Source organism: Bradyrhizobium sp. CCBAU 51745 (genome assembly GCF_028128715.1).
Taxonomy (GTDB): Bacteria; Pseudomonadota; Alphaproteobacteria; order Rhizobiales; family Xanthobacteraceae; genus Bradyrhizobium; species Bradyrhizobium manausense.
In genome coordinates this window covers 1-56,726 of record NZ_LBJP01000070.1, presented here as the reverse complement: position 1 = coordinate 56,726, position 56,726 = coordinate 1, and the positions used below count along the sequence as shown (strand labels likewise).

General features: G+C 64.1%; 54 protein-coding genes (1 of these 54 running past the window's edge). 25 read left to right on the top strand and 29 right to left on the bottom strand.

Annotated elements, in window-relative coordinates; all coding sequences use genetic code 11:
• The 11 genes from XH98_RS17325 to gltX form a co-directional block, all read right to left on the bottom strand.
• Positions 1–193 carry the 5' portion of a G1 family glutamic endopeptidase gene (locus XH98_RS17325; RefSeq protein ID WP_271619368.1) on the bottom strand. Its footprint begins 872 nt before the window's first position, so only the first 193 of its 1,065 coding nucleotides appear in the window; the start codon lies at positions 191–193; its stop codon lies beyond the left edge, outside the window.
• Positions 190–1,008, bottom strand: a complete 819-nt coding sequence (locus XH98_RS17320; protein WP_271619367.1) for a phosphatase PAP2 family protein — start codon at positions 1,006–1,008, stop codon at positions 190–192. The genes XH98_RS17325 and XH98_RS17320 overlap by 4 nt, the downstream gene beginning before the upstream one ends.
• A 41-nt stretch (positions 1,009–1,049) precedes the next feature.
• A complete protein-coding gene (locus XH98_RS17315) occupies positions 1,050–2,873 on the bottom strand; it encodes an adenylate/guanylate cyclase domain-containing protein (protein ID WP_271619366.1) in 1,824 nt (607 codons plus the stop codon).
• Positions 2,874–3,121: 248 nt separating this feature from the next.
• Entirely contained in the window at positions 3,122–3,889 is a 768-nt protein-coding gene (locus XH98_RS17310; protein WP_271619365.1) for an SDR family NAD(P)-dependent oxidoreductase, read from the bottom strand.
• Positions 3,886–5,001 carry an ABC transporter ATP-binding protein gene (locus tag XH98_RS17305; RefSeq protein ID WP_271619364.1) on the bottom strand — a complete coding sequence of 372 codons (1,116 nt, stop codon included), beginning with the start codon at positions 4,999–5,001 and terminating at the stop codon, positions 3,886–3,888. The genes XH98_RS17310 and XH98_RS17305 overlap by 4 nt, the downstream gene beginning before the upstream one ends.
• 10 nt (positions 5,002–5,011) lie before the next feature.
• Positions 5,012–5,869, bottom strand: coding sequence for a carbohydrate ABC transporter permease (locus XH98_RS17300; protein WP_271619363.1), 858 nt, complete (start codon positions 5,867–5,869; stop codon positions 5,012–5,014).
• Positions 5,862–6,737 (bottom strand): carbohydrate ABC transporter permease, encoded by an 876-nt coding sequence (locus XH98_RS17295; RefSeq protein WP_271601313.1) that lies wholly within the window; start codon positions 6,735–6,737, stop codon positions 5,862–5,864. The genes XH98_RS17300 and XH98_RS17295 overlap by 8 nt, the downstream gene beginning before the upstream one ends.
• A 50-nt stretch (positions 6,738–6,787) precedes the next feature.
• Positions 6,788–8,074: an ABC transporter substrate-binding protein gene (locus XH98_RS17290; protein ID WP_271601075.1), complete on the bottom strand. Its 1,287-nt coding sequence runs from the start codon at positions 8,072–8,074 to the stop codon at positions 6,788–6,790.
• Positions 8,075–8,159: 85 nt separating this feature from the next.
• Positions 8,160–9,338, bottom strand: a complete 1,179-nt coding sequence (locus XH98_RS17285; RefSeq protein ID WP_271601314.1) for an ROK family transcriptional regulator — start codon at positions 9,336–9,338, stop codon at positions 8,160–8,162.
• Positions 9,339–9,808: 470 nt separating this feature from the next.
• Positions 9,809–11,113 (bottom strand): citrate synthase, encoded by a 1,305-nt coding sequence (gene gltA / locus XH98_RS17280; protein WP_057756039.1) that lies wholly within the window; start codon positions 11,111–11,113, stop codon positions 9,809–9,811.
• 158 nt (positions 11,114–11,271) lie between these two features.
• The gene (gene gltX / locus XH98_RS17275; RefSeq protein WP_271601076.1) at positions 11,272–12,699 is read right to left on the bottom strand and encodes a glutamate--tRNA ligase; all 1,428 of its coding nucleotides are present in this window, start codon (positions 12,697–12,699) and stop codon (positions 11,272–11,274) included.
• A 145-nt stretch (positions 12,700–12,844) separates the two neighbouring features.
• Between gltX and XH98_RS17270 the strand changes: the two genes are divergently transcribed.
• The 4 genes from XH98_RS17270 (at position 12,845) to XH98_RS17255 (ending at position 17,628) form a co-directional block, all read left to right on the top strand.
• Positions 12,845–14,521: a glutamine--tRNA ligase/YqeY domain fusion protein gene (locus XH98_RS17270; RefSeq protein WP_271601077.1), complete on the top strand. Its 1,677-nt coding sequence runs from the start codon at positions 12,845–12,847 to the stop codon at positions 14,519–14,521.
• A gap of 7 nt (positions 14,522–14,528) precedes the next feature.
• Complete coding sequence (locus XH98_RS17265) at positions 14,529–14,915, top strand: nuclear transport factor 2 family protein (protein WP_271619362.1); 387 nt, start codon at positions 14,529–14,531, stop codon at positions 14,913–14,915.
• Positions 14,916–14,997: 82 nt separating this feature from the next.
• Positions 14,998–15,231 carry a DUF2171 domain-containing protein gene (locus tag XH98_RS17260; RefSeq protein ID WP_271601079.1) on the top strand — a complete coding sequence of 78 codons (234 nt, stop codon included), beginning with the start codon at positions 14,998–15,000 and terminating at the stop codon, positions 15,229–15,231.
• 99 nt (positions 15,232–15,330) lie between these two features.
• Positions 15,331–17,628: a ComEC/Rec2 family competence protein gene (locus tag XH98_RS17255; RefSeq protein ID WP_271619361.1), complete on the top strand. Its 2,298-nt coding sequence runs from the start codon at positions 15,331–15,333 to the stop codon at positions 17,626–17,628.
• An 89-nt stretch (positions 17,629–17,717) separates the two neighbouring features.
• On the opposite strand, the gene XH98_RS17250 is transcribed toward XH98_RS17255, so the two are convergent.
• From XH98_RS17250 to XH98_RS17220, 7 genes are all read right to left on the bottom strand, one after another.
• Positions 17,718–18,152, bottom strand: a complete 435-nt coding sequence (locus tag XH98_RS17250) for a hypothetical protein (protein WP_271619360.1) — start codon at positions 18,150–18,152, stop codon at positions 17,718–17,720.
• 192 nt (positions 18,153–18,344) lie between these two features.
• Entirely contained in the window at positions 18,345–18,548 is a 204-nt protein-coding gene (locus tag XH98_RS17245) for a hypothetical protein (protein WP_271619359.1), read from the bottom strand.
• 185 nt (positions 18,549–18,733) lie between these two features.
• Positions 18,734–19,435, bottom strand: a complete 702-nt coding sequence (lexA, locus tag XH98_RS17240; RefSeq protein ID WP_271619358.1) for a transcriptional repressor LexA — start codon at positions 19,433–19,435, stop codon at positions 18,734–18,736.
• A 175-nt stretch (positions 19,436–19,610) separates the two neighbouring features.
• Positions 19,611–20,822, bottom strand: a complete 1,212-nt coding sequence (locus XH98_RS17235; RefSeq protein ID WP_271619357.1) for a molybdopterin molybdotransferase MoeA — start codon at positions 20,820–20,822, stop codon at positions 19,611–19,613.
• Between the two features lie 171 nt (positions 20,823–20,993).
• On the bottom strand, positions 20,994–21,209 hold the full coding sequence (locus tag XH98_RS17230; protein ID WP_271601111.1) for a hypothetical protein: 216 nt from the start codon (positions 21,207–21,209) through the stop codon (positions 20,994–20,996).
• Between the two features lie 141 nt (positions 21,210–21,350).
• The gene (locus XH98_RS17225; RefSeq protein WP_271601112.1) at positions 21,351–21,974 is read right to left on the bottom strand and encodes an HAD family hydrolase; all 624 of its coding nucleotides are present in this window, start codon (positions 21,972–21,974) and stop codon (positions 21,351–21,353) included.
• Positions 21,975–21,988: 14 nt separating this feature from the next.
• Positions 21,989–23,116 (bottom strand): alpha-hydroxy acid oxidase, encoded by a 1,128-nt coding sequence (locus XH98_RS17220; protein WP_271601113.1) that lies wholly within the window; start codon positions 23,114–23,116, stop codon positions 21,989–21,991.
• Between the two features lie 310 nt (positions 23,117–23,426).
• On the opposite strand from XH98_RS17220, the gene XH98_RS17215 reads away from it, so the two are divergent.
• Positions 23,427–24,764, top strand: a complete 1,338-nt coding sequence (locus XH98_RS17215) for a S41 family peptidase (protein ID WP_271601114.1) — start codon at positions 23,427–23,429, stop codon at positions 24,762–24,764.
• A 231-nt stretch (positions 24,765–24,995) separates the two neighbouring features.
• Here XH98_RS17215 and XH98_RS17210 read toward each other — a convergent pair whose 3' ends face one another.
• Positions 24,996–25,250: a hypothetical protein gene (locus tag XH98_RS17210; protein ID WP_271601115.1), complete on the bottom strand. Its 255-nt coding sequence runs from the start codon at positions 25,248–25,250 to the stop codon at positions 24,996–24,998.
• A 494-nt stretch (positions 25,251–25,744) separates the two neighbouring features.
• Between XH98_RS17210 and XH98_RS17205 the strand changes: the two genes are divergently transcribed.
• From XH98_RS17205 to XH98_RS17170, 8 genes are all read left to right on the top strand, one after another.
• Positions 25,745–26,977 carry an OpgC domain-containing protein gene (locus tag XH98_RS17205; RefSeq protein WP_271619356.1) on the top strand — a complete coding sequence of 411 codons (1,233 nt, stop codon included), beginning with the start codon at positions 25,745–25,747 and terminating at the stop codon, positions 26,975–26,977.
• Positions 26,978–27,105: 128 nt separating this feature from the next.
• A complete protein-coding gene (locus XH98_RS17200) occupies positions 27,106–27,816 on the top strand; it encodes a Spy/CpxP family protein refolding chaperone (protein ID WP_271619355.1) in 711 nt (236 codons plus the stop codon).
• 22 nt (positions 27,817–27,838) lie between these two features.
• Positions 27,839–29,809, top strand: coding sequence for a 2Fe-2S iron-sulfur cluster-binding protein (locus tag XH98_RS17195; protein ID WP_271619354.1), 1,971 nt, complete (start codon positions 27,839–27,841; stop codon positions 29,807–29,809).
• Positions 29,810–29,813: 4 nt separating this feature from the next.
• A complete protein-coding gene (locus XH98_RS17190; RefSeq protein ID WP_271619353.1) occupies positions 29,814–30,518 on the top strand; it encodes an iron reductase in 705 nt (234 codons plus the stop codon).
• 23 nt (positions 30,519–30,541) lie between these two features.
• On the top strand, positions 30,542–31,291 hold the full coding sequence (locus tag XH98_RS17185; protein WP_271619352.1) for a cytochrome c3 family protein: 750 nt from the start codon (positions 30,542–30,544) through the stop codon (positions 31,289–31,291).
• 298 nt (positions 31,292–31,589) lie between these two features.
• Positions 31,590–31,928 carry a hypothetical protein gene (locus tag XH98_RS17180; protein ID WP_271619351.1) on the top strand — a complete coding sequence of 113 codons (339 nt, stop codon included), beginning with the start codon at positions 31,590–31,592 and terminating at the stop codon, positions 31,926–31,928.
• Positions 31,929–32,010: 82 nt separating this feature from the next.
• Positions 32,011–32,214 carry a hypothetical protein gene (locus XH98_RS17175; RefSeq protein WP_271619350.1) on the top strand — a complete coding sequence of 68 codons (204 nt, stop codon included), beginning with the start codon at positions 32,011–32,013 and terminating at the stop codon, positions 32,212–32,214.
• Positions 32,215–32,313: 99 nt separating this feature from the next.
• Entirely contained in the window at positions 32,314–32,880 is a 567-nt protein-coding gene (locus XH98_RS17170) for an RNA polymerase sigma factor (RefSeq protein WP_271601122.1), read from the top strand.
• Here XH98_RS17170 and XH98_RS17165 read toward each other — a convergent pair.
• The 5 genes from XH98_RS17165 to XH98_RS17145 all read right to left on the bottom strand — a co-directional run bounded on the left by XH98_RS17165 (position 32,877) and on the right by XH98_RS17145 (position 40,118).
• Positions 32,877–35,609 (bottom strand): bifunctional diguanylate cyclase/phosphodiesterase, encoded by a 2,733-nt coding sequence (locus XH98_RS17165; protein ID WP_271619349.1) that lies wholly within the window; start codon positions 35,607–35,609, stop codon positions 32,877–32,879. The two genes, XH98_RS17170 and XH98_RS17165, sit on opposite strands and share 4 nt — an antisense overlap.
• A 221-nt stretch (positions 35,610–35,830) precedes the next feature.
• The gene (gene moaC / locus XH98_RS17160) at positions 35,831–36,346 is read right to left on the bottom strand and encodes a cyclic pyranopterin monophosphate synthase MoaC (protein ID WP_271619372.1); all 516 of its coding nucleotides are present in this window, start codon (positions 36,344–36,346) and stop codon (positions 35,831–35,833) included.
• A 16-nt stretch (positions 36,347–36,362) separates the two neighbouring features.
• Entirely contained in the window at positions 36,363–37,184 is an 822-nt protein-coding gene (gene trpC, locus XH98_RS17155; protein WP_271619348.1) for an indole-3-glycerol phosphate synthase TrpC, read from the bottom strand.
• Positions 37,185–37,191: 7 nt separating this feature from the next.
• Positions 37,192–38,205, bottom strand: a complete 1,014-nt coding sequence (gene trpD / locus XH98_RS17150; RefSeq protein WP_271601125.1) for an anthranilate phosphoribosyltransferase — start codon at positions 38,203–38,205, stop codon at positions 37,192–37,194.
• A gap of 14 nt (positions 38,206–38,219) precedes the next feature.
• Positions 38,220–40,118 carry a SurA N-terminal domain-containing protein gene (locus tag XH98_RS17145; protein WP_271619347.1) on the bottom strand — a complete coding sequence of 633 codons (1,899 nt, stop codon included), beginning with the start codon at positions 40,116–40,118 and terminating at the stop codon, positions 38,220–38,222.
• Positions 40,119–40,341: 223 nt separating this feature from the next.
• Between XH98_RS17145 and tpiA the strand changes: the two genes are divergently transcribed.
• The 3 genes from tpiA (at position 40,342) to XH98_RS17130 (ending at position 43,424) form a co-directional block, all read left to right on the top strand.
• The gene (gene tpiA, locus XH98_RS17140; protein ID WP_271619346.1) at positions 40,342–41,097 is read left to right on the top strand and encodes a triose-phosphate isomerase; all 756 of its coding nucleotides are present in this window, start codon (positions 40,342–40,344) and stop codon (positions 41,095–41,097) included.
• A gap of 139 nt (positions 41,098–41,236) precedes the next feature.
• Entirely contained in the window at positions 41,237–41,626 is a 390-nt protein-coding gene (gene secG, locus XH98_RS17135; protein ID WP_220005706.1) for a preprotein translocase subunit SecG, read from the top strand.
• Positions 41,627–41,792: 166 nt separating this feature from the next.
• On the top strand, positions 41,793–43,424 hold the full coding sequence (locus tag XH98_RS17130) for a CTP synthase (protein ID WP_271601128.1): 1,632 nt from the start codon (positions 41,793–41,795) through the stop codon (positions 43,422–43,424).
• 41 nt (positions 43,425–43,465) lie between these two features.
• Here XH98_RS17130 and XH98_RS17125 read toward each other — a convergent pair whose 3' ends face one another.
• The 4 genes from XH98_RS17125 to XH98_RS17110 all read right to left on the bottom strand — a co-directional run bounded on the left by XH98_RS17125 (position 43,466) and on the right by XH98_RS17110 (position 48,067).
• Positions 43,466–45,124 carry a hypothetical protein gene (locus tag XH98_RS17125; protein WP_271619345.1) on the bottom strand — a complete coding sequence of 553 codons (1,659 nt, stop codon included), beginning with the start codon at positions 45,122–45,124 and terminating at the stop codon, positions 43,466–43,468.
• Positions 45,125–45,272: 148 nt separating this feature from the next.
• Positions 45,273–45,908: a class I SAM-dependent methyltransferase gene (locus tag XH98_RS17120; RefSeq protein ID WP_271619344.1), complete on the bottom strand. Its 636-nt coding sequence runs from the start codon at positions 45,906–45,908 to the stop codon at positions 45,273–45,275.
• Between the two features lie 111 nt (positions 45,909–46,019).
• On the bottom strand, positions 46,020–47,396 hold the full coding sequence (locus XH98_RS17115; RefSeq protein WP_271601131.1) for a sensor histidine kinase: 1,377 nt from the start codon (positions 47,394–47,396) through the stop codon (positions 46,020–46,022).
• Positions 47,393–48,067: a response regulator gene (locus XH98_RS17110; RefSeq protein WP_271601132.1), complete on the bottom strand. Its 675-nt coding sequence runs from the start codon at positions 48,065–48,067 to the stop codon at positions 47,393–47,395. The genes XH98_RS17115 and XH98_RS17110 overlap by 4 nt, the downstream gene beginning before the upstream one ends.
• Before the next feature lie 195 nt (positions 48,068–48,262).
• Here XH98_RS17110 and XH98_RS17105 point away from each other — a divergent pair, with 195 nt between their 5' ends.
• The 4 genes from XH98_RS17105 to XH98_RS17090 all read left to right on the top strand — a co-directional run bounded on the left by XH98_RS17105 (position 48,263) and on the right by XH98_RS17090 (position 51,383).
• A complete protein-coding gene (locus XH98_RS17105; RefSeq protein WP_271601133.1) occupies positions 48,263–48,589 on the top strand; it encodes an NIPSNAP family protein in 327 nt (108 codons plus the stop codon).
• Positions 48,590–48,705: 116 nt separating this feature from the next.
• Positions 48,706–49,557, top strand: a complete 852-nt coding sequence (gene kdsA / locus XH98_RS17100) for a 3-deoxy-8-phosphooctulonate synthase (protein WP_271619343.1) — start codon at positions 48,706–48,708, stop codon at positions 49,555–49,557.
• Positions 49,557–50,768: an MFS transporter gene (locus tag XH98_RS17095; protein WP_271619342.1), complete on the top strand. Its 1,212-nt coding sequence runs from the start codon at positions 49,557–49,559 to the stop codon at positions 50,766–50,768. The genes kdsA and XH98_RS17095 overlap by 1 nt, the downstream gene beginning before the upstream one ends.
• A 147-nt stretch (positions 50,769–50,915) precedes the next feature.
• Complete coding sequence (locus XH98_RS17090) at positions 50,916–51,383, top strand: universal stress protein (protein ID WP_271619341.1); 468 nt, start codon at positions 50,916–50,918, stop codon at positions 51,381–51,383.
• 37 nt (positions 51,384–51,420) lie between these two features.
• Here XH98_RS17090 and queF read toward each other — a convergent pair whose 3' ends face one another.
• Positions 51,421–51,897 (bottom strand): preQ(1) synthase, encoded by a 477-nt coding sequence (gene queF / locus XH98_RS17085; RefSeq protein ID WP_271619340.1) that lies wholly within the window; start codon positions 51,895–51,897, stop codon positions 51,421–51,423.
• A gap of 112 nt (positions 51,898–52,009) precedes the next feature.
• Here queF and eno point away from each other — a divergent pair, with 112 nt between their 5' ends.
• The 5 genes from eno to XH98_RS17060 all read left to right on the top strand — a co-directional run.
• Positions 52,010–53,293 (top strand): phosphopyruvate hydratase, encoded by a 1,284-nt coding sequence (gene eno / locus XH98_RS17080; protein WP_271601137.1) that lies wholly within the window; start codon positions 52,010–52,012, stop codon positions 53,291–53,293.
• 48 nt (positions 53,294–53,341) lie between these two features.
• Positions 53,342–54,493: a zinc-binding dehydrogenase gene (locus XH98_RS17075; protein ID WP_271619339.1), complete on the top strand. Its 1,152-nt coding sequence runs from the start codon at positions 53,342–53,344 to the stop codon at positions 54,491–54,493.
• 230 nt (positions 54,494–54,723) lie between these two features.
• Positions 54,724–55,275, top strand: coding sequence for an NADPH-dependent FMN reductase (locus XH98_RS17070; protein WP_271601139.1), 552 nt, complete (start codon positions 54,724–54,726; stop codon positions 55,273–55,275).
• Between the two features lie 171 nt (positions 55,276–55,446).
• The gene (locus XH98_RS17065) at positions 55,447–55,764 is read left to right on the top strand and encodes an FtsB family cell division protein (protein ID WP_027529774.1); all 318 of its coding nucleotides are present in this window, start codon (positions 55,447–55,449) and stop codon (positions 55,762–55,764) included.
• Between the two features lie 188 nt (positions 55,765–55,952).
• The coding region (locus XH98_RS17060) for a GAF domain-containing protein (RefSeq protein WP_271619338.1) at positions 55,953–56,726 on the top strand (774 nt) is incomplete at its 3' end.

Below are 56,726 nucleotides of genomic sequence, written 5' to 3'. Positions count from 1 at the left end.
CCCTGCGTCCCGCTGCCAGGGGCGGCTTGGGCGGAAGCCGGAAGAATTCGAGCTCCCGCACATCGGCTTTCAGCGCATCGAAGTCTTTGGGTGGCGGTGGCGGTGGCAGCAATATCTGCCGACGCAAACTCGCGTTCAGTTCCTCGCGCGTAGGAAGCTTGTGTTGCTCGACACCACTCGCGCGCGCGCTCATGGCCACTCGTCCTGAGCAGCTTCGATCAAGTCAGCAAAACTCGGCACCGAGGTTTGGTCGATCAAAATATTGTAGATGTCATCGGCCAATTGAACGCCGGCGTTGGTGTCATTCGGGTAGTGGAGCCCGGCGATCTCACGGTTTCGCGCGATCCGATCGGCGAGGACGGTGAGATCATTCGCCATCGGCTGCACCGACGCTGGTATCACCAACTTCAGGCAGAGTGCGACCAAATGCGCCTGGGTCGAGTGCCCGCTGGGATAGGAAGCGTGGCCGGGAACCTGAATCGGCGGCAACAGCGCCGGGCAGATTTGCGACGGCCGTGGCCGCTTGTAGTAGGCCTTCCAATACATCACGACATGGAGCGCGATCAGACTTGCCGTCGTCATTACGCGGCAGGTGCTTGGATGCGAGCTTGGCGTAACGTTGAGAAGCGCCATAAAGTAGCTTAGAAACTCGTCGTTCTGCGCAAAAATCTCGCCGAGCGCATCCGCCCGCTCGTCTTTGGCCATTGTTACGAGCGTGTCGATCTCGGCTCCGGTGCTCGCATAGTTTGGTGGGGCAACCGTGATGGTGCTCCACCCGTCGTTAATGGCGAATTCGGCCAGCAGCCGCCAGGCGAACCAGTCCGCGGTCCAGCTCCGGTCCGGGAACTCGGTAACAGTGGTGCGGTAGGTGCTGACGCCCGGTTCTGTAATGAACGGCAGGTCCACGCGATCCGGAAAGATCCAACCGCCGCCCGAGCCCGCATTGCCGACGTTTCCCGCATTCCCAGCATTGCCTGCGTTTCCTGCATTCCCGGCGTTGCCTGCCATCGCAGCCTCCCAATGATTTGCCGTCTATCTCTTGCTAAAACTCAATCTGGAAATCCTGCCGCCTTGAGTCGTTGTCTAAGATTGTCGCGAGTGGCCGCGTTGAGGGGCGTGCGGTCCGCCCAGGCCTGTAAATGGAAATTCGGATCAATCATCATGTGGCGTTGCGCGATCTGGCGCGCCTCTACAAACTTTCCGATGGCCACCAGGCTGGCTGCGAGAATGCGGAAGTTCGAGGTGAAACGCTCATTATGCTTCGCCGCTCGCCAACCCCAGGTAGCCGCTTCATCGAAATTGCCGTTGATGTAGTGCGCCTGGGAAAGCAGGTGCTCGTGCCAGAACACGTGTGAATCCAGGGGAGACAAGCGCAGGCCGTGTTCGGCGCGCAAGACCGCGGTTGGGCCCTCGCCGAGATAGCCGCAGGTCGCACTGCTCATCGTCCACGCCATGGCCGAGTTGGGACCGACCGTGATTGCCCGGTCCAACAGACGGGTCGCTGTCTCGAAATCCTTGAACAGATACGAATGCACGTGACCGTCGATTGCCAGAGCGAGCGCATCGTTGCCATCGCGCTCGATTGCCTTGGACGCATTGCGCGACGCCTCGATGCTATCGGCGGCGGCGTCGGTGGACCAGCCCTGGCCAACCCTGAACATGTACCAGTATGCGAGGTACGAATAGGTCGGCGCATAGTTGGGATCATGCGTGACGGCCTGCTGCAGCAATCCACGCGCCCGCGAAAACGAGTCGTAGTCCATGCGGTACAGATAGCTCAGCGCCTGGAGAACCAGATCGTAGGCCGTCAAATTTTGCGGATGCTTGCGCAGAGCCCGTGCACGCTCCCACTCGCGAACATGTGGCGCGATCGTCGTGACCACTCGCGTCGAAATTTGCTCCTGCAGCGCGAACAGCTCGCTCAGCTCGCCTTCATAACGATCGGAATAGATGATGTTGCCCGACTCGGTGTCGTTGAGCTCGGTATTGATACGCAGTCGCCCGCCCGAGCGGCGAACGCTACCGTAAAGCACATAGCGCACGTCCAGCTCGCGACCGATGGCGCGGACATCGATGATTTCGCTGCTATAACCCAGCGTCGAGCCGCGCGATATCACGAACAGCTCCTTCAGCGCGGAGAGGGCGTGAATGATTTCGTCGACGATCCCCTCGGCAAAATAGGCATCATCCTGACTGGCCAGATTGCGGAATGGCAGAACGACGATGGATGGCCGTCCCTGCGCTCTGACTGGACTATCTGCCACCGGATGCGGTGAACGCTCGATGCGCAGCCCGAAGGCTTTGACGGGGCGCGACAGATTCCGCAGGTGCAGCTCGCCGAAGTCGACGACAGAGACGCCGGGCTGCTCACTGATCTGATCCGCGACAGCACCCGAGACGACGATGCCGCCGGGCTCGGAGTAGGTCTGAAGCCGAGCGGCGATGTTCACCCCATCGCCATAGATATCTTCCCGTTCAAAGATCGCATCGGCAACGTTGATCCCCATCCGGAGACTGATAAGCCGATGTTCAGGTTCTTCCGCCGACATCGCATTGGCGCCGTGCTGAATTGCAAGCGCACATTGGGAGGCGTCATTCGCACTGTCAAACACGGCAAGAAAACCGTCTCCGGTGTTCTTGATCACCTGCCCCCTATACTTCGCAATCGTCGGGTCGATAGTCGTTGCGCGCAGCAAGAGGACCCGTTTGTGGGTATTTTCCTCGTCCGCTTCCATCAATCGGCTGTAACCCACGATGTCGGCCGCGAGCACGGCCACCAGCTTGCGCTGACCAGGAACAATCTCTCGCAAGACGTCCGGCCCTACCAGCGGGCCGGGTCTTGGACTGGCATCGGGTTCACGGGGGGAGGCCATATGGTCACTCTGATGCGTGGGTCCGTGCCGCCGCTTGGACGCTGTTTCTTAGCTAAGCCTGTTTTTTCCGGTTTCACAAGCCGCGGTTGTTTCGCGCAGTTAGAGCAATCCTCGTTCTCGCAACTAGCCCGTGAACACGGTCGGCGGCAGGTCCCGAGTATGTCGGGGAAAACGGCACCGATCCCAGCGTAGTTATCAAAGATGATTCAATAGCAAAGCGGATCTGAAACGATTTATGTGCACCTGCCCTAGGCCAGTCCGCCATCGACCCGGAAGCACTGGCAGGTGATACGCTGGCTGGCGTCGGAGGCGAGGTACAGCGCCATGTTGGCGATATCGTCGGGCGTCACAGCATCGGGGACGGCCTGGCGCGCGCGCATCTCGGCGATCTGCCGCTCATCCGGATACCACAGCTTGCGCTGCCGTTCGGTGATCACCATCCCCGGCGCGATGGCGTTGACGCGGATGCGGTCCGGACCGAACTTGCGGCCGAGCGAATTGGTGAACCCGACAATCGCCGCCTTGGCCGCGGCGTAGACCGGCAGCCCCGGTGCGCCGCGCATCCAGGCGATCGAGGACATGTTGATGATCGAGCCGCCGCCGCGCGCCTGCATCTGCGGCACCACGGCTTGCGCGGCAAAGAAGACATGCTTGAAATTGACGCCCATCATCCAATCGAACTCCGACGGCGTCACATCTGATAGCACCTGGCGCTGGTCGTTGGCGGCGTTGTTGACGAGGACCGCGGCATCGCCACGCGATGCGTGGATCTTCGCCAGCGCGGTGCGCAGCGCGTCGATATCGAGGAGATCGCAGGGCACGAACAGCGGTGCCGTGCCGGAAGTCTTGGCCACTTCCTGCACCAGCGCTTCGCCCGCCTGCGTGTCGATGTCGAGGAAGGCGACGCGGGACCCCTGGGCGGCGAATGCGCGCGTAAAGGCGCCACCAATGCCGCTGGCGCCTCCGGTAATCACCACCACGCGATCGGCGAGGTCGGGATAGGTCGTCTGGGTCATGCGATCAGTCGCTCCGTCTCAGGGTCGAACAGGCAAATGCGCCTGATATCGAGGGCAAAGGAAAAGGTCGCGCCCGGCGCCGGGCGGATGTCCGGCGAGATGCGCGCCTGGGCAGGCTCGCCGCCAAGCCGCAGCAGGACGATGGTCTCCGCGCCGGTTGGCTCGACCAGCTCGACCGGTGCGGTGACGATGACGGGCGGGCCCGCGGCACCTGAGAACACGCGATCGCCTTCGGCGACGCATTCGGGCCTGATCCCGAGCACCACCTCACGGCCGATATAGGAGGCGGCGGTCTCATAGCCCTGCAGGTGGAGACGGACCTCGTCCGGCCGGCCGGCGCCGATCACGGCCACCGCGCCGCCGCCGTCGGCCTCGAGCCGGGCCGGCATCGTGTTCATCGGCGGCGAGCCCATGAAGCGGGCGACGAAGAGGTTGGCGGGATAGCGGTAGACGGTATCGGGGTCGGCGAATTGCTGCACCACGCCGCGATGCATCACGGCAATGCGGGTCGCCATCGTCATCGCCTCGATCTGGTCGTGGGTGACATAGACGATGGTGGCGCCGATGCGCTGGTGCAGCCGCTTGATCTCCATGCGCATCTCGACGCGCAGCTTGGCATCGAGATTGGAGAGCGGCTCGTCGAACAGGAAGAGCAGGGGATCGCGCACCAAAGCGCGTCCCATCGCCACGCGCTGGCGCTGTCCGCCTGACAGCTGCGACGGCTTGCGGCCGAGCAGCGGCTCGATCTGGAGCAGCCTTGCGACATTCGCCAGCGCCTTCTCCTGCTCGGCCTTGGCAACGCCGCGGCATTCCATGCCGAAGGTGATGTTCTGGCGCACCGTCATCGAGGGATAGAGCGCATAGGACTGGAACACCATGGCGATGTCGCGGTCCTTGGGCGGAACGTCATTGACCACACGCCCGCCGATCTCGATCGTGCCGTCGCTGGCGCGATCGAGCCCGGCGACGATGTTGAGCAGCGTGGACTTGCCGCAGCCGGACGGCCCAACCAGCACGGTGAACTCGCCGCTCTCGATGTCGAGGTCGATGCCCTTCAGCACCTCGAGATTGGCGTAGCGCTTGGACAGGGCGCGAATGCTCAGTGCTGCCATGACACATCCATCATTTCACGGCCCCGGCAGTGAGGCCGCGTACAAAATATCTGCCGCCGAACAGATAGATCAGCAGAGTCGGCAGGGCTGCGATGATCACCGCGGCGCTCTGCACACCTTGCTTGGGGATATCTGCAACTGGTGTCGACAGTGCGATGAGCGCGGCCGTCACGGGCTGCTGCTGGCCGGTCGTGAAGGTCACGCCATAGAGGAATTCATTCCAGATATGGGTGAACTGCCAGATCACGGTGACGATCAGGATGGGTGCCGAGAGCGGCAGGATGATACGCCAGAAGATGCGGAAGAAGCCGGCGCCATCGATGCGTGCGGCCCGGATCAGCTCGTGCGGAATGGCGATGTAGTAGTTGCGGCAGAACAGCACTGTGAAGGAGAGACCCTGGATGGTGTGGATCAGCACGAGACCCGACAGCGTGTTGATGAGCCCGATGTCCCGCAGCACGATGGTCCAGGGCAACAGGCGCATCTGCTGGGGCAGGAACAGGCCAAGGGTGACGATGCCGTAGATCCAAACGTCGCCGCGAAAGCGCCAGAGCGACACGGCGTAACCGGCGACAGCACCGAGCAGGGTCGAGAAGATCGTTGCCGGGATCGTGACGAGCGCCGAGTTCAGCATGTATGGCCGGATGCCGGCGCAGGTCTCGGCGACGCAAAAGCCGCTCCAGGCCAGGACATAATTGCCAAAGGCCAAGTGCTGCGGCCAGCCGATCATCGAGCTCTGCGCGATCTCCTCATTGGTCCGGAGCGAGTTCAGGATGACGACGACCAGCGGCGCAAGGTAGGCGGCCGCGAACAAGGTCACGATCAGATAGATCAGAGCCCGGCTTGGGGCGAAGCTTCGGTCACGCATGGGCCGCCCGCCGTTGCCGGACATAGCGCCAGGCCGCATAGGGCAGCAGCACCGCAAGAAGGATGAGCAACATCAGCACCGCCGCCGCCGCGCCCCGACCGAGCTGGCTGCGCTGGAACATCAGATCATAGACAACGAGCGCCGGCAGCTGGGTCGCGATTCCCGGCCCGCCATTGGTGAGTGCGCGGACGAGGTCGAAGGCCGAGATCGCAAACTGCAACTGGACAACCACGACCGTGACGGTGATCGGCCAAAGCGTCGGCAGAATGACGCGCCAATAGGTTCTGACAGGCCCGGCACCGTCGATCTGTGCCGCCTTGATGATATCGGAATCGACGGAGCGAAGGCCGGCCAGGAAGAGGGCCATGGCAAAGCCCGAGGATTGCCAGATCGCGGCGATGACAATGGTCCAGATCGCCATGTCGCGGTTGACCAGCCAGTCGAAGTGGAAGGAGGTCCAGCCGAGATCATGGGCGAGCTTCTCGATGCCGATGCCGGGATTGAGCAGCCAGCTCCACACCGTGCCTGTCACCACGAAGGACACGGCCAGGGGATACAGGAAGATGGTCCGCAGCACGTTCTCGCCGCGAATGCGCTGATCGAGCAGGATCGCGAGCAGCAGGCCGGTAACCAGGCTAAGCAGCACGAAAGCGATGCCGAACAGCAGCAGATTGTCGAAGGCGATCTGCCAGTTTCGCGACGCCAGGACCGAATTGTAGTTGCGCAAACCGACCCAGCCCGTCACGGGAACGAGGGTGGAGGGCGTGAACGAAATCCAGATGGTCCAGATCGAAAACGAGATGAGGTGCGCTGCTGATAACAGCAGCGGCACCCAGATCATCAGAAATTCGGGCAGCCGGCGCACCATCTCGGAGGTTGCCGACCGGCCCGGCCGTGTTGCTGTCGAGACGAGTTCGGTCAACGTGCGCCCTCGACGGCGTCGGCGAGGCGGCTGACGGCCTCCTCCGGCTTGATCGTCTTGTTCTTCACATATTCGGTGATGACGTCAATCATCGCGGCGGTCAGGCCGTTTTCCTGGGCCATGTTGTGCGCGAGGCTGAGGACGGCCTGATTGTTGCCCATGGCATTCTTCAGTGCGGCCGCGGTTGTCCGTTGACCATCCGACCAGCCCTCGCCGGACAGATCGACATCGGTGCGCACCGGGATCGATCCCGTGATTTGCGAATACATGGTCTGGATCGCCGGATCCATCACGAGCTGCGCCATCAACATCTGGCCGGCCTGCAGATCAGCCTCCTTGCGCTGCCAGAAGATGAAGGCATCGGCATTCAACAGGAAGACAGGCTTGCCGTTGTCACTGGGGCCGGGGGTGATGACGTAGTCGTCAAACTTGAAGCCGGCATTTTTCAATACGCCCTGCGCCCAGCCACCCATGATCAGCATGCCCATGTCGCCGTCGACGAAGCGCTTCAAATTGGTGGCATAGGGTTGGACGCCGACATTGGGATCACACCATTCGGAGATCTTGCGCGTCTGCGCGAAGGCTGCCTTCATCTCGGGGCCCTCCAGCGCCTTCTTGTCGAGATTCATGCAGGCGGCGCGGTAGGCCGTCGGGCTGATGCCGGCGAGCGACGCCTCGAATTTCTGCCCGTCGTCGGCGCGGGTGCCGCCGTTGGCGAGGGGGTAGGCCATGCCGGCCGACTTCATTTTCTCGGCAAGGTCGTTGAAGTCAGCGAAGGTGACGGGGACCTTGTCAGCCTTGGCCTTGTCCATTCCGCGCTTGGAGAGAAACAGCATGTTCGTGCTGTAAATCTGTAGCGGCAGCGCAATCCACTTTCCGGCCGGCTTGTGCAGCTTTGCAAGATCCGGCGCGACGACCTTCTCGTAGCCGGCAGAAGCGACCACGGCGTCGAGATCGACGGTCGGCGCAATCTTCGACCAGGCGGCAATCTCGGGGCCCTTGAGCTGCGAGCAGGCCGGCGGATCGCCAGCGATGATCTGCGCACGCAGCTTGTTCATCATATCAGTGGTGAAGCCGGGGACAGGCGAATGCTGCCAGACGCCACCTTTCTCCTCGAATTTCTTGCCGAGCGCGGTGATGGCGGCACCATCGCTGCCTGCGGACCATTGCGAGATGGCGGTGAGGCGCGGCTTGACCGCGCCTTGCGCGCGGGCAAAGGCCGGCAGCGCCAGCGCAGCAGCAGATCCAGCGAGCAGACGGCGCCTTGTTGTTGTGATCGGCATGGCTAGTTCCTCCCGGGTGTGAAGTTCTTTGCGCCGTTCTGGCGCTGATGTTGGCGTGCGCGAGCCGCACGCGGCTTAGGTCATGTCAGGCGGCCTCCGTCGATGCGGCGGGCATGCCGCCGGATCTCGCCAGGCAGAAGGCGGCGAAGGCGAGGGCGGCCTGCGGGTCCTTGCCGGTCGAGGGTGGCACGAAGGCGAGCGACACCTGCGCCAGCTTCCGGCCGCCGAGCAGGCAGGAATCGATGCCGTCGCTCACGGCTTTTCGATCGTCTTCCGCAAGAAGCGATGGCCAGCCGCTGACGACAACGCCGCGACATGGTTTGACGTTCAACGTGTTGCCGATGGCGAGGCCAAGACGAAACAACCGCTGGCGCAATTCCTGGCGCAGCCGCGCCGTGAGCGGGAACGTTGTCACCCAGTCAGTGCCGAGCTGCAGCAATTCTGCTTCGGTCATGCGCAGCAGCTTGGCCAGCGCCGGCAACGACGTGTAGGCTTCGACGCAGCCTTGATGTCCGCAGCGACAACGGGGCCCATCGGTTCCGAACACCATGTGGCCGAGCTCGACCGGCTCGAGTGCGTCGTCCTCGATCGGATCATCGATCCAGGCGCCCGCGACACCCTGGCCGACAAAGACGAACAAATGCGCGTCGGTGAACGGATAGTTCTCGTTGCGGCAGCGGTGAAAGGTGGCGTGCGCCACCACCGAATTGGTGAAGGCAACAGGCACGCCCGCGAACATCTCGACGAACACGTCGCCGATACCTCCGACATCGCAGGGAATGATCGGATTGCCAAACTCACTCAGACGGCCGAGGCCTGGAACGGTCACGCCAATTTGTGCGAGCCTGATCCGGCGGCGGCGCGTCCAGTCGCGCAGCAAGTTCAGAGCTTCGCGGAATACCCGGCTGACTGTTTCGACGGTCGGCTTTCGCGGCAGCGGCACACGTTCGAAGTCATGCAGCTCGCCGGCCAAACCACCAACACCAACGCTGAGCCATTCTCCGGTGAGCTCGAGGGCGCCAAGCGCCACCGTGGGATCGAGCGAGACGAGACCCGTCGGGCCGCCGACATAGGGGGCAGGGCGCCTGACTTCCTCGATCAGGCCTTCGGCCTTCAGGTCGAACAGGATGCGCGACAGGCTTGCTTCGGACAAGCGCACGGCTTTCGCCAGCGGCGGCCGGAACGAACCGCCGGACTGAAGCAAGTGAGTCAAAATGGCAGCGCGCGTCTGCCGCCGACTTCTCGGCTGCTCCGGCATTTCCATCCCTGTCGTCATTCTTACTTAGTGTAAGAATTTGCGCGCGGAGCGTTTCGACTGTCAAGCGCTCGTCGGTGCGATGCGCCGACTTGTTGTTGTGCGGGGCAGCACGGAACGGGAAAGGTTCGTAGTTTCGTAGGGTGGGCAAAGCGAAGCGTGCCCATCACCTCTCGCGATGCGGACAGAAGCCGTGGGCACGCTGCGCTTTGCCCACCCTACGGCACCTGCGCAAAACAAAAACGGCGCCATCGTGCGATGGCGCCGCTTCCGTATCGGCTTAAGGGTTACTTGCGATCCTCGATCGCGACGTAGTTTCGTAGGGTGGGCAAAGGCGCACTTGCGCCGTGCCCACGATCTGTTCGCAATTGAGAGAAGCGGTGGGCACGCTGCGCTTTGCCCACCCTACGGCACCTGTGCAAAACAAAAAACGGCGCCATCTTGCGATGGCGCCGTTCCGCAGGACCTGAGGTCCGATCTTACTTCCGATCCTTGATCGCGACGTAATCGCGGCGGGTGACGCCGGTGTAGAGCTGGCGCGGGCGGCCGATCTTCTGCTGCGGATCCTCGATCATCTCGCTCCACTGGCTGATCCAGCCGACGGTGCGGGCGACCGCGAACAGCACGGTGAACATCGAGACCGGGAAGCCCATCGCCTTCAGCGTGATGCCCGAATAGAAGTCGACGTTCGGGTAGAGCTTGCGGTCGATGAAGTACTGGTCGCTGAGCGCGATCTTCTCGAGCTCCATCGCCACCTTCAGCATCGGATCGTCGCCATGCCCGGTCTCCTTGAGCACGGCGTGACACATCTTCTGCATGATCTTGGCGCGCGGATCGTAATTCTTGTAGACGCGGTGACCGAAGCCCATCAGGCGGACTTCGGAGTTCTTGTCCTTCACCTTGGCGATGAACTCGGGGATCTTGTCCACGGTGCCGATCTCGGCGAGCATCGCCAGTGCGGCTTCGTTGGCGCCGCCATGTGCCGGGCCCCAGAGGCAGGCGATGCCGGCGGCGATGCAGGCGAACGGGTTGGCGCCGGAGGAGCCGGCGATGCGCACCGTCGAGGTCGAGGCGTTCTGCTCGTGGTCGGCGTGCAGGATGAAGATCTTGTCCAGCGCGTCAGCGAGCACCGGGTTGATCTTGTACTCCTCGCAAGGCACGGCGAAGCACATGTGCAGGAAGTTTTCGGCGAACTTCAGCGAGTTCTTCGGGTACATGAAGGGCTGGCCGATCGTGTACTTGTAGGCCATCGCCGCCAGCGTCGGGATCTTCGCGATCATGCGCATGGAGGCGATCATGCGCTGCTTGGGATCGTTGATGTCGGTCGAGTCGTGATAGAACGCGGCCAGCGCGCCGACCGAGGCCACCATGACCGCCATCGGATGGGCGTCGCGGCGGAAGCCCTGGAAGAAGCGGGCCATCTGCTCGTGCACCATCGTGTGATGGATCACGCGGTCGTCGAAATCCTTCTTCTGCGCGGCGGTCGGCAGCTCTCCGTAGAGCAGCAAATAGCAGGTCTCGAGGAAGTCGCCGTGCTCGGCGAGCTGCTCGATCGGATAGCCGCGGTATTCCAGCACGCCCGCGTCACCGTCGATATAGGTGATCTTGGACTGGCAGCTCGCGGTCGAGGTGAAGCCGGGGTCGTAGGTGAACAGGCCGGACTGGCCGTACAGCTTGCCGATATCGATGACATCAGGTCCGACGCTGCCGCTGTGAATCGGGAGATCGTAGTTCTTGTTTCCGACCGTCAGCGTGGCGGTCTTATTGCTCGATTTTGCGTCCATCAGAGGTCCCCGATGTAAGGTGAAACGGGCCGGACCCGGAAGGCCCCGAAGACGTGGTGGGGGCAGGCCGGATATTCCAGAAGGTACGGCCAAGATGGGTATATTATTGCTGTGTGCGCTGCAAGATGGCGCCACGCAAGGTGGACTTACGTCGTAGCCTATTCCTTGGCCTGGTCTGCAAGCCGGGCGAGGCTTTCCTGGCGTCCCAGCACGTCCAAAACCTCAAAAATACCCGGCGAGGTGGTGCGGCCGGTCAGCGCCGCCCGCAAAGGCTGGGCGACCGCGCCGAGCTTGAGACCATTTTCCTCGGCAAAGGCGCGCAGCGCGGCCTCGGTGGTAGCGCCGCTCCAGGTCTCGACTTTCTCCAGCGCGGAATGAAGCTGGCCGATCAGCTTGCGGTTGTCGGCCGTCAGCAGGGCCGCCGCCTTCGGGTCGAGCTGCAGCGGCCGGTCGGCGAAGATGAAATAGGCGCCGTCGATCAGCTCGAGCAGCGTCTTGGCGCGCTCCTTCAGGGAAGGCATGGCCTTGAGCAGCTGGGCGCGCGTGGTGTCGTTTAACTTGGCTTTGATCTCGTCGCGCGCGGGCACGACGTGGTCGAGCACGTCCTCGAACATCTTCACGAGTGATTGATCGTCGGCGTGGCGGATGTAGTGGCCGTTGAGGTTCTCCAGCTTGGCGAAGTCGAAGCGGGCGGCGGCGCGGCCGACATTGGCGAGGTCGAACGCCGCGATCATCTCCTCGGTCGAGAAAATCTCCTGGTCGCCATGGCTCCAGCCGAGGCGGACGAGGTAATTGCGCAGCGCGGCCGGGAGGTATCCCATGGCGCGGTAGGCATCGACGCCGAGCGCGCCGTGGCGCTTGGAGAGTTTTGAGCCGTCCGGACCGTGGATCAGCGGGATGTGGGACATGTTCGGCAGCGCCCAGCCCATCGCATCGTAGATCTGCTTCTGGCGGGCGGCGTTGATGAGGTGGTCGTCACCGCGGATGACGTGGGTGACGCCCATGTCGTGGTCGTCCACGACCACCGCGAGCATGTAGGTCGGGTTGCCATCACCGCGCAGCAGGACGAGGTCGTCAAGGTTCTCGTTCTGCCAGACCACGCGGCCCTGCACCTGGTCCTCGATCACGGTCTCGCCGGTCTGCGGCGCGCGAAGGCGGATGGTCGGCTTGACGTCAGCAGGCGCGGTGGCCGGATCGCGATCGCGCCACATGCCATCATAGAGACGGGTGCGCCCTTCCGCGCGCGCCTTCTCGCGCATGGCGGCGAGCTCCTCGGCGGTGGCGTAGCAGCGATAGGCCTTGCCGTCGGCGAGCAGCTGCTCGGCGACCTCGCGATGGCGGGCGGCGCGGCTGAACTGATAGATGACGTCGCCATCCCAGCCGAGCTCCAGCCATTTCAGCCCGTCAAGAATCGCGCCGATCGCGGCCTCGGTGGAGCGCTCCCGGTCGGTGTCCTCGATCCGCAGCAGCATCTTGCCGCCGTGCTTCTTTGCATAGAGCCAATTGAACAGCGCCGTGCGGGCGCCCCCGATATGGAGGAAGCCGGTCGGGGAGGGAGCAAAGCGGGTGACGATGGGATCAGTCATTCGTGGCAGGGCCTATGCATGGGAGGCGGTGGTATATAACAGGACCGGAGCATAACTAAAGCCCGACAGCGGATGCCTTAAGCTCTTGGCTCAGCCACGCGAATTTGGCAGAAGGACCGCTGATTTCCCTACAGGATTTTTCGTAATGACAGAACCGGTGGCGACTGAGGTTGGGCGCGATTTCATTCGTGACATCATCCAGGCCGACCTCGATCAGGCCAAGTACAAGGAGATCGTGACCCGGTTCCCGCCGGAGCCGAACGGTTACCTGCATATCGGCCACGCCAAGTCGATCGCGCTCAATTTCGGCATCGCCCAGGAGTTTCCGGGCCGCTGCCATCTGCGCTTCGACGACACCAATCCGGTCAAGGAAGAGCAGGAATATATCGATTCCATCCAGGCCGACGTGCACTGGCTCGGCTACGACTGGGGCAAGAACCTGTTCTACGCCTCGGATTATTTCGACCGCCTGTATGAATGGGCGGAGAAGCTGATCCGCGACGGGCTCGCCTATGTCGACGACCAGTCCCAGGAGGAGATCCGCCTCTCGCGCGGCACGTTGACCGAACCCGGCAAGAACTCGCCGTTCCGCGACCGCAGCGTGGAGGAGAACCTCGACCTGTTCCGCCGCATGAAGGCTGGCGAATTCCCCAACGGCGCGCGCGTGCTGCGGGCCAAGATCGACATGTCCTCGGGCAACATCAATCTGCGCGATCCCGTGCTCTACCGCATCCTGCATGCGCATCATCCGCGCACCGGGACCAAATGGTGCATCTATCCGAGCTACGACTATGCCCATGGCCAGTCGGACGCGATTGAAGGCATTACGCACTCGATCTGCACGCTGGAGTTCGAGGATCACCGGCCGCTCTACGACTGGTTCATCGAAAAGCTGCCGGTGCCGTCCAAGCCGCACCAGTACGAAATGGCGCGGCTCAATCTGACCTACACGCTGCTGTCGAAGCGCGTGCTGACCCAGCTCGTCCGCGACGGCCATGTCGCCGGCTGGGACGATCCACGCATGCCGACCATGGCGGGGATGCGCCGCCGCGGCGTGCCGCCGGCGGCCTTGCGCGAATTCGTCAAGCGGATCGGCGTCGCCAAGGCCAACAGCGTGGTCGATGTCGGCATGCTCGAATTCTGCATCCGCGAGGAGCTGAACCGCACGGCGCAGCGCCGCATGGCAGTCTTGAAGCCGCTCAAGATCGTGATCGAGAACTATCCGGAAGGGCAGACCGAGGAGCTCGAGGCGATCAACCATCCGGATGATCCCTCGGCAGGGACGCGGAAGATCACGTTCGGCCGCGAGCTCTATATCGAGCAGGACGACTTCATGGAGAACCCGCCGAAGAAGTTCTTCCGCCTCTCGCCCGGCAACGAGGTGCGGCTGCGCTACGCCTATTTCGTCAAGTGCACCGGTGTGATCAAGAACGACAAGGGCGAGGTGGTGGAACTGCGCTGCACCTACGATCCCGCGACCAAGGGCGGCAACGCGCCTGACGGCCGCAAGGTCAAGGCGACCATGCACTGGCTGCCGGCGGCCAATTCAGTGCCGGCGGAAATCCGCATCTACAACCAGCTGTTCGCCAATCCGAGCCCTGACGCCTCGAATTTCGCGGCCGATCTCAATCCGAACTCGCTGGAGATCCTCAGCGATGCCCGGGTCGAGGCCTCGGTTGCCGCGAGCAATTCGAGCGAGCCGATGCAATTCGAGCGCCAGGGCTATTTCGTGCGCGACAAGGACTCCACGCCCGGCAAGCCGGTGTTTTCACGCACCATCGGCCTGCGCGATACGTTCGCGAAGGAAGTGGCCAAGGGCTGACAAACGAATGAGCGGTGAGGCCGATGCCATCGTTTCCGCCACCATTGCGAAATGGTGCGCCGGCTTCGCAACGCTCGATGCGGTCGCGCTCTCATCGCTCTATTCGAAGAACGCCTTTTTCTTCGGCTCCAATCCGAAACTCTATCGGGGCAGGGATGGCGTTGCCGAATACTTCAACGGCCTGCCGCGCTGGCGCGAGCCGGGCGCGGCATTTTCCGACGTGCAGGCGGCGCAGGCCGGTCCTGACCTCATCAACATGGGCGCAACCATCACGTTCAACTTTGCCGGTGAACGCTCTGATCTCGTCGTCAAGATGAGCTGGGTCATCATCCGCGAGGACGGCGACTGGAAGATCGTCAATCACCACGCCTCGGCAAAGGCGCCGTTGATCTGACGCACGGCATCGTCATTCCGGCGATGGAAACGAACGTGCTGTCGCCGCGTTGAGGCGGATCCATCCATCGGAGGATCCCGCCATGCAAAACATCGTAGAGCATATGGAAGTCATCGGCGCCGACGGCGTCCATGTCGGCACGGTCGACAAGGTCGAGGGCAACCGCATCAAGCTGACCAAGAAGGACAGCGGTGAGGGCAGCCACCGGGGTCACCACCATTTCATCGACAAGGGCCTCGTCGCCGGTGTCGAGGGCAACAAGGTCCGGCTGTCGGCCAAGGCGGACGTCGCCGTGACGATGGAAGAGGAAAAGTAGGGGCGCGGCCCTTGCGTTCTCGATCCGTACCGCTATTCGGCGGCCTGCACGTTCCGGTAGCCTCTGCGTCGGTCTAATATCGCAGGGGTTGTCAAGGGAATGGCGGAGCCGGGCCGGCCGCAGCGTCTGTCGCAAGGCATTGCCGGGACGCCGATCGCAGGAACTTGGCCAACGGGCCGGGCCGCGTCGGCCGGCGGGTTCGTGCCGGCCGGGTCGGGCGTCTGGCCCGCGGTCGTCGGGCAGCTGCGCGAATGGGCCAAGGCCGAGGCTGGTGCGGGTCGGCTGTTTCCTTGGGTGCCCGTCGCCTTCGGCTGCGGCATCGCGCTCTATTTTGCCGCCGACCATGAGCCGATGCTGTGGGTCACGATGGCGATGGCGACCGCGCTCATGGCTGGCGCCGTCCTGTTGCGGCGAAGCCGCCTGTTTGCGCCCGCAATCATGATCGCGGCGGTTGCGGCCGGCTTTGCCGCGGCGACGTGGAAGACGGCACGCATCGCCCATACCGTGCTCGCAAAGCCGCTTTATTCCGTGTCGCTGTCGGGCTTCGTCGAGACCCGCGACATCCGTGAGCGTACCGACCGTTTCGTGCTGCGTGTCACGGCGATGGAGGCACAGCGCAGCGACGTGAAGCTCGAGCGTGTCCGCCTCTCCGTGCGCAAGGGGACGGCGCCCGATGTCGGCAGCTTCGTGCAGCTGAAGGCGCGGCTGATGCCGCCGCTGTCGCCATTGCGTCCGGGCAGCTACGATTTCTCGCGCGACATGTTCTTCCAGGGCATCGGCGCCTCCGGTTTTGCGATGGGGGCGATCACGACTGTGACGCCGGCCGTGTCGGGCGGATTGCAGCTGCGCTATGCCGCGATCATGCAGGGCTTGCGCGATGCGATCGACGCGCGCATCCGCGCCACGCTCGACGGCGATAACCGCGCCATCGCGACCGCGCTCCTCACCGGCCGCCGCGATGCGATTACGACGCCGGTCAACGACGCCATGTTCATCTCGGGGCTCGGTCACGTCCTCTCGATTTCGGGCTATCACATGGCCGTCGTCGCGGGGGTCGTCTTCTTCGCGGTCCGCGCGCTGCTCGCGCTCGTCCCGGGACTGGCAGCGGGCGTTCCCATCAAGAAATGGTCGGCCGCCGCCGCCTTGGTTGCGTCAGCGTTCTATCTGCTGCTCTCGGGCGCCGAAGTCGCGACGCAGAGATCGTTCTTCATGACCGCGGTGGTGCTGATCGCTGTCATCGTCGATCGCCGCGCGATCACGTTTCGCACCCTGGCCGTGGCGGCGCTGATCGTGCTCGCGGCCGCGCCGGAAGCGCTGGTGCATCCAAGCTTTCAAATGTCGTTCGCGGCGACGCTCGGGCTCGTCGCCATGGTGCAGATCGGCATGCCGAGCCTGCTGGCCTCGCCCGATCATTCGGCGACCGCGCGCATCGCGCTGTGGGGAGGCCGCGAGATCGCGATGCTGTTCATGGCCTCGATGATCGCGGGACTTGCGACCACGCCTTACGCCGCCTTCCATTTCCACCGTGTGACGCCTTATGGCGTGCTCGCCAATCTCGGCGCGATGCCGGTGGTCTCGGCGTTGGTGATGCCGGCCGGGCTGCTCGGATTGCTCGCGGCTCCGTTCGGGCTGGACGGCGTGTTCTGGTGGCTGATGGGAATCGGCATCGACTGGATGATCTTGGTCACGCGCTGGGTGGCGGCATTGCCCGGCGCGGTCGGCCACGTCGGCGCCTTCGGCACGGTGCCGCTGATCGCTGCGAGCCTCGGCCTGATCCTGATGGGTCTTTTGCGCACGCCGCTGCGCTGGTCGGGAGCATTCGTGCTGGTGGCGGCGACCGTCTGGAGTCTTTCCGTCCGGCAACCCGATATTCTGATTGCCGGTGACGGTCAGAACGTCGCGGTGCGCGCCAGGGACGGGCAGCTGCACCTGATCAGGGCGAAGAAGGACAATTTCCTGCTGAAGGAGTGGCTTGCAGCGGACGCTGATTCGCGCGATGCGGCGAGCACCTCGCTCGGCGACGGCGTGTCGTGCGACGATGCCGGCTGCGTGACGCCGCTTGCCGACGGCCGCATGGTCGCGCTGGCGCTCCGCATCGACGCGCTGGCTGATGATTGCGGTCGCGCGGCCCTGGTGGTGACGGCAAAGCCTGCGCCGCCGGATTGCACCGGGATGGTGATCGATCGGCCGCGTCTGGCGAGCCAGGGCGCGCTGGCGCTGACACGTCGCGGCGATGGCTTTGCCATTGCGGCGGCGAGGGCGAGAGGCGCAAACCGCCCCTGGTCGCCGGCGGCGGCCGGCGATGGAGATTTCGAAGGGACCCTCATGCCGCGGTCCGCAGCTCCGCGCGCCAAGGACGCAACACCGTCCGAGGCCGACCTTCAGGCCGAGGATTGAGGCATGATCCGGACAAGCGCGGAGCGGTTCTCCGGCGCGACAAACGCGAAAACGCGTTTGCGCGGAGATCATGCCCAATTTTGGCCGGTTCAACCGATCGGCAGGCCCGGAGGTGTCGGCTGTCTGTCGGCGACAACTTGCGGCTTGTGCTCGCGCTCACCGAGCGGCTGGGTCACCGGCAGTTGCAGCACGGTTGCGCGCTGGCCTTCGACGAGCTGGGTCACCAGCACGTATTTGCCATCGGGGAATTCGATCGCGTCGTGATGACGATCGGGAATGTGCGGATCGACCTTGCCGAACTTGCCGACGCGCGAATTGATGGTGCGCGTCCAGATCCACCTGTTGTCGTAGCGGACGTTGTCGGCGAAGGCGAGCTCCGTTCCCGGCAGCAGGCAGACCGCGACCGACATGTCGGCTTCGGAGGCGAAGCCGCGCGTCGAGGTGCCGCGGAAGGTTGTCGTGACGATCGTCTCGCCGACCTCTGCGGGACGCGTCGCGACGGCATGCAAGCTATAGTCACACATCGGGTGCTCCTCATCAGCGATAGAGCACCCGCGCCTCTTCTGAGGCGCAGGCCTCTATCAGAGTGGAAGCCTGCGATCATATGCCATGTTGGGGGCAAATCTGCGGCTTGAGTCTGCAGGCTGCCATCACAATTTCTTTTTCAGACATCCGAGGAACAAAGACTGCTTCCGTGCATTCCGAGAGCTTCTTCGTTAGCGCCCAGCCGGTGCCGACCAACCCGAATAAGGCCAGGCCGGCTGCGCCTGTTGCCCGACGGCGTTGCGGGCACTGCGGAATTGTTCGTTCGTCGCCTGTGGCGCCCTGCGAACGTGATGCTGCGGCTGCGCAGCGAAGGTTTGCGACGCTGATATTGCGATCAGCGCGATCGCGACGGTGCTCAGAATAATCTTGCGCATGGCGGTCTCCTCGGTCTCGCAAGGCCTGCGAAGCGATGCGTGCTTCGTCATGGCGTGCCGGGGATGTAGCGCGGGAGAGGTGGCCGGATAATCAGTGCAAAACCAGAAAAACCAACCAGCCGGAGCGGACAATCGTCCGCTCCGATCTTGAGGGCGTGCTTGCCAGGTGGCGACGTGCGCCGCGTTCAGTATTTGCGGTACAGCCCGATCAGCTTGCCCTGGATCTTGACCCGGTTGGGCGGCAGGATCCGGACCTCGTAGGCGGCGTTTGCCGGCTCGAGCGCGATCGAGGCGCCGCGGCGGCGGAAACGCTTGAGCGTGGCTTCCTCGTCGTCGATCAGGGCCACCACGATATCGCCGGTGTCGCAGCTCTCGTTGCGCTGGATCAGCGCCATGTCGCCATCGAGAATGCCGGCATCGACCATGGAATCACCGCGGACTTCGAGCGCGTAGTGCTCGCCCGCGCCGAGCATGTCGGGCGGGACGCTGATGGTGTGGCTGCGCGTCTGCAAGGCCTCGATCGGCGTACCGGCCGCGATCCGGCCCATCACGGGAACTGCGACAGGGCGTTCGCCCTCATCGACGGGCGGGCTCGACATCGTGTGCACCTTGCCGAGATTGCCCTCGATGACGCTCGGCGTGAAGCCGCGACGGCTGCCGGCAGCCGCCTGGAGTTCAGGCAGCTTGATCACTTCGATGGCGCGGGCCCGGTTGGGCAGGCGGCGGATGAAGCCGCGCTCCTCGAGCGCAGTGATCAGGCGATGGATGCCCGACTTGGAGCGCAGGTCGAGCGCATCCTTCATCTCGTCGAAGGAGGGCGGCACGCCGCTTTCCTTCAATCGCTCGCTGATGAACCGCAGGAGCTCGTATTGTTTGCGCGTTAACATCTCGACCAAAATCCCCCTGACGATGTCGCTCGATTCCCAGACGCTGAATTCAGCAGTAAGCCGCTACATGCTCGAAACAAATCATGAACGGACACTATATGTTCGATACATGTTCCGCAACTGCTTAATTTACCGTGAACGCGACAAAGTTCGCGGGACGGTTGCGTCGGCGCGCTCACTCCGGCAGTCGCAACACCTCGCAAGGCGTGCCGGAAGCGGCCCTCGGTGCGAACGGCGCGCGCACGAGAAGTGCCTGTGCCGCAGCGAGATTCGCCAACAGTGAGGAATCCTGGTGGTTGACGGGAAGAGCGACGAGCGTGCCGTCGTCCCGCGTCTCCAGACGCGCACGCAGATAATCCTCGCGCTGGTCATTGGCCCCGAGGTCGCGACCGAGCACGGCGCGTTCGCGGCGATGATGAATCATTGAGCGGCCCGACAGCGCGCGAATCAGCGGCACCAGAAACAGGAAGCCGCAGACGTAGGATGACACGGGATTGCCGGGCAGGCCGATGACGCGCATCGGCCCGAGCTGCCCGTTCATCATCGGCTTGCCCGGCCGCATCGCGATCTTCCAGAACGCCATCGAGATACCTTCGTGCCGAAGCGCCTGCTGCACCAGATCGTGGTCACCGACAGACGCTCCGCCGGTCGTGATCAGGATGTCGGCGCCGGATTCGCGGGCGCGGCGGATGCCCGAGGTGGTGGCGGCAAGCGTGTCGGCGGCGACGCCGAGATCGATGGTGTCGGCACCCTCGCTGCGGGCGAGGGCGTGCAGGGCGTAGCCATTGGAATAGACGATCTGGCCGGGGCCGGGTGTCGAGCCCGGCATCACAAGCTCGTCGCCGGTTGCGAGAATCGCGACCTTAGGACGGCGATGAACGCTCAGCTGCGGATGGTTCATGCCCGCGGCGAGCGCAAGGTCCCGATCGGTCAGCCGTGCGCCCTTGCGCAGGAGCACGTCGCCCTCGCGGAAGTCGATCCCGGCGGGGCGAATGTGCCGCCCGGTGAGGGCAGCTTCCTTGATCGTGATGCGCTTGCCGTCCGCGATGGTGTCCTCCTGGATCACGACCGCATCGGCGCCGGCGGGAACGACGCCGCCGGTGAAGATCCGGACAGCTTCGCCGGCACCGACCGTTCCTGCAAATGGGCGGCCGGCTGCAACCTCGCCGACCACCGTGAGCTGCGCATCAACCTTCGCAGCATCAGCCGCGCGAACGGCATAACCATCCATCGCTGACATCGCCTCGGGCGGCTGCGTCCGGCGCGCCGCGACGTCCCGCGCGAGCACGCGATGGAAGGCCTGATCCAGAGCGATCATTTCCTCAGCCAAAGGCTCCGCACCGGCGAGCACGGCGGCAAGCGCATCGGAAACCGGCATCAGGGCCACGGCGAACTCCCGCAACGAGATCAAGGACTCGGTCGGGCAAGGTTCTAGCCGAGCGGGAGGGCCGACGCAAAAAGGGCTATACTGCTGCGAAGCTTACGCTTCGGGCACTAGGGCTCATGTCCAGCATGATCCGGGCAGACCGGTCCGACGGGGGCAGAACTGTGGGCAGCGTCACGACCGCGTTATGGGATTTCCCCTTGCCGCGTTTTCCACTTCAGCGACGTCGGGCGCCTTGGGGCCCTGATCCCGGTCGGGCATCGGATCTGCCTGAGATTTCAGATCGGCCGCTTTGCTCATCAGCTTGGCAGAAAGCTCGGCGTCCGAAGTGGTCTTGGCGAATTTGACCAGCAGGGAGGCCTGCTTGGTGAGGTATGTTTTGCCCAACACGCGATATGTCCGTCCATGGAAGTCCCAGCGGACTCAAGAGTCCGGAAGGGGGCATTCCGTTCCCGGAACTCCGTACAAAAATGCACAAAGAGCTTTGGTTCCTCGTTTTCGGGCGAAATTGTTCCGGAAATTGCCGCCCGATCAGATCCCCAGCGCCTTCAGCGCGACGCCGACGTCGTGGTGTGAGGTCACATGGACCGCGGTGAGGCCGCGGGCGCGCGCGCCTTCGATGTTCTCGGCGAGGTCATCGAAGAACACGATCCGGCTCGCCGGTACGCCCATCGCGGCCACGACGTGGTCGAACGCTTCCGCATCCGGTTTGCGCAGGCCGATGCTGGAGGACAGGTACAACTCGCGGAAATGGCCGAGCAGGTCGGCATATTCTCTGGAAAAATAGTCGACGTGCGGGCGGTTGGTGTTGGAGAAGGCGTAGACCGGCATCTGCTTTGCCGCGCGCGACAGCAGCTCGGCGATGCCAGGCATCTCGCCCGCGAAAATCGCGTTCCACCCCTCGAGGAACTGGACATTCGAAATGGAGATTCCGAGCGAGGAGCGCAGCGAGGCAAAATAGTCTTCATCGCTGATCTTGCCGACCTCGTGCAGGCGGTAGGCCTCGTCGCGCACATAGCGGGCGACGATGGCTTCGGGCTCGCAGCCGGCATGTCCCGCCCAGCAGGCGATCGCCTTGGAGAAATCGATGTCGAGCACGACGCGCCCGAGATCGAACAGAAGCGCATCTGCGCTGCCGGGAGAGAGCGAGGTCATTGCATCCTTTCGGGTCAGTATCGGTAGGGCTCGTGGTCGAATAGCGGGAACGCGCTGAACACGCTCGGTACATTGGTTGCGGTGGCCGGGTGCAGGCAGGACTTGTCGACCTCGGCGAAGGAGGTGGCACCGAGCAGGCCGAGGCAGCGCAGCACCTCGTCCTCCAGCAGTTCCAGCATCCGCGTTACGCCGGTCTCGCCGGCTGCGGCCAGCGCCCAGCATTGCAGCCGGCCGATGCCGACGAGGTCGGCGCCCGCCGCGATCGCCTTGACGATGTCCGTGCCGCGGCAGAAGCCGCCATCGACCATGATCTTGGCGCGGCCTTTCACGGCGTCGACGATCTCGGGCAGCACATGCATGGCGCCGCGGCCGTGATCGAGCTGGCGGCCGCCATGGTTGGAGACGTAGATCCATTCGACGCCGTGATCGAGCGCGATCAGGGCATCCTCGGCGGTGGCGATGCCCTTGAGGATCAGGGGGATCTTGAATTTGTCCTTGATCATCTTCACGGTCCGCCACTCCAGCCCCTTCTGGTAGTCGCCGCCGGTGGCGCGCAGACGGCTCTCGCGAACATAGCGCTTGGCGATGTCGCGTTCGCGACGGCTGTAATGGGCGGTGTCGACGGTCAGGCAGAAGGCGGCATAATTGGCCTTCTGCGCCCGGCTGACGACGTCCGCGACGAACGCGTCATCGCCACGGACGTAGAGCTGGTACAGGCGCAGCGCATCGGGCGCGGCCTCGGCGGTCTTTTCCAGACCGGGCTCGGACACGGAGCTGAGCATGTGCGATGCGCCGAAAGTACCGGCGGCGCGCGCGACGCTGGCTGCGCCAAGGGGATCGAAGATCTCCAGCGCGCCGACGGGGGCGAGCACCACAGGCAGTCGCATCTTGCGGCCGAACTGCTCGACCGAGCCGCTGACCTTGCGCACGTCGCGCAGCACGCGGGGGCGGAACGCGATCTCGTCCAGCGCCATGCGGTTGCGGCGCATCGTGGTCTCTGTCTCGGCCGCGCCGACGATGTAGTCCCAGGCGTTCTGGTTGAGATTGGAACGCGCCTTCCGGATGAATTCGTGCAGGTTCTGGAACGGCTCGTTGCTGGCGCCGAGTTCGACGTTCCGTTCCGGCCGGAGTGCTTCGTTCATTGTTATCCTCCCGAGAATTTGAAGCAATTGTGCCATCGCCTATCCCGTCCGGCGCTCCAAGACCATCCTAAAATGGCATAGCTGCGAGGCGCCGTCCGGTCGACTGATTCCCGCTGGAAACGGGGGCCGATCTTGCGAACGTTGCCAAATGTTTAGGCTTAGGCGAAGGGATTTTTACCGCGTACCCGCCGGCGTGGCAGGCCGGCCTTGAAGAAACCAGAATGATATTGTGAGAACCGGGCTGGATCGCCACTTGCATGGCGGCTGCCCAGCCTCAATAGAACCGCTCAGCGAAAAGGCCACCCATTCCATGCGGAAAACCCTGCTCTTCCCCCTGGGCGCGCTCACCGGAGCGTGCCTGACCCTCCTCGTATCAGGTCCGCAGGGCGGACTATGGGCGGCTCGGGCGGCGGCAGGCGCGGATGATGCATATTCCCAGCTCAACCTGTTCGGGGAAGTTTTCGAGCGGGTGAAGGCGAGCTACGTCGAGAAACCCGACAATGCCAAGCTGATCGAAGGCGCCATCACGGGCATGGTGACCTCGCTCGATCCGCATTCCCGCTACATGAACGACAAGGCCTGGACCGAGATGCAGGAGACCACCTCCGGCGAGTTCGGCGGCCTCGGCATCGAGGTCACGATGGAAGAGGGCCTGGTCAAGGTCGTTTCCCCGATCGACGATACGCCGGCGTCCAAGGCCGGCATCATGTCCGGCGACCTCATCAGCAAGATCGACGGCGAAAACGTGCAGGGCATGACGCTCGAGCAGGCCGTCAACAAGATGAAGGGGCCGGTCGACACCAAGACCAAGCTGACCATCGTGCGCAAGGGCGCCGATGCTCCGCTCGATGTCGCGATCACGCGCGAGATCATCCATGTCCGCCCGGTCCGCTTCCACGTGGAGAACGGGGACATCGGCTACATCCGCGTCACCTCGTTCAACGAGCAGACCACCGACGGCCTGAAGAAGGCGATCGCCTCGATCTCCAAGGACGTCCCGCAAGACAAGCTCATTGGCTATGTGATGGATCTGCGCAACAACCCAGGCGGCCTGCTCGACCAGGCGGTGTCGGTATCGAGCGCGTTCCTGCAGCGCGGCGAGGTCGTCTCGACCCGCGGACGCAATCCGGAAGAAACCCAGCGCTTCACTGCGCATGGCGGCGACCTCACCAAGGGCAAGCCGCTCGTTATTCTGGTCAATGGCGGCTCGGCTTCGGCGTCGGAAATCGTGGCGGGCGCGCTGCATGATCACAAGCGTGCTACGATCATCGGCACGCGCTCGTTCGGCAAGGGCTCGGTGCAGACCATCATTCCGCTCGGCACCGGCAATGGCGCGCTGGCATTGACCACCGCGCGCTACTACACGCCGTCGGGCCGCTCGATCCAGGCTCAGGGCATCGCGCCCGATATCGAGATCCTCCAGGACGTCCCGGCCGAGCTGAAGGGCCGCGTCGACACCATCGCCGAATCGCAGATGCGCGGCCATCTGCAGGCCGCCGACGGCACCGAGCAGACGGGCTCGCAGTCCTATGTCCCGCCGGAAGAGAAGGACGACAAGGCGCTGCACGCGGCCTATGACTTCCTGCACGGCGTCACGGTGAATGCGGCTGCCGCGAAACCGGCGCCGAAGACGACGGTGCCGAACTAGAGCGAGAAGCCGACGGATACAGCGCCCGGGTGCGGATGAACCGCTCCCGGGCGAATTCGTCTTGGGCGCTGTCGTCAAGTCCGGGCAACTCAACGTCTCGGCCGCAGGCTTGACCAGAGTCGCTGCGTCGGGCTTCCGCCGTAGCGACAACGAGGACACACTGTTTCCCCGTTGCGTTGCCTGGGAGATGTGATCCCGCGTCTTGCGCGCGGCGGGATCACCGTCCGATCGTCATTGCTCCTTCTTCGGGCCCATGTGATGCGGGACCTCGGTCTTTGGTCCGCCGCCGTAATGATGGCTGCCGCCAGACCCGGTGGTCGGTCCGCCATCGCTGTCCTTCTTGCCCATGTGGTGCAGGACCTCGGTCTTCGGCCCGCCCGTGTAGTGGTGGCCGTTCTTCTCATCGGTGGTGCTCGTCTGCGCCACGGCGGGCAGCGCGACGAACGACATGATCGCTGCAGCAGCGATCAGCTTGCGGTGGCTCATTCTGGTTTCTCCTGTTTGATCTTGTCGAGTTGGTGTCATCAAGTCCCGATGGCTTGACTGAGAGGCAACCAAACCCGGAGTGAGAACGTCGAAGTTGAGCAAGATCAATCGTCGGCGTGCACGCTTGCGAGCGCCGACGCGTGGATCGTCGAATTGCGGCGGGCGACGCAAAGCATCGATCTTCTTACAGAAAAAATTTTGCATCGATTGCGTGAATTCGATGGCTTCTTGTCATGCCGTCGACTACCTGCGGCGCCGTCGAGAGACTTCGCCCGAGGATGACGCCGTCGATCGAAATCACTCGAGGACGACAGACGCTTCAATTGATTACATGCCTGCGCGACAAAAAGATTTGGCCGGCGCGTCGTTCGAGTTTGATGTCTGTCAAAGGAGCATCAACGACGCGACCTAGCGTGCCGGCGCGAATGAGCGGCGGAAGCATCGCGGTTGCGATTGCGATCCGCAGCACATCGCACGGAAATGGGAAGACACCGTTGATTGACGATACGATCCAGGTGCCCGGTCGGCCCTTGCGAGTTGCGTTTCTCTTGCATCGTCGGCTCTGGGAGACGATCACGATCAGATCCGTGCTGGCCAGGCCCCGACGCGACGTTCGGCTGGATTTGTTTCGCGGCCTGGCAAACTGGCTGATCTTCCTGGGACACGTTCCGGATTCGGCGCTCGTCTGGCTTACGACACGGAATTACGGCTTCAGCGATGGCGCCGATCTGTTCGTGCTGATCTCCGGCTACACGGCGACGTTCGTGTTCGGGTCGATGATGATGGAGCGTGGCTTCGTTATCGGAGCAACCCGGCTGCTGCGGCGGGTATGGCAGCTCTATGTCGCCCACCTGCTGCTGTTCTTCGTCTATCTCACCGCCGTGCACTATCTCGCGCACAGCTTCGATGACCTTCACCTGATGGATCAGTTCAACGTCGCGCCGTTGATGACCTTTCCCGTCGAAACGCTGTCCCAGGGGCTGATCCTCAAGTTCAAGCCGCTCAATCTCGACGTCCTGCCGCTCTATATCGTTTTGATGGCAGCGTTTCCGGCCGTGCTCTGGCTCATGCTGCGATGGCGCAACGCGGTGATGATCGGTTCGCTGGGCCTCTATCTGGCCGCCCGCCATTACGGCTGGAATTTGCCGTCCTATCCGGCGGGAGTCTGGTATTTCAATCCGTTCGCCTGGCAGCTGCTCTTCGTATTCGGCGCCTGGCTCGCATTGGGAGGCGCCGCGGCAAGCCGGTGGCTATTGTCGTCCCGCACGCTGCTCGTCGCGAGCTGCGGCTTCCTGCTCTTTGCGTTTGCGATGACGCTGGCCGAACGAATCCCCTCGCTGCGGGATTACGTTCCGGAAGGGCTCACCGCCATCTTCATTCCGAACGACAAGACCAATCTTGGCCCGTATCGCGTGATCCATCTGGCGAGCCTCGTGCTCATCGTCGTCTCGCTCGTTCCAAGCGATTGGCCCGGCCTGAAGTCGCCCTTCCTCCAACCGCTGATCCGATGCGGCCAGCAATCGCTGTCCGTGTTCTGCGTTGGCCTCTTCCTGTCGTTCGTCGCGCATTTCGTGATCGAGACCGGGGCGGAGGGAATATGGGCCCAGCTCGTGGTCGGCGCTGCGGGGCTCTGGGTCATGACGATCGTCGCCTACTACCGGACGTGGTCGAAGGATGTCGACAGAAGCCGTTCGTCCGGTGAGGAGGGGGCGAATGATAACCGCTGAAAGTCTGCACGCACCAACGCGTAAGAGCCGCGGGCACTTCGCGTCTATATGGCCTGACCCGCACATCGCTGTCTCATCGCCGACGTCGGCGAGCAGATAACCAGCCGAATCGAACCTGGAGAATGACCATGAATCGTCCGAGAAATCTTGTCGTGAGCGCCGCCGCCTTGGCTGTCTTCGTGCTGGGGCCGATTGGGCCGTCGTCCGCAATCGCCGCAGCTGATCTGAACCGGATCGCGATGATGGATGACGACAAGATGTCAAAGACTCCCGACCCGTCGCTATCCGGCAGCAACACCAATATGGGCCAACCGGCAGGCCAGCCGCAGAACATGGGTGGCGGCCGGATGAACGACGACAAGATGAAGATGCCGCCACAGGGCCAGATGCGGGACTGTCAGGGCGCTGGCTGCGAGGACAAATCCAGCACGATGCCGATGATGCCGATGATGGAAAAGATGATGCGCGGCCAGATGAGTTCGTCCGGCAGCGGCAGTGCAATCAGTGGCCCGGCTGACGTGACCGAGCGGCTCGAAGGGCGGATCGCATTTCTGAAGGCGGAGCTGCAGATCAGCGACGGGCAGGCTGCCGACTGGAATAACGTTGCAGATGCCTTGCGTGCGAGCCGGCGGCATTTGCTGGAAGCGCGCAAGATGCTCGCAATGGACGAGGGGCTTGGTAGCGCCGACCGTCTGGAGCACTACGAGCGGCACTTGTCCGAGCGTCTGGACGCAATCAAATCGGCGCGTCTGGCCTTCACGCGTCTCTATGCGTCGCTGAACCAGAGCCAGAAACAGACCGCAGACACGATCCTGCTGCCCCTGATCGCGTCATTCTGAACACTGCGGCGAGGGCAGGATCATGTTTGGTGGGCCGCTTCGATGTCGATCCGGCGTGGCTGCGCTCGTCGTCCTGACGAGCCAGCTCGTCGGGAATGCCGTGCTCGCCTCGGACCTGGCAGGGCAGTTCTTTCAGCGCAAGGAGCTGGCCCAGGCAGAGAGCGATCACGCGGCGCATCATCCAGCACCGTCCGGCGGCGCCGGCGAGGACGCGCCGCCGGACGGTTCAGCAGGCTTGAGCGGTCGCGATGCTGTTCGCGTTCCGACCGGCAGGGCCGCCTCCGGGATGATGGGCGGAATGGACGACATGATGGGGCGGCCGCGCAAGGAGTTTTATCCGGCGTTGATGGACATGCCGGCGCTGTCGGCCGAGCAACGCAATAATCTGGAGGCTCAGGCGCGCGAGCGGATCGGCGCGGAGGCCGATCGCCTGGCGGGAGCCGGAACGGACCTGCGGCATGCCATCGCCGGGGGCGATCTCGTTGCCGCCGATCAGGCGTCGCGGCGGCTTCGCGTGTTCCTTAACGCGGTCCAGAGTGGCGTGATCGTGCTGCGATCACTTCAGGAGGGCAAGCCACCGCAGCAAATCGCGCAGGCCTGGTTCAAGTCGCAGATGAATCTCCTGCCTGAGCGAAGCGCCATGGATGCCGATGATGGGGCCGCGAGGGTCTCCTGGTTTCACGTCTCGACCATGGCGCTGCTGGTGCTGTTCTCGCTCGCGATGCTGGCCATCTATGTCGCGCGCATGCGCCGGGCGAATGCGCTGGTGGAGCGGCTGACTCGCGCAGCAGTCGCTCCGGCTGCTGCCGCAGCACCCCCCGCGGCCGCGACATCAGTTAGTCAGCCGGGCAGGGCTGAACCGACACCTTCTCAGGGGAGGGATCGCGATCCTCCGCGGGTCGAAGCGAACCGCTCCTGGAAAGGCAAGCTGAGGATCTGTGCGATCTATCAGGAGACGCCGAACGTCAAGACCTTCCGTCTGCAAGCGCCGGGCGGCGGCGCGATCCCATTTGCATTCCTGCCCGGGCAGTTCCTGACCTACGCCATCGAGATCGACGGAAAGACCATCAGGCGCTCCTATACGATCGCGTCGTCCGCTGCCCAGACTGCCTACGTCGAGACCACGATCAAGCGCGAAGATGGCGGGCTTCTTTCCGACTACATGCATGACCACGTGAAGGAGGGTGACCTCCTTGAGGTCGCAGGCCCTTCCGGCGCCTTTACGTTCACGGGCACGGAAGCCGACAGCGTTGTCCTGATCGGAGGCGGCGTCGGCATCACGCCGCTGATGGCGGCGATCCGGTACCTCTCTGACATCGCGTGGCCGGGCCAGATCTATCTCGTCTATGGCGCGCAGACGACCGAGCAGTTCATCTTCCGGGACGAGCTCGAACATCTCCAGCGCAGGATGAACAATTTGCACGTTGCGGCCACCATGGTGCGGGCCGCCGGCACGTCATGGATGGGAAACGAAGGGCAGATCACAGCTGCTTTCCTGACGCAGGCCGTGCCCGATCTGGTCAAACGGCGTGTTCACCTGTGTGGTCCGCCCGGAATGATGGACGCGCTCAGGAAGACGCTGATCGGACTCGGCCTGCCACGCGAGCAGATCAAGACGGAGGCTTTTGGGCCCGCCCGCGGAGCCGTTCCGCCCCCCGGCAAGGCCGTCGTCGAAGCGCCGACGCCGGAAGGTGAGGCGCGTCATCAATTGGCCGCGGCGATCGGGCCCGCGACGGCCACCATTCGTTTTGCGAGATCGGACAAGGTGGCGGCGCTGCCCCCCGACAAGAGTGTCCTTGAAGTGGCCGAGAGCGCCGGCGTGTCGATTGATTATTCGTGCAGGGCCGGGGTCTGTGGTGTCTGCAAGACGCACCTGCTGCAAGGTAACGTCACGATGGAGGTCCAGGACGCCTTGACCGCCGATGACAAGGCGAACGGCCTCATCCTGGCCTGCCAGGCGAAATCGGTCGGAGATCTGGTCGTCGAGGCCTGACAAGATGAACCGGAGAGAGCGTCTGATCGCGGATATCGTTCTGGCGGCCCTGTTGCTGTTGGTGCCGGCTTTCCTGCTTCACTCTGACGGCAGGTTCGCTGGAAGCCTCGCGGGCTTTGTCCTCGGGGCCGGTGCGGCCGTGCTGATGGTTCTCCTTCTTGTCTATCCGATGACGAAATACAGCCTGGGTCTGAAGACGCTGGTCACGCGATGCGTGTCGATGCCAACGCTCCTGGCATTTCACGCCTATGCCGGAATCGTCGCGGCGTTCTTCGCGCTTCTGCATACCGGACACAAATTCCAGAGCCCGCTTGGGATCGCCCTGGTGACCAGCATGCTGATCGTCGTCGTCACCGGATTTGTCGGGCGCTACTACCTGCCGCAAACGGCAACGGAGCTTCGCCGGCAGCAGTCGGATCTGGCGACCTTGAGGTCGGCTTATGAGCACACTGCTGCGGCTCTGTCGTCGCCCGATCGGATGGCGCATGAGGAGGTCGCCATGCCTGCACCGGCGCTTCGAAACGTGCCGTTGCTGCAGCTCGTCGATAGCATTTCCGACTTCGAAGCAGCGATCGGATCGAGCGAAACGGTCAAGAAGATCTTCATGCCGTGGATCGGGCTGCACGTCGTGGCCGCGATCGTGATGTATGCGCTGCTCGCGGTGCATGTGGCAGCCGAGGTCTATTACGGGCTGCGGTGGCTGGCGTGACGATCAGGGGCGCGCTCTACGTCGTGGTCGCGACGCTGGCCCTCGCAAGCGCGGCGGTCACGTCGATTGCTCTGTATCGGGGCAGCTCCGAAGTCGTCCCGGGCTGGACAAGGTTCGTGATGCCCGGGCCGCTCTCGGGGAAGCACGCATTTCTGTCCGACAGATGCGAGAGCTGCCACACGCCGACCAAGGGCGTTGATGCTGCGGCCTGCATCGCCTGTCATGCGCCGTCTGCGGGCGATCTCGGCAAGCAGTCGACGGCGTTTCATGCTGCGGCGGCCGGTCAATGTTCCGGCTGCCATCGTGAGCACATTGGCGGGCCGCGGCCGATCAGGATGGATCACGCTTCACTGCTGCAAGTTGCGATGCCTCCCGCTGGCGGGAACTTGTTTGACAGGACGGCCGATCGATTGGCGGAGGACTTGAAGGAGTTTCTCGGCCTGCCAAAGTCCGAGAGGCGGGAAAAGGCAGAGCTCGATTGCGCCAACTGCCACAGCAACCGGCAACCGCACCGCGAGCTGTTTGGACGGCAATGCTCGAATTGCCATGGTCTCGCGTTTTGGACAATCGTCGGTTTCCTGCATCCTTCGCCAACGTCGAAGGACTGCGCCCAATGTCATCAGGCGCCGCCGAGCCACTACATGGGTCACTTCGCGATGATGGATCGGGTGATCGCCGGACAGGAGCATGCATCGGTCGATCAATGCTTTCTGTGTCACCGGACCGACTCGTTCAACGACATCAAAGGTGTCGGCTGGATGAAGCATCACTGACCGGGGGCGTGCGACGCAGATGGGTGCCCTATATTACGGGAGCGGACGAAAAAATCAGGACGTTCGTTTTCGCACGGTATCCGGCGGCCGCGCCGGACCCCAAATTCCCGCACGTGCAATTCGTCTATCGCAGCTCTCGCATTGTCTAATCTGTGTGTGCCGTTTTCTATTGGCCGTCACTGCAACCGGGGCTATATGTTTCCCGGTCGTGATAGCAGGTGCGGAGATGATTGGCTTGCGAAAGCCAAGGCGAAGATGGTGGGGATGGCTTGTCGCCGTCGCTTACCTGTTCGCATCGATGACGCCGTCTCTTGCGATTTCGATCCCCCTCGACTCAATGATGCAGTATGAGTACCAGGCCGATCAGCCTGCGGATTCGCACGGGCATGACGACGCGGTCGGATCGGCGGTTCATTCGCATGACATTGCGATGGCCGGGGATTGTGATGACGACCAGGATCGACCCTGCGACCGGCATGCGAGCTGCTGCGGCTCGGTCCTCTGCTTCACCGCCGTGTCGCCTCAGGCGCCCGGGATTGGGGAGTTCGTCGTGCCGCGCTCGCGTTGCGAAGCCCAGCCCGACGTGATCGGCGACGAAGGCACGTTCCGTCGCCACTATCGGCCTCCCATCACCTGAAATAGTTCCCGGCGACCAGGCTGACTCGCTCCAGGTTGGAGCGCGGGCCGACACATCGGCAATGGGCGCGATGCCCAGGCGGATGACGGCGACGCGCGCCAAGACCTCGCGCAGCGAGCGACATGATCGGTCCTGGTGGCGCCCGCGCGCGCTGCGCGTCGAGCAGAAGAATGCCCGCATCGCGATCGTCGGCTCAGGTCATCCCCTGTGCGCCGCTGTAGCGGCGAGCCCTCGCGACCTGTGCTCGGACGGCTGCCGCACTAGCGAACGGAGCGTGTCCGATTGACGCGTTCCCGATCAAGCCAAGCGATCTACCGAACGTCATGCAAGGACTGTGGTCATGAAATCGCCGAACGAGAGCCGACCGGCGCGGAGAGCCGGCTCCTTGGAAGCGCAGGAGAGCGTTGTTCGTACTGCTCTCGTCAGCAGTTACGATCGCCTCCGCAGCTATCTGCAGCGACGCTTTGGCGGGAGGGCGGAAGCGGAGGAAGTGCTCCAGGCGTTCATGTTGCGCGCACTGGAGCGGTCGGGCGACATTCGTGATGCGGACTCGGTTCGAGGTTGGTTGAGCAGGGTCCTGGCAACGACCATCGCCGACTTTCACCGTCAGAGATTGAAGAGCAGGACGCGGGAGATGCCGTTTCCGCACGAGCTCAACGACCGTCTTGCAGCCGACCAGGATGCTGCGGCGAATACCGTGGTCTGCGAGTGTCTTCATACCCATCTGACCTTGCTGAAGCCCGAGCACGCCGAGGTCATCAGGAGGATAGATCTTGCCGGTGAACCGCGGGAGCTGGTTGCCGCCGATCTGGGCGTGACCGTGAACAATCTGACCGTTCGTCTTCACCGCGCGCGAAATGTCCTGAGGGAGCGTCTCGAGCAGACCTGCGTTGTATGTCTTGAGGAGAGCTTCTGGGAATGCCGCTGCGCCGGCAGCCGAACTCCGCCCTAGCCAACCTCGCGCCGACGGCCTGGTTCGGCCTCGCGCTGGGCGAGCCGGCTGCGATGAAGCGCGAACAGCTCCAGCATCCTGTCGGCCGGTTTGGCGGCGCTGAACAGATAGCCCTGCATCTCGGTACAGCCGAGCGTGCGCAGCAGCCGCTGCTGCTCCTCGGTCTCAACGCCTTCGGCCGTGGTTGCCATACGACGGGCGCTGGCGAGATTGACCACCGCCTGCACGATGCTGGCGGAGCCGTCGGGACCGGCGATGTCGTTGACGAAGCAACGATCGATCTTGATCTTGTCGAACGGGAAGCGGTGCAAATAGCTCAGCGAGGAGTAGCCGGTGCCGAAATCGTCGAGCGCAATGCGCACGCCAATGGCGCGGAGCTGGTGGAGGATCGCCAGCGCGGTGTCATCGTCGCGGATCAGCACGGCCTCGGTGATCTCGAGCTCGAGCCGGCTCGCCGGCAGGCTGGAGGCGGCCAGCGCTGCCACGATCTTCATCGCCAGCGTGCCGCTCTTGAACTGAACCGGCGAGACGTTGACCGCAAGGCGAATGTCGTCGGGCCAGGTGGCCGCCTCACGGCAGGCGGTCGACAGCACCCATTCGCCGATCTCGTTGATCAGCCCGGTATCCTCGGCGATCGGGATGAACTCGGCCGGCGAAACCATGCCGCGCTCGGGGTGGCGCCAGCGCACCAGCGCTTCGCAGCCGGTGATGCGATCGTCCTTCAGGCTGACGCAGGGTTGGTAATAGACCTCGAGGCCGCCTTCGCACCCGCCTTGGGCGATGGCGTGGCGCAGGTCGATCTCCAGCCGGCGCCGCTCGCGCACCCTGGCGTCCATCTCCGGCTCGAAGAAGCGATAGGTGTGACGCCCGGCAGATTTGGCGGCGTACATCGCCATATCAGCGTTCTTCAGGATCTGGTCGAGCGCGTTGCCGTGTCGCGGCGCCAGCGCGATGCCGATGCTGGCGTCGGTGGTGAGGTGATGGCCCATGCAATCGAACGGCGTGCGGATCGCGGCGAAGATCCGGGCAATGAGCTCGTTGACCTGGTCCTGCGAGGTCACCGCGCCCTGCACGATCGCAAACTCGTCGCCACCGAGCCGGGCAACGAAATCGTTTGGGCCGGCGCAGCGACGCAGGCTCTCCGCCACGGACTTCAACAGCTCGTCGCCGACGAGATGGCCGAGCGCGTCGTTGACGCCCTTGAACTCGTCGATGTCGATGCAATGCACGGCGAGCTCTTCGTCGCGGCCGATGGCGGCCAGCGCTTCGCGCAGATGTTCGTGGAATTTGGCGCGGTTGGGCAGGTCGGTCAGCGCGTCGTAGTGGGCGAGGTGGGTGATGCGCTCCTCGGTGCGGCGCCGCTCGGTGATGTCCTCATGGGTCGCGACCCAGCCGCCGTCGGCGAGAGGCTCGTTGACGATCTGGATCGAGCGGCCATCGCTGGTGTCGACCACCATGGAATTGCGCACGTGGATGTCGCCCAGCACGCGCGCGGTATACTGGTCGACATCGCCCGTAAAGGAGCCCGTCTCCTTGCGGTGCGCGATGATGTCGCGGAAACTGTAGCCGGGTCTGACGATGTCGGGCGACAAGCCGTACATCTCGATGTAGCGCTGATTGCAGATCACGAGCCGCCGCTCGGCGTCGAACAGCAAAAGGCCCTGGGTCATGTTGTTGACGGCGCGATCGAGACGCTGCTTCTCCAGTGTCAACCGTTCCCGGGACATGCGGTGCTGCTCCAGCAGCTTGCGCACGATCGCGGTCAACACGCCCGCGATCGCAAGCGCGGACGCGCCGGCGACCGAAATCAGGATTCCGATCTGTTCCCGCCAGTCGGCCAGCGCTGCCGCGCGCGTTGTCGTCGCCATCATCAGGATCGGGAAGTGGGGGAGGGTGCGCGCCGAGGCCAGCCGGTCCTCGCCGTCGATCGGGCTCACCATCCGCCCCGCGAAATGGTCTTGCGTGAAGATCCTTTGCTGCTCGAACGAGCCGTTCCTGAAATTGCGTCCCATCATGTCGCTCGATTGGGGAAAGCGGGCAAGCAGTGTGCCGTCCCGATGCAGCATCGAGATCGTGGCGCTATCGCCGAGCATGAGGGTTTCGAAGAACTTCTCGAAATTAGCCGGCTCGATGCCGCGTCCGACGGCACCCATGAACTCGCCGTGTGGCCCCATGATCCTGCGCAAGATCAGGATGGTCCAGGCGCCGGAGATGCGGCTGTGAACCGGTTCGATCAGCACGTCGGGCGCCTGCGGATCGTACCGGAACGTGCGGTAATAGGCGCGGTCGGCAACGTTGACCTTCGGAGCCGGCCATGCCGTCGAGGAATTGATCACATTGCCGTCGGCGTCGATGATGTTGACGCCGCCCATGTACGGCAGCGCCTCGATCTTCGAGCGCAGCATCCGGTGCACGTCCTCGCCGGAGAGGCGCTTGCGGAAGTCGTCCGCGGTCAGGATTCCGCTGAGGCGGACGTGGTCGACGAAATCCTTTTGGATGACCACGAAATCCTGCAATTGCTGATCGAAATGATGGGCGAGCAGCAGCGCGGTGTTTTCCAGTTCGCGACTGGAGTTGCGCAGCGCGCGCTCGCGGAAATTCTGCGCCATCAATACCGCGCCGACGGCGATCGCCGCGATGAGCAATGTGCCGCCCACCACGAGCCAGCGGATCGGTCCGCTGCGCACGAAGGCCTGGTCGAAGAGGCGGCTGCCGTATCTTGTCATCATGTCGATCGCTGCCGTCCACACACGTCAGGGTGGCTACTTGATCCCCATGACATCCGTCGGTTTACGGGATCGATGTGGAGGCGACGTTAGGAATCGCGGTTAACGCGACATAAACGGATGCGCACAAATGCAATCGATACCCACGGCGCCGGTCTCGCACTTGCTGTCATCACGTTCGTGAGCGGCCTGGGCAGCAAGCTCAACGCTGACATGGCACCGGATCAGGCGCGGTAATGGCCCGACTTGCCGCCCAGCTTTTCGATCAGATGGATCCCCTCGATGCGCACGCCGCGCTCGACCGCCTTGATCATGTCGTAGATGGTGAGGCAGGCGACCGTCACCGCCGTCAGGGCTTCCATCTCGACGCCGGTCGGGCCAGTCACCTTGACGCTGGCGCGGACCACGCAGCCCGGCAGCTTCGCATCGGGCTCGATGTCGACCGTGACCTTCGACAGCGCCAGCGGATGACAGAGCGGAATCAGCTCCGAGGTCCGTTTCGCGGCCATGATTCCGGCGATGCGTGCGGTGCCGAGCACATCGCCTTTCTTGGCGTTGCCAGACACGATCAGGTCGAGCGTTGCCTTTTCCATGACGACACGGCCTTCGGCAACGGCGAGCCGCTCGGTCGCGGCCTTGTCCGAGACGTCGACCATCCGCGCCTCGCCGGTGGCGCCGATATGGGTGAGGGCAGGGCCCGCCTTCTTCGAAGGCCTGGTCTTCGCAGGCCTGCGCGCCAGAATCTTGCGCACCATGTCAGCGCGCGCCCGTGGCACGGGCCTTGGTCTCGCGCGCGAGCAGCGTGCGCGTGGCGGCAGTGACGTCGGCCTGCCGCATCAGGCTCTCGCCGACCAGAAAGGTCGACATGCCCACGCGCTCCAGCCGGGCGAGGTCTGCGGGCGTGAAGATGCCGCTTTCGCCGACCATCAGCCGCCCCTCGGGGATCAGAGGCGCCAGCATCTCGCTGGTCGCCAGCGACGTCTCGAAGGTGCGCAGGTTCCGGTTGTTGACGCCGATCATCGGCGAACGCAGCTTCAGCGCCCGATCGAGCTCGGCCCGGTCGTGGATCTCGATCAGCACGTCCATGCCGTAGGCGATCGCGGCGTCTTCGAGATCCCTGGCCGTCGCGTCATCCAGCGCGGCCATGATGATGAGGATGCAGTCGGCGCCGTGCGCCCGCGCCTCGACGACCTGATAGGTGTCGAACAGAAAATCCTTGCGCAGCACAGGCAGCGAGGTCGCCGCGCGTGCCGACACCATGAAGTCGAGATGGCCCTGGAACGAGGGCGCATCGGTCAGCACGGACAGGCAGGCCGCACCGCCCGCTTCATAGGCCTTGGCCAGCAGAGGCGGATCGAAATCTTCGCGGATCAGCCCCTTGGAGGGCGAGGCCTTCTTCACCTCGGCGATCAGCGCGTAATCGCCATCGGCATGCTTGGCCTTGATTGCGCGCACGAAGCCGCGCGGCGCGCCTTGCGCCCTGGCCTGTGCCTCGAGCGCCGAGAGCGGCTGCGCGCGCTTGGCCGCCGCGATCTCCTCGCGCTTGTAGGCCTCGATCTTGGTCAGGATATCGGACATGACGGGTTCAGCTGTTCGAGACCGCGATCAGATGTTTCAGTCGCGCATTCGCAGCGCCGCTGTCGAGCGATTTCGCACCGATCGCGACGCCTTCCTTCAGGTCCTTGGCGCGGCCAGCGACGACCAGCGCCGCGGCGGCGTTCATCAGCGCGACGTCGCGATAGGGGCTCGGTTTGCCGTCGAGCACGTTTTGCAGAGCCATCGCATTGGCGTCGGCGTCGCCGCCCTTGAGGGCGCCGGGCTCGCAGCGCGGCAGGCCGACGTCCTCGGGCGTCACCTCGAAATTCCTGATCTCGCCATTGTGGAGCGCCGAAACGAAGGTCGGGCCGGTGAGGGTGATCTCGTCGAGGCCGTCGGAGCCGTGCACCACCCAGGCGGATTCGGAGCCGAGATTCTTCAGCACCTGCGCCAGCGGCTGCACCCATTGCCTGGAGAACACGCCGACCATCTGCCGTTTCACGCCAGCCGGGTTGGTGAGCGGCCCGAGCAGGTTGAAGATCGTACGGGTGGCGAGCTCCACCCGGGTCGGGCCGACGTTCTTCATGGCGGGGTGATGGGCCGGCGCGAACATGAAGCCGATGCCGCATTCGCGCACGCAGCGCCCGACCTGCTCGGGCTTGAGGTCGAGCTTGACGCCAAGCGAGGCCAGCACGTCGGCGGTGCCCGAACGCGACGACAGTGCGCGGTTGCCGTGCTTGGCGACGGGAAGACCGGTGCCCGAGACGATGAAGGCGGCGCAGGTCGAGACGTTGACCGAGCCGGAGCCGTCGCCGCCGGTGCCCACGATGTCGACCGCGTCGGCGGGGGCGTCGACGGTGAGCATCTTCGAGCGCATCGCCGTCACCGCGCCGGTGATCTCCTCCACGGTCTCGCCGCGCACGCGCAGCGCCATCAAGAGGCCGCCCATCTGCGAGGGGGTGGCCTCGCCGGACATGAGGGCGTCAAAGGCGGATGCGGCTTCCTCACGCGACAGGCTGGCGCCGGTCGCCACTTTTCCAATGATCGATTTCAGGTCGTCCATCGCGTGCTTTCAACTCACTGGTTCGCGCCGGTCACTTGCGCGAAGGCGGCCTGATTAATGGTGGTTCCGATGTCGGTTTCAAGCTTGTTGACGTAGGAGGCGACCAGTTCATCGGTCAGCGACTTGCCGACGCTCTCCTTCAGCTTCTTGACGGCATCGGAGGCGGTGTCGACCGCGGGATCGACGATGTCGGTGACGCGGAAGACGATGACTTCGGTGCCGCCGGTCACGGGCGCCTGCCCGACGCCGTCCTTGGCGGTGCGGAAGGCGGCCGCAACGATGTTGGCGGGCACGCCGGCCGGAGTGTCGTCGCGCTTGAAGCCGCTGGCGGTCTCGACCTTGGCGTTGACCGCTGCGGCCTCGTCGGCGAGCTTGCCGCCCTGTTCGAGCTTCTGCACCATTTCGGTCGCCTTCGCCTTCAGCTTGGTGGCGATCTGGTCCTGGCGCCAGCGCGCCTCGACCTGGTCGCGGACTTCGTCGAGATTGCGGTCGCGCGAGGGCGTGATGGCGAGCACGTCGTACCAGACGTAGCCGCCCTTGAACGAGATCGGGTCGTTGTCGACGCCGACATCGCTGTTGAAGGCCTGCGACACCACATCGAGGCCCGGGGGAATGTTGGCGACCGGCTGCCCGTCCGGCGCGCGGCCGGAACGGTCGACGGCGTCGATGGTCACGGCCGTGAGCCCGAGCTTCTGTGCGGCATCGGCGACGCTGGTGCCGGCACCGCGTTCGTCCTCCATCTTGTCACGGAGCTCGCCGACCTTGCTGCGCGCGCGCTCGGTCGCGATGGATCGCTTCACGTCGGCGGCAAACTTGGCGTAGTCGGCCTCGGCGGCGGGCTCGATCTTCTCGACCTTGACGATCGAGACGCCAATCGGGCCCTGGATCGGCTGGCTGATCTCGCCGACGGGAAGCGCGAAGGCGGCATTGCCGACGGTGGGTTCGAGCGAGGATTTCGTCACCAGCCCGAGATCGACGTCGGAGGCCGTCAAACCGCGCTCTTTGCCGAGATCTTCAAAAGACATCCCGCCGACCAGACGCTCGCGCGCGGCCTGCGCCTGGGCCGCATCAGGAAACACGATCTGCTTGATCTGGCGCTTCTCCGGCGTGGAGAGTTGGTTCTTGCGCTGATCGAACAGTTTCTTCGCGTCATCGTCGGAGACGTCGCTCCACTTGGCGATCTCCTCAGGCGAGATCATGGCGAAGACGATCTTGCGGTATTCGGGCGCGCGGAACTGGACCTTGTGATCCTCGAAATAGGCGGCGAGTGCCTCGGGCGAGGGGGGATCGATGGTGCCGGCCTGCGCCGTATCGAGCCTGACGAACTCGATCGAGCGCTGCTCGTTCTGGAAGCGCGTCGCCACCTCGAGCATGGTTTTCGGCGGCTCGAGGCCGGCACCGATCGTGCCCGTGATCTGCCGGCGCAGCGCTACCTTGCGCTGCTCGGCCACGTAGCGCTGCTCGGTGTAGCCGAAATTACGGATCAGCCCCTGGAAGCGGTTCGCATCGAACTTGCCGTCGACGCCCTTGAAGTTCGGGTCGTTCATGATGAGCTGGCGGACCTGCTCATCGGATTGGCCCAGCCCCATCTGTCGCGCGTTCTCGTCGAGGGCGGCTTCCGCAATCGTCTGCTGCAGCACCTGGCGGTCAAGGCCGAACGCGCGCGCCTGGTCCGGCGTGAGGGGACGGCCGAACTGGCGGCCGATCTGCTGCAGGCGGTCGGTGTAGATCTGGCGGAACTCGTTCAGCGAAATCTCGGTGTGGCCGACCTTGGCCAGCGTGGACTGCCCGAAGCCCCGGAAAATGTCGGCGATGCCCCAAATGCCGAAGCTGATGATCAACACGCCCATCACGACGGCCATGATGGTCTTGCCGACCCAGTTTGATGAGGCCTTGCGCATTCCTCGAAGCATTTGGTCCAACTTGTCTTGATAGGAGGGGAACGGGAGCGCGTCTTAATGCAGATTCCGCAAAAGCGCGTCACCAAATTGATATGCCATCATAAAGTGGCGGCTTTCGCCCCGCAACCTCGCCTCAGGCCGGCCCTCCAAGTTGCGGTTAGAGGCGTCTGGTCTCTGGAACTGCCACGGCGCCTCTGCTAGCGCATGCACAAACCTCATTCCGCTGGACATTGACATGACCGAAGCCATCCGCCCCTTGATCGCCGGCAATTGGAAAATGAACGGCCTGAAAGCCCAGGCCGCCGAATTCGACGCCATGCTCAATGGTGCGGCAGAGGTATCAGGCAAGGCCGATCTGCTGGTCTGCCCGCCGGCGACCCTGATCGCGACCTTTGCCGAGAAGGCGCGGGGCAAGAAGGTCGCGGTGGGAGCCCAGGACTGCCATCCCAAGGCCTCCGGCGCCCATACCGGCGATATCGCGGCCGAAATGTTGGCGGACGCAGGCGCGAGCGCCATCATCGTCGGCCATTCCGAGCGTCGCGCCGACCACGGCGAGGGCGATGCGCTTGTCAGGCAGAAGGCGGAAGCCGCCTGGCGAGCCGGGCTGGTCGCGATCGTTTGCGTTGGCGAGACGCAGGCCCAGCGCGATGCTGGCCAGACCCTGGACATCGTCCGCGGCCAGCTCGACGGCTCGCTGCCGGATGGCTCCACGGCCACCAATCTGGTCGTGGCCTATGAGCCGGTCTGGGCGATCGGCACGGGCCTCACCCCCACGGCCAAGGATGTCAAGCAGATTCATGGGTTTATCCGGGAGTTCCTGAGCTCCAGGTTCAAGGCTGACGGGGCGAAAATGCGGATCCTCTATGGCGGGTCGGTCAAGCCGTCGAACGCAGCCGAGCTGATGGCTGTCAAAAACGTCAACGGCGCGCTGGTTGGCGGCGCCAGCCTGAAGGCGGCCGACTTCCTTGCGATCGCGAAGGGTTGCCCCTAGCTAAGTCAAAGCTTTGATCCGGGGGCGATCGGGGGTGGCAATACCCCCTCCGATCGTGTAACACCGCGCAACTTCAGGAAAACCCGCGAAGCGCGATCGGCCGCCGTCAGGCGCCGCCCGCTTGTGACGGAAGGATAGCATGCAGACCGTTGTCATCGTCATCCACCTCATGATCGTCGCCGTCATGATCGGCGCCGTGCTGCTGCAGAAGTCGGAAGGCGGCGGCCTCGGCATGGGCGGCGGTGCTGGCTTCATGTCGAGCCGTGGCACTGCGAATCTCTTGTCGCGAACCACCGCGGTCCTCGCGGCGGGCTTCTTCCTGACCAGCCTGTTCCTGTCCTGGTACGCCGGTTACAACCGCGCGCCGTCCTCGATCATCGGCCAGCCCGCGTCACAGACCCAGCCGGGCGGCGCCAACCCGATCACCGCGCCGACGTCGGGCGGTATTCTGGACACGCTGAAGAAGGCGGACGAGCAGCAGCAGGCTCCGGCGGCGCCGAGCGGCCCGCAGGTGCCGCGCTCGCAATAAAGCAGGGGGGCCATGCAGGACGGTGGCTAGCGTCCTGCATCAACAATCCCCATCAAGGCTCTGTCACCATTCTTCGTTTTGGCTCACCCACAGGCCCGCAGATTCTTTGGGGCTGAATACGAATCGCTTTGGCGAATCGGGTTTGAGGGATTAGAGGTTAGGTCCCATGGCGCGGTACATATTCATCACCGGCGGCGTGGTTTCTTCGCTCGGCAAGGGTCTCGCTTCAGCGGCGCTCGGTGCCCTGCTGCAGGCCCGGGGCTACAAGGTCCGCCTCCGCAAGCTCGACCCCTATCTCAACCTCGATCCCGGAACGATGTCGCCGTATCAGCACGGTGAAGTGTTCGTGACCGATGACGGCGCGGAGACCGATCTCGATCTCGGTCACTATGAGCGCTTCACCGGACGTCCTGCGACCAAGCAGGACAACATCACGACGGGGCGCATCTACCAGGACATCATCTCGAAGGAGCGCCGCGGCGATTATCTCGGCGCGACCATCCAGGTGGTCCCGCACGTCACGAACGCCATCAAGGAATTCGTGCTGTCAGGCAATGACGAGTACGACTTCGTGCTGGTCGAGATCGGCGGCACCGTCGGCGACATCGAAGGCCTGCCGTTCTTCGAGGCGATCCGCCAGCTCAAGAACGAGCTGCCGCGCGACCACGCCGTCTACATCCACCTGACGCTGCTGCCTTACATCCCGAGCGCCGGCGAATTGAAGACCAAGCCGACGCAGCATTCGGTGAAGGAGCTGCGCTCGATCGGCATCCAGCCGGATATCCTGCTGTGCCGAACCGACCGTGAGATCCCGAAGGAAGAGCGGCGCAAGCTCGGCCTGTTCTGCAACGTGCGCGAAAGCGCCGTGATCGAGGCGCGCGACGTCGACAACATCTACGCCGTCCCCGAGGCCTATCACAACGCCGGCCTCGACGATGAAGTGCTCGCCGCCTTCGGCATCGGCTCGCGGATTCCGCCGGCGCTGCAGAGCTGGCAGAAGATCAACGAGCGCGTCCGCAACCCTGAGGGCAACGTCACCATCGCCATCGTCGGCAAGTACACCGGCATGAAGGATGCGTATAAGTCGCTGATCGAGGCGCTCTCGCATGGTGGCATCGCCAACAAGGTGAAAGTCAATCTCGACTGGATCGAGAGCGAGATCTTCGAGAAGGAAGATCCGGCGCCGTTCCTCGAACACGTCAACGGCATCCTGGTGCCGGGCGGCTTCGGCCAGCGCGGCGCCGAAGGCAAGATCAAGGCGGCGCAGTTCGCGCGCGAGCGCGACGTGCCGTATTTCGGCATCTGCTTCGGCATGCAGATGGCCGTCATCGAAGCCGCGCGAAATCTCGTCGGCATCGAGGACGCCAACTCCACCGAGTTCGGCCCGACCAAGGAGCCCTTGGTCGGCCTGATGACGGAGTGGCTGCGCGGCAACGAGCTCGAGAAGCGCTCGCAGGCCGGCGATCTCGGCGGCACGATGCGCTTAGGGGCCTATCCCGCCGCGCTCAGCCGCGGCAGCCGCGTCTCGCAGGTCTATGGCGGCGCGACCGAGATTTCCGAGCGCCACCGCCATCGCTACGAGGTCAACACCGCCTACAAGGATCGCCTCGAGCAGCACGGCCTGAAATTCTCCGGCCTTTCGCCCGACGGCGTGCTGCCCGAGATCGTCGAATACGAGGATCACCCCTGGTTCATCGGCGTCCAGTTCCACCCCGAGCTAAAATCGCGGCCGTTCGAGCCGCACCCGCTGTTCGCCTCGTTCATCGAGGCGGCGGCGAAGCAGAGCCGGCTGGTGTAACCGGCTCAGCCGTTTCCGGTGATCCTGGCTCGCGCGGTCGCTTACGCGGCCGCCATCTCCATCCTGCGACAAAAGCAGGATGCCTTGATCGGCACCTCCGCCCGCGCCTGGGCGAGATCGAGTCGCTGCTTGATCAGCGGCGTCTCGAGCTTGTCGCCACGCCGCACCAGGCATTCATGCAATCCGTGAAGTGACCACAGATTGTCGGGATGCTGACAGGCACGGCTTAGCTTTCCATCGAGGCCGAGATCGGAGCGGTACACCGCCTCGGCTTCCTCGATCCGTCCCTGCTCCAGAAGCAGCGCGCCGAGCGCGTGGCGCGGCGGCTGCATCCATCCCCAGGGCTCGTCATAGGGCAATGCGTCGCTGAGTGCGACCGATCTGCGCAACTCGGCAAAGGCCATGTCGTAGTTGCCCTTGCGATATTCCAGCTCCCCATTCAGCATGGCGTCGGCCACACCAAGCAGGTTCACGACCTTGTTGTTGTGCACGAGCCGGCTTTCCGGCACGCGGGTCTTTGCCTGCGCGAACAGCGCCTTTTCGGTTTCGGCCTCAGTGACGTGGCCAAGCGCCGAATGAGCGACCGCCTTGGCGTAGTGGATCATGGCGGTCACCGAGCAGTACAACTCCCGATCCTCCGGCAGCTTTTGCGCGATGATATCGTTCCATTTGCCGAAGCGCACGAGCACGTGCTGCTTCATCGTCAGGTAGCCTTCCAGGAAGTCGGCCATGGGTGGCGATTGAATGCGCAGCACCGGATCGGGCACGGTCGCAATGAGCTCCTCGGCTGCCGCAATGGCGGGAGCATATTGGCCCAGGAACATCGCGCCGTAGATGGCGAAGTGGAAATTATGGATGACATAGACCAGGTAGACACCTGGATCGTCGGAGTAAGCGAGGAACTTTCGATCCGTTGCCAGCGCCTTCTGATTGTACAGCAGGACGTCGTTGTATTGTCCGCACAGCACATCGAGATGGGTCGGCATGTGGATCAGATGTCCGCTGTCGGGCGCGATCGTGCGCAGCCGGTCGCCGGCTCGCATTGCTCGTTGCGGGAACGGCGACATCTCCATGAGATGGACGTAGAGATGCAGCAGCCCCGGGTGATCCCATGCCGCCGGCATCCTGTCGAAGGCCTGTTCGAGAACCGTCCTGCATTCCTCGGTGCCGGCTCCCGCCGTCGGTTTTCCAGAGGTCAGGTCCCACATCAGCCACGGCGTCTCGTTCATGATCGCCTCGGCAAGGATGGCCCGGACATCGAGATCGTCTGAATATGTCGCGAAGACCTTGCGCATCTCCTGCGTGAAAGCCTTGTCCCACGGCGCCATGTCCTCGATGGCCTCGCGCTGGGGATAGCGCGCAGGCAACGCACGGATCAGCGCGCGCTCGACCGGGCCAGTCTTGTCCGCATGCGCGAGAGCGTCCTGCGTCGCATCGTAGGATGCCGCGAGCGCCAGCTGACGGCCGTGGGCGTCATAGCGAACCCAGGGAAGGTTGTAGTTGGGGCCCGATGCGTAGGCGATGCCCCAGTGCGCCATCGCACAGTTTCCGTCGTACGCCAGCGCTTTGCGAAAACACTTGATCGCTTCACCGTGGTTGAACCCGAACACCCAGTTGAGCCCTCGGTCGAACCAGAGCTGGGCCTCGGGCGACGAGGTGGTGATTTTGCGGCTGTAAGGGCCGAGATCAAAATAGGTCAATGTCTTGCCTCCCCTGATCGCGTTGGCCGCGGCGCCATCTGCCCTTGAGCGTCACCGGCGGCTCATCCGCAAGATCGAGCCGCGACAATACCAAGAAGAGCGCCCGAGCGCTATTGAGCCCATGCTCGCAATTAGGGAGGCGGTTGGTCTAACAATCCGCTTGCGCTGCGGCGGGTGTTGAAGCCTCCTGCGCCAGCGATCCCGCAATCAGCGTCATTTGCGGTCGCCGGGTCAGCTTGTAGACGGCGGCCGGCGGCACGTTCAGGAAGGCCCGGTCCACCAGCGTTGCGCGCAGGCCGAGGCGGTCGAGCACCGGCCGCGGGATCGGACAGCTCATGCCATAGGTGAACTGGTAGAAGGCGCCGCCGGGGCGGACATAGCTGAATGCGCCGCTGACGATCGAGATGACCTTGCGCGTCGACATGTTGAGCAGCGGCAAGCCGCTCACGACCGCACCGACGGGCGAACCGTCATAGAGACGCTCCGTCGCCAGCCGCGCCGCATCCATCCACAGCACGCGCGCGCCGGGAAAGCGCATCTGCAACAGCTTCATGAAATCCGAGCCGTATTCGATCAGCGTGAGATCCTGCTGCCTGACGCCGCGCTTCAGCAGCTTGTAGGTGAATGCGCCGGTGCCGGGACCGAGCTCGAGGATCGGGCCGGTCTTCTCGGTAATCTCGCGCGTGATGAGATCGGCGAGCGCCGCACCCGATGGTGCGATGGCGCCGACCTGGCGCGGTGAGGACATCCAGGACAGGAAGAAGGAGAGAAAATCGTTGGGCATGCGCACTCCGGCATTTCGGTTGCACCTCATGAAACCAGAGGTGATGCGAATGCACTGTTGCGCCGCTGGATTGCGACAGCATTGCGCTGCGAGGTGCGGATGCAGATTGATTCAATCCTGCCGATGTGGCGGCAGCGTCATTCTGAAGCAGGTGCCGCCGTCTGCGCCGTCGGTGACCGCGACCTGGCCGCCATGCAGCAGCACGATCTCGCGCACCATGTTGAGACCAAGGCCGGCGCCACGGTCGAGCGGGGTGAGCCGATAGAACGGCTCGAAGATCTGCTCGCGCTGATCTTGTGGAATGCCGGCGCCTTCGTCGGTGACCTCGATGCAAGCGGGCTTGCTGACGCGAATGCCGATCGTGCCGCGGCGCGGGCCGTGCTGGATCGCATTCTGCACGAGATTGGTCAGCGCCCGTTCCAGCGCGGCTGCGTCACCAATCGTCTCGACCGGCGTTGAGGGCGCATCGAGCGCAAGCTCGTAGCCGGCGGCAATGGCCAGCGGCGCGAGGTCGGCGGCCGCGCTCTGCGCGACCGCGACGAGATCGACACGTGCAAAGGGATGGCCGCAGCGGTCGAGCCGCTGGATGTCGAGCAATTGCTCGGCCAGCGTCGCCAGCCGCGCAGTATCCTCCAGCAGCCGGGTCTTGTCCGGACCAGAGGGCAGCGATTCCAGTCGCGTATTGAGGATCGCGATCGGCGTGCGCAACTCGTGCGCGGCGTCCGCAACGAAACGCTTGTGCCTGATATAGCCCTGGTCGAGCCGCGCCAGCGCATCGTTGACTGCGGTGACCAGCGGCACGACCTCCAGCGGAATCCGCTCCACTGACAGCCGCGCCCCCCGCTGATGAATGTCGATGCGGCGCGCCTGGTCCGCGGTTGCATCCAACCCCCGGAAGGCGCGCTGCACGATCATCGGCGTCGCGATGAAGGTCGCGGTACCCATAATCAGCAGGCCGGGCAGGGCGATGCCGAGAAACGCCAGCGAGGTCATGAAGAGTGCCTTGGCGCCGGTCAGCCGTCCCTGCGTCGCGGTGATGATCTGCACATTGCCGGCATCGGTGTTGACGCGCTTCAGCCGCGCCGCCGGCTTGCGCGGATCATCCTCCAACATCTGCCAGCCGAGCCGCGCCTGGCTGATATGGTCGAGACCGCTGCCGATCGTTGCGAATTCCGCCGGCACGGCGCCTTCGGTCAGCGAATGTCCTTGCCGGTCGCGGACCAGGAACCAGAGGTCCGGTGTCTCGGAACGCAACTGTGTCAAATCGGGCGTCGACCGCAGAATCAGGCCACCAGCTGCGTCGCGTGCAAGCGCGCGCTGCACGACATCGATGACGCGGTCCTCGTCGCGCTCCGCCAGCACGAAGCCTGAGGCGCAGAGCGCACCGACGATCACGCCGACCAATGCCAGCAGCAGCGCGGCCTGGAGCGCGAGCAGGCGCCAGCTCAATCGCGAGCGCAGGCAATAGGGATCGTCGTGCCTGCTCATGTGAGCTTCTTCAGGAGATAGCCGACGCCCCTGATGCCGTGGATCTCTACGCCGGCGTCGGCCTCGGCAAGCTTGCGGCGCAGCCGCGAGACATGCGTGTCCAGCGCGTTGGACTGGATCTCGTCGTCGAAATTGTAGACGGCTTCCTCCAACGCCGCGCGCAGCACCGTGCGGCCCATCCGGCGGATCAGGGCTTCGAGCACCAGCAACTCGCGGCGGGGAAGCTCGAACGGCTGGCCGTCGATGCTGGCCTCGCGATGGTTGAGGTCGAAGGCGATGCGGCCGGCGCGGATGACGTCCGGGGACAGGCCCGCGGGCCGCCGCAGCACCGCCCGCAATCGCGCCAGCAGCTCTTCGACCGCGAACGGCTTGGCGAGATAGTCGTCGGCACCGCTGTCGAGCCCGGCGATGCGGTCGGCGAGCTCGCCGCGCGCGGTCAGAACGATGATCGGCACGCCATCGGCGCGCGCCCGCAACTTTGGGATCAGCGTGAGGCCGTCGCCGTCGGGAAGCTGGCGGTCGAGCAGGACGGCGGCATGGACGTCGGCGGAAATCGCTTCCTCCGCCTCCGCAAGCGTCGGGGCGTGATCCACCACCATGTCGTAGCGTTTCAGTGCCGACGAAAGGGCGCCGGCCATCTCGACTTCATCCTCGACAAGCAAGATCCGCATGTGACAGGTACCCTAACTGAAACCGAGCCATTCTAGCGGCCCGATCATTGCGGCAGCATTGCGGGAACAGGCGCTGCGCGTTGCCGGGCCCCGTCCAGCCATGCGCGAAACGCTGCGGGGGCGGTCGGGCAGGGCTCAAGACAGCCCTATGGCCGATCGCTATAACCGCCTCACCCTTCCAGGGAGGAAACGAGAATGATCTACGAAATGCGCCAGTATCGCTGCGTGCCCGGTCGCCTGCCGGCATTGCTCAAGCGGTTCGAGACTGCCACGCTGAAGATCTGGGAGAAGCACGGCATCAGGCAGGCAGGGTTCTTCACCACGCTGATCGGCGAATCCAACCAGGAGCTGACCTATTTTCTGGCCTGGGAGTCACTGGCCGAGCGCGAGAAGAAATGGGGGGCATTTATGGCCGATCCAGAATGGGTGGAGGCGCGCGCCAAGTCCGAAGCGGATGGCCAGATCGTTGCCAACATCGTCAGCCAGATTCTGGCTCCGACTGCTTTCTCTTCAGTCAAGTAGCCGTCGTTCCGGACAGGTGGCCGTGGCGCAACCCTGATATTCAAAGGTCAGGGCCGAATGGGGTTGATCCCGCCCATTCGGCCGCTATGGTCGCGCCGAAACAGGGATTTTGCGTCTTGAGCACCAGTCAATCTGCAGCGCCGGTCGTCAGCGTCGGGTCGGTCAAATTCGGCAATGATCTGCCGATCTCGATCATTGCAGGTCCCTGCCAGCTCGAAAGCCGTCAGCATGCGCTCGAGGTGGCCTTCGCGCTGAAGGAGATCGCCGCACGGCTCAAGATCGGTCTCGTCTACAAGACCTCCTTCGACAAGGCCAACCGCACCAGCGCCTCGGCCGCGCGCGGCCTTGGCCTCGCGCAGTCGCTGCCGATCTTCGCCGAGATCCGTTCCTCCCTTGGCCTGCCCGTGCTGACCGACGTGCACGATGCCGCGCAATGCGCCGAGGTGGCGCAAGCCGTCGACGTCCTGCAGATCCCGGCTTTTCTGTGCCGGCAGACCGATCTGCTGCTGGCCGCAGCCGCAACCGGCAATGTCGTCAACGTCAAGAAGGGGCAGTTTCTTGCGCCCTGGGACATGGCGAATGTCGTTGCGAAGATCACCAGCGCTGGCAATCCCAACGTGCTCGTCACCGAACGCGGCGCCTCCTTCGGCTACAACACGCTGGTCTCTGACATGCGTTCGCTGCCGATCATGGCGCGCACCACCGGTGCGCCCGTGATCTTCGATGCCACCCATTCGGTGCAGCAGCCGGGCGGGAAGGGCGCGTCCTCCGGCGGCGAGCGCGAGTTCGTGCCGGTGCTGGCGCGCGCGGCCGTCGCCGTCGGCGTTGCCGGTCTGTTTATCGAGACGCATCCCGATCCAGACAGCGCGCCGTCGGACGGACCCAACATGGTGCCGCTGCGCGACTTCGAAGGACTGATCGCCAGGCTGATGGCATTCGACGCGGTGGCCAAGGGCCAAGCGCACTGATGCACGAGCGCGTGGCAGGGCCGTCGACCGACCAGAAGTTTCCGCCTGCGATCAACATCATCGCGCTCGCCAGCTTCTCCGCCGCGTTGTCGACGCGCGCACTCGATCCGGTGCTGCCGCATGTTGCCGAGGAGTTTTCGATCAGCATCACGACGGCGGCAAGCATCGCGGCCGGCTATGCGCTGATCTACGCGCTGATCCAGCCGATCGTCGGTGCGGCAGCCGATCTGTTCGGCAAGGCTCGGCTGATGACGTTGTGCCTGGCGCTGCTCGGTGCCGCCTGCATTCTGGGCGCGCTCTCGACCACCTTCTCGGGCCTGTTCGCCAGCCGCATGCTCGCCGGCATCGCCTCGGGCGGCGTGTTCCCGGTTGCGCTCGGCCTCACCGCCGACCTGGTCGCGCCGGCGAAGCGGCAGGTGGCGATCGGCCGCACGCTGGCGGGCTCGATGACCGGCAACCTGCTAGGTGCGACCGCATCGGGCATCATCGGCGACCTCGTCGGCTGGCGCGGCGTGCTGGTGATCATCGGTGCGCTCGGGCTGATCGCGGCCGTCGCGGTCGCGGCGGGCTTTCGCGGTGCCGCGCTCACGGCGCGGCCGAAGAGCGATCTGAGGACCTTGCGGCAGGGATATCGCACCATTCTCGCCAATCCGAACGCGCGCTATTGCTATTCGGCCGTGTTCGTCGAGGGCTGCTGCGTGTTCGGCCTGTTTCCCTTCATCGCCGCGCTGCTGTTCGATCTCGGCGAGACCTCGCTGTCGATCGCGGGCATCGTCATCGCGGGCTTCGCGGTCGGCGGGCTGTTCTATACTTTCACGGTCTCGCGCTTCCTGCCGCGACTGGGCGTCAAAGGGATGATGATCGCAGGCGCGAGCCTCGTCGCGCTTCAGCTCGCAGCCCTCGCCCTTGGCCCCGGCTGGAAGGTCCAGTTCGCCATCATGCTGCTGATGGGCTGGGGCTTCTACATGATCCATGGCTGCCTGCAGGTGTTCGCCAGCGAGCTGTCGGTCGAGGCGCGCGCAACAGCGATGTCGCTGCACTCGTTCTTTTTCTTCATGGGCCAGACCGTCGGTCCGCTCGCCTACGGGTTCGGTCTGGCGCATGCCGGCAAGGCGCCGACCCTGGCCGCAAGCGCCGTGCTCATGGTGCTGCTGGGCCTTGCCTGCGCCGCGCTGCTGAGGCCGCGGGCGCCGTCCGACGCGCGAGCCTGATCCAGGGCCGCGACCGGCGTGTGAAGTGGCGTAACAGCGGGGATATCGAGATTAAAACAAAAGCGATTGGACCGGCGGCGAGGATCGCAGCATATTCGCCGGGGCATCATGCGAGGGCATGCGGGGCGCGCAACAAGGAGCCGCCGAATGTACGCCAATCTTCTCTTGAGCACCGATGGTTCGGACGTCGCCACAAAAGGCCTCGAGCATGGAATTGCGCTGGCGAAAGCGTTGAATGCCAAAGCGACGATCATCACCGTGACCGAACCGCTGCCGATCGATTATGGCGGAGGATTTGACTCGGGATGGGTGCCGTCGCAGGAAGAGGTCGACAATTTTGACGCGGCCTGCAGGGAACGCGCCGGCAGGGTGCTCGATCGGGCACGAGGCATAGCCGAGCAGCGCGGGATGTCGGTCGAACTCCTGCACGTTCCGAATTCGCACCCGGCCACGGCGATCGTCGAAACCGCAAGATCCAGAGGCTGCGATTTGATCGTCATGGCCTCTCATGGGCGCCGCGGCCTCAGAAAGCTGTTTTTGGGAAGTCAGACATCCGAGGTCCTCGGGAACGGAAGCGTGCCGGTCTTAGTCGTGCCGCCCGACGCCACGGCGTGACTATGTCGCGCCGGATGTCAACGTCAGGGGTCTCCCACTAGCCCCGGCCACGATACGGCGCGACGCCTTGCTCGGGCACCCACAGGCCCTTCGGCACGCGGCCGGTCTGCCAGAACACGTCGATCGGAATGCCGCCGCGCGGATACCAATAGCCGCCAATTCGCAGCCATTTCGGCTTGATCTCGCGCGCGATGCGCTTGCCGATCATCACGGTGCAATCCTCGTGGAAGGCGCCGTGATTGCGGAAGCTCGCGACGTAAAGCTTGAGCGATTTCGACTCCAGCAGCCACTGGCCGGGCGCGTAGTCGATCATCAGATGAGCGAAATCGGGCTGTCCCGTTACTGGGCAGAGCGAGGTGAATTCCGGCACGGTGAAACGGACCAGGTAGTCGGTCCCTCCTTGCGAATTGGGCACGCGATCGAGCTGAGCTTTCTCAGGCGCATCTGGCCATTCCACCGCGCGACCGAGTTGCAGGCTGGGTGAGGTGTTCGATTTGCTGGGTTTTTTCGACATGCGGCCCTCATAGCCAATCATTCGGCGGCCGTCACCCGGCCTTTTCCGTCTCGATGCATTGCGGTAGAAGCAGCCGCGAACTGCCCCCTTTGTTCCCGGAAAAGAGGCCCTCATGACCGCCATCATCGACATCATCGGACGCGAAATCCTCGATAGCCGCGGCAATCCCACCGTCGAGGTCGACGTTGTGCTGGAGGATGGCGCGCTTGGCCGCGCCGCGGTGCCGTCCGGCGCCTCCACCGGCGCCCATGAGGCGGTCGAGCTGCGCGACGGCGACAAGGCCCGCTATCTCGGCAAGGGCGTTACCAAGGCGGTCGGCGCCGTCAACGGCGAGATCTTCGAGGCGCTGAGCGGCCTCGATGTCGAGCAGCAGGCCCAGATCGACCAGATCATGATCGATCTCGACGGCACGCCGAACAAGAGCCGGCTGGGCGCCAACGCCATTCTCGGCGTCTCGCTCGCCTGCGCCAAGGCCGCGGCGAATTCGCTCGACATGCCGCTCTATCGTTACGTCGGCGGCACCTCGGCGCGGCTGCTGCCGGTGCCGATGATGAACATCATCAATGGCGGCGTGCACGCCGACAACCCGATCGACTTCCAGGAATTCATGATCCTGCCGGTCGGTGCGCCTTCCTTTGCCGAAGGCCTGCGCTACGGCGCGGAAGTGTTCCACACGCTGAAGTCGGAGTTGAAGAAGGCCGGCCACAACACCAATGTCGGCGACGAGGGCGGCTTCGCCCCGAACCTGCCGTCGGCCGACGCCGCGCTGGAGTTCGTGATGAACGCGATCGGCAAGGCCGGCTTCAAGGCAGGGGCCGACATCGTCCTCGGGCTCGACTGCGCCTCGACCGAGTTCTTCAAGGACGGCAAGTACGTCTATGAAGGCGAGGGCAAGACCCGTTCGGTCTCCGAGCAGGCCAAGTATCTCGCCGACCTCGTCGGACGCTATCCGATCGTCACCATTGAGGACGGCATGTCGGAGGACGACATGGACGGCTGGAAGGAGCTCACCGACCTCGTCGGCAAGAAGTGCCAGCTGGTCGGCGACGATCTCTTCGTCACCAATGTCAAGCGCCTTGCCGAAGGCATCAAGGCCGGCCGCGCCAATTCCATCCTGATCAAGGTCAACCAGATCGGCACGCTGACCGAGACGCTTGCTGCCGTCGAGATGGCGCACAAGGCCGGCTACACCTCGGTGATGTCGCATCGCTCCGGCGAGACCGAGGATTCCACCATCGCCGACCTCGCGGTCGCCACCAATTGCGGTCAGATCAAGACCGGTTCCCTTGCGCGTTCCGATCGCACCGCCAAATACAACCAGCTGCTACGCATCGAGCAGCAGCTTGGCAAGCAGGCGCTGTACGGTGGCAAGGCGGCACTGAAGGCGCTGGCATAAGCGGGGTCACCGCGCGAAAGCGCGAAACGAGGACAGGGGAGGATCGACATGAGCGACGGCAAGACCGGACTGCAACTGCGTTCGCTGATCAAGAGCAGCGGTGAGCTGGAAATCTCGCTTCTGGAGGTGCCGACCCCCGAGCCCGCGGACGACGAGGTCGTCGTCCGCATCGAGGCGGCGCCGATCAACCCGTCCGACCTCGGCCTGCTCGTTGGCGCTGCCGACATGAGCACGGCCAAGGCGTCCGGCACGAAAGAAGCGCCCATCATCACCGCGAAGGTGCCTGACGGAGCGATGCGGGCGATGGGGGCGCGGATCGATCAGTCGCTGCCTGTCGGCAATGAGGGCGCCGGCGTCGTCATCAAGACCGGCTCGTCGGAGGCCGCGAAGGCGCTGATGGGCAAGACCGTCGCGATGATTGGCGGGGCCATGTACGCGCAGTACCGCACCTTGAAGGCGAGAGACTGCCAGGTGCTGCCCGAGGGCACCAGTGCGGCGGAGGGCGCCTCCTGGTTCGTCAACCCGCTCACCGCGCTCGGCATGACCGAGACGATGCGGCGCGAGGGCCACAAGGCGCTGGTGCACACCGCGGCCGCCTCCAATCTCGGGCAGATGCTGAACAAGATCTGCATCAAGGACGGCATTCCGCTGGTCAACATCGTGCGCAGCAAGGAGCAGGCGGAGATCCTGCACAAGATCGGCGCCAAATATGTGGTCGATTACAGCGTGCCAAGCTTCCTCGACGACCTCACCAATGCACTGGTCGAGACCGGCGCCACCATCGCGTTCGACGCGATCGGCGGCGGCAGGCTTGCCGGCGACATTCTCAACTGCATGGAAATCGCGATCAACAAGACCGCGAAGGAATACAGCCGCTACGGCTCCAGCGTGCACAAGCAGGTCTATGTCTACGGCGGGCTCGACGTTCGTCCGATCGAACTGCCGCGCGGGTTCGGCATGGCCTGGGGCGTCGGCGGCTGGCTGCTCACCCCGTTCCTGCAGAAGATCGGACCTGCCGATGTGGGACGGCTGCGCCAGCGCGTCGTGAGTGAATTGAAGACGACCTTTGCCAGCCACTACACCAAGGTGGTGTCGCTGCAGGAGACGCTCGATCCCGCCAACATCGCGGTCTACGCCAAACGTGCCACCGGCGAAAAATTCCTCATCAACCCAAAAAAAATTCCTCATCAACCCAAATAAGTAATCGCGATTTGGGACGGCAGATCACCATCTGATCCCATTTTGCAGATTTGCACGAAAGATCGGGCCGCCGCTTGGCGGTCCGGTGGTTTTCGGCGACCGTCTGCTTCTCGGAAACCCAGCGTTTCCAAACCAGCCCGGTTCATGCACTTGCATCCTTTGCTCCGGATCGCTTAAGTGCCGACGGCACTTCCCCTTCAAGGTTTCAAAGACAAGCCAAGGATAATCTGATGGCCTACAACATCGTCGTGATCGCCGGCAGCCTGCGCAAGGACAGCTTCTCGCTCAAGATCGCCAACGCGCTCGCCAAGGTCGCGCCTAGCTCCCTCAAGCTCGAGGTGATCACCCCCGCGGGCATTTCGTTCTTCAACCAGGACCTCGAAGGCGCGCCGCCGGCCGACTGGCTGGCCTTCCGCGAGAAGCTGCAGAAGTCCGACGGTGTCATCTTCGTCACGCCGGAATACAACCGCGCCATCCCGGGCGTGCTGAAGAACGCCATCGACGTCGCCTCGCGCCCCTACGGCAAGAGCTCGTTCAACGGCAAGCCGGTCGGCATCATCTCCAACTCGCCGGGCCCGCTGGGTGGCGTCAGCGCCGCCAAGACGCTGCAGAACATCCTGCCGGGCATCGCCGGCCCGATCATGCAGCAGCCCGAGACCTATCTGAACGGGGTCGGCGACGCCTTCGATGCCGAGGGCAACCTGACCAAGGACTCGCTGAAGGGCGTGCTCCAGGCCTACGTCGACGCGTTTGCCGCGCATGTCGCCAAGCATCACGGGTAAGCCGCTCATTCCGTCATTCCGGGGCGATGCGAAGCATCGAGCCCGGAATCCATTTCCCGACGGAGGCTGTGGCCTGATGGATTCCGGGTTCGCGCGACGCGCGCCCCGGAATGACAACGACCGGGACGGGGCGTCAAGACTCCCTTAACCAAGCTGGCCCATCTTGCCATCATGGTCTCCCGTGCCCGCCTCAAATCGATCCTGACCGGCCTTGCCCTCTATGCGATGGCGGCGGCCATCGTCGGCTATTTCGGCGTCAACGCCTATACCGGCAAATACGGCCTCAACGCCCGCCAGGAGCTCGACCAGGAGATCATCGCGCTGACCAGCGAGCTGGCCCAGCTCAAGCGCGAGCGCGCCCGCAGCGAGCAGCGCGTGTCGCTGCTGCGCACCGAGAAGATCGACCCTGACATGCTGGACGAGCGGGCCCGGTTCCAGCTCGACTATGTCAATCCGCACGACCTGGTTCGGATGATCCCGCAGAACTAGCGCATTCCGCCGTATCCGAAACTGACGCGAAAGCCGCCGCCGACTATTCCGAAGGTCGTAGGACCGCCGCCTTGACGCCGCCGCGGCGAGAGAGGCATTGCTTGTCCGCGCGCGATGCCGCCACGGATTGACGGAGATCAATCGGACTCGCGAGGCGCCGCCTAGACTGCTTTCCGGAGGAAACGGTGATGGATGGGTCAATGCCCCGGCATCACGCGGCTCGTGTCGAAGCCGCCATTGCATCAGGCCAGGCGGCTCGGTCCGCGCTCGTGGCCTCGTGGCGCCGCTCGTCCCGTCTGCATCATCTCGACCCTTCCGGCCGCAGCGCGCCACTGCGGCTGAGCGATGTCGAGCTGCGACAGGCCCGCGAGCGCATCGCGCCGCTGCTCGCCGCAGCGCAAGGCGCCATGGACCGGCTCTATCAGGCAGTTGGTGCGGCCGGCTGTTGCGTGCTGCTCGCCGATGGCGACGGTGTGCCGGTCGACCGCCGTGGCACGCCGGCGGATGATGCAACATTCCAATCCTGGGGCCTGTGGACCGGCGCGCTCTGGAGCGAGGAGCACGAGGGCACCAATGGTATCGGCACCTGTGTCGTCGAGCAGCGGCCTCTGACGATCGATCGCGACCAGCACTTCTTCACCCGCAACACGCTGCTCAGTTGCACCGCCGTTCCGATCTACGATCACGAGGCGGCCTTTGCCGGCGTGCTCGACGTCTCCTCCTGCCGTGCCGACCGCACCGACGCGTTCTCCAGCCTGATCGCGCTGGCTGCGGCCGAGGCGGCGAGGCGCATCGAGGCTGATTTGTTTCGCCGCGCCTTCGCCCATGCCCGCATCGTGCTGACACAAGGACCGGACGGCCAGTCGATCGGACTCGTCGCGGTTGACGCGGACGATCTCGTGATCGGCGCGACCCGCACCGCCCGGGCCGGACTCGGGATCGCGCCGGGCAGGGCGCTGCGG

What these genes read in the sequence shown, in the direction of transcription:
- XH98_RS17320 (WP_271619367.1), bottom strand. Translation starts at nt 1,008, where the DNA reads ATGGCAGGCAACGCCGGGAATGCAGGAAACGCAGGCAATGCTGGGAAT.
- XH98_RS17315 (WP_271619366.1), bottom strand. Translation starts at nt 2,873, where the DNA reads ATGGCCTCCCCCCGTGAACCCGATGCCAGTCCAAGACCCGGCCCGCTG.
- XH98_RS17310 (WP_271619365.1), bottom strand. Translation starts at nt 3,889, where the DNA reads ATGACCCAGACGACCTATCCCGACCTCGCCGATCGCGTGGTGGTGATT.
- XH98_RS17305 (WP_271619364.1), bottom strand. Translation starts at nt 5,001, where the DNA reads ATGGCAGCACTGAGCATTCGCGCCCTGTCCAAGCGCTACGCCAATCTC.
- XH98_RS17300 (WP_271619363.1), bottom strand. Translation starts at nt 5,869, where the DNA reads ATGCGTGACCGAAGCTTCGCCCCAAGCCGGGCTCTGATCTATCTGATC.
- XH98_RS17295 (WP_271601313.1), bottom strand. Translation starts at nt 6,737, where the DNA reads ATGGTGCGCCGGCTGCCCGAATTTCTGATGATCTGGGTGCCGCTGCTG.
- XH98_RS17290 (WP_271601075.1), bottom strand. Translation starts at nt 8,074, where the DNA reads ATGCCGATCACAACAACAAGGCGCCGTCTGCTCGCTGGATCTGCTGCT.
- XH98_RS17285 (WP_271601314.1), bottom strand. Translation starts at nt 9,338, where the DNA reads ATGGAAATGCCGGAGCAGCCGAGAAGTCGGCGGCAGACGCGCGCTGCC.
- gltA (WP_057756039.1), bottom strand. Translation starts at nt 11,113, where the DNA reads ATGGACGCAAAATCGAGCAATAAGACCGCCACGCTGACGGTCGGAAAC.
- gltX (WP_271601076.1), bottom strand. Translation starts at nt 12,699, where the DNA reads ATGACTGATCCCATCGTCACCCGCTTTGCTCCCTCCCCGACCGGCTTC.
- XH98_RS17270 (WP_271601077.1), top strand. Translation starts at nt 12,845, where the DNA reads ATGACAGAACCGGTGGCGACTGAGGTTGGGCGCGATTTCATTCGTGAC.
- XH98_RS17265 (WP_271619362.1), top strand. Translation starts at nt 14,529, where the DNA reads ATGAGCGGTGAGGCCGATGCCATCGTTTCCGCCACCATTGCGAAATGG.
- XH98_RS17260 (WP_271601079.1), top strand. Translation starts at nt 14,998, where the DNA reads ATGCAAAACATCGTAGAGCATATGGAAGTCATCGGCGCCGACGGCGTC.
- XH98_RS17255 (WP_271619361.1), top strand. Translation starts at nt 15,331, where the DNA reads ATGGCGGAGCCGGGCCGGCCGCAGCGTCTGTCGCAAGGCATTGCCGGG.
- XH98_RS17250 (WP_271619360.1), bottom strand. Translation starts at nt 18,152, where the DNA reads ATGTGTGACTATAGCTTGCATGCCGTCGCGACGCGTCCCGCAGAGGTC.
- XH98_RS17245 (WP_271619359.1), bottom strand. Translation starts at nt 18,548, where the DNA reads ATGCGCAAGATTATTCTGAGCACCGTCGCGATCGCGCTGATCGCAATA.
- lexA (WP_271619358.1), bottom strand. Translation starts at nt 19,435, where the DNA reads ATGTTAACGCGCAAACAATACGAGCTCCTGCGGTTCATCAGCGAGCGA.
- XH98_RS17225 (WP_271601112.1), bottom strand. Translation starts at nt 21,974, where the DNA reads ATGACCTCGCTCTCTCCCGGCAGCGCAGATGCGCTTCTGTTCGATCTC.
- XH98_RS17220 (WP_271601113.1), bottom strand. Translation starts at nt 23,116, where the DNA reads ATGAACGAAGCACTCCGGCCGGAACGGAACGTCGAACTCGGCGCCAGC.
- XH98_RS17215 (WP_271601114.1), top strand. Translation starts at nt 23,427, where the DNA reads ATGCGGAAAACCCTGCTCTTCCCCCTGGGCGCGCTCACCGGAGCGTGC.
- XH98_RS17210 (WP_271601115.1), bottom strand. Translation starts at nt 25,250, where the DNA reads ATGAGCCACCGCAAGCTGATCGCTGCTGCAGCGATCATGTCGTTCGTC.
- XH98_RS17200 (WP_271619355.1), top strand. Translation starts at nt 27,106, where the DNA reads ATGAATCGTCCGAGAAATCTTGTCGTGAGCGCCGCCGCCTTGGCTGTC.
- XH98_RS17195 (WP_271619354.1), top strand. Translation starts at nt 27,839, where the DNA reads ATGTTTGGTGGGCCGCTTCGATGTCGATCCGGCGTGGCTGCGCTCGTC.
- XH98_RS17190 (WP_271619353.1), top strand. Translation starts at nt 29,814, where the DNA reads ATGAACCGGAGAGAGCGTCTGATCGCGGATATCGTTCTGGCGGCCCTG.
- XH98_RS17180 (WP_271619351.1), top strand. Translation starts at nt 31,590, where the DNA reads ATGACGCCGTCTCTTGCGATTTCGATCCCCCTCGACTCAATGATGCAG.
- XH98_RS17175 (WP_271619350.1), top strand. Translation starts at nt 32,011, where the DNA reads ATGACGGCGACGCGCGCCAAGACCTCGCGCAGCGAGCGACATGATCGG.
- XH98_RS17165 (WP_271619349.1), bottom strand. Translation starts at nt 35,609, where the DNA reads ATGATGACAAGATACGGCAGCCGCCTCTTCGACCAGGCCTTCGTGCGC.
- trpC (WP_271619348.1), bottom strand. Translation starts at nt 37,184, where the DNA reads ATGTCCGATATCCTGACCAAGATCGAGGCCTACAAGCGCGAGGAGATC.
- trpD (WP_271601125.1), bottom strand. Translation starts at nt 38,205, where the DNA reads ATGGACGACCTGAAATCGATCATTGGAAAAGTGGCGACCGGCGCCAGC.
- XH98_RS17145 (WP_271619347.1), bottom strand. Translation starts at nt 40,118, where the DNA reads ATGCTTCGAGGAATGCGCAAGGCCTCATCAAACTGGGTCGGCAAGACC.
- tpiA (WP_271619346.1), top strand. Translation starts at nt 40,342, where the DNA reads ATGACCGAAGCCATCCGCCCCTTGATCGCCGGCAATTGGAAAATGAAC.
- secG (WP_220005706.1), top strand. Translation starts at nt 41,237, where the DNA reads ATGCAGACCGTTGTCATCGTCATCCACCTCATGATCGTCGCCGTCATG.
- XH98_RS17130 (WP_271601128.1), top strand. Translation starts at nt 41,793, where the DNA reads ATGGCGCGGTACATATTCATCACCGGCGGCGTGGTTTCTTCGCTCGGC.
- XH98_RS17120 (WP_271619344.1), bottom strand. Translation starts at nt 45,908, where the DNA reads ATGCCCAACGATTTTCTCTCCTTCTTCCTGTCCTGGATGTCCTCACCG.
- XH98_RS17115 (WP_271601131.1), bottom strand. Translation starts at nt 47,396, where the DNA reads ATGAGCAGGCACGACGATCCCTATTGCCTGCGCTCGCGATTGAGCTGG.
- XH98_RS17110 (WP_271601132.1), bottom strand. Translation starts at nt 48,067, where the DNA reads ATGCGGATCTTGCTTGTCGAGGATGAAGTCGAGATGGCCGGCGCCCTT.
- XH98_RS17105 (WP_271601133.1), top strand. Translation starts at nt 48,263, where the DNA reads ATGATCTACGAAATGCGCCAGTATCGCTGCGTGCCCGGTCGCCTGCCG.
- XH98_RS17095 (WP_271619342.1), top strand. Translation starts at nt 49,557, where the DNA reads ATGCACGAGCGCGTGGCAGGGCCGTCGACCGACCAGAAGTTTCCGCCT.
- XH98_RS17090 (WP_271619341.1), top strand. Translation starts at nt 50,916, where the DNA reads ATGTACGCCAATCTTCTCTTGAGCACCGATGGTTCGGACGTCGCCACA.
- queF (WP_271619340.1), bottom strand. Translation starts at nt 51,897, where the DNA reads ATGTCGAAAAAACCCAGCAAATCGAACACCTCACCCAGCCTGCAACTC.
- eno (WP_271601137.1), top strand. Translation starts at nt 52,010, where the DNA reads ATGACCGCCATCATCGACATCATCGGACGCGAAATCCTCGATAGCCGC.
- XH98_RS17075 (WP_271619339.1), top strand. Translation starts at nt 53,342, where the DNA reads ATGAGCGACGGCAAGACCGGACTGCAACTGCGTTCGCTGATCAAGAGC.
- XH98_RS17070 (WP_271601139.1), top strand. Translation starts at nt 54,724, where the DNA reads ATGGCCTACAACATCGTCGTGATCGCCGGCAGCCTGCGCAAGGACAGC.
- XH98_RS17065 (WP_027529774.1), top strand. Translation starts at nt 55,447, where the DNA reads ATGGTCTCCCGTGCCCGCCTCAAATCGATCCTGACCGGCCTTGCCCTC.